The following is a 55522-nucleotide window of genomic DNA, read 5'->3' on the forward strand; positions in this document are numbered from 1 at the left end:
TTCTGCGTGGCGACCGCGATCCGTGCGGCTTCCGCGATCGGCGTGGAGAAGACCTCGTCGTAGCTGTCCGTATGGAGCGACTGCAGGCCGCCAAAGATGCCGGCCATCGCCTGCGTCGTGACCCGTGCGATGTTGTTGAGGGGCTGCTGGCGCGTCAGGTCCACGCCAGAGGTCTGGCCGTGGAACTTGAAACGCCAGGAGCGCGGGTCCTTGGCGCCGAAGCGTTCCTTGCACAGACGGGCCCAGACGCGCCGGCCGGCCCTGAACTTCGCGACTTCCTCGAACAGGCTGATCGAGATGTCGAAGAAGAAGGTGAAGCGAGGGAGGAACTGATCCGGATCCATCCCGGCGGCGATGCAGTCCTCGGCGTACTGGATGCCCGAGCACAGGGTGAAAGCCATGGCTTCCGCGGGGGTCGCGCCCGCCTGCTGCATGTGCTGCCCGACGATCGAGAGGGGGTTCCAGCCCGGCACCTGCTTGTTGCAGAACTCGATGTGGTCCACCACGACCCGGCGCGCGCCTTGCAGCGCGAGGCGGAAGAACATGTGGTTGGCGACGAAGTGGGAGATGCAGTCGCTCTGGTTCGAGGTTCCCGTGATGCGGGTCCACGGCACCCCGCGACGCTTGGCCACGGCAAGTTCGAAGGCCAGCAGGGTGAAGGGGGAGGGGTCGTTCATCGCCGTCGACAGCCGGTCGACCGGGACGCCGTCGAGCGCGGTCTCCATGTCCTGGACGTGGTTGATGACCGTGCCGCACGTGCCCAGAAGTTCGGCAGGCACTTCGTCGGCGTCGTAGCCCCGGAACACCGAGTTGCAGGGAATCAGGGAGAGGGCGGAGGCGCCAAGGTCCAGGATCTCCTTCACGCGGCGGTTGTAGTCCTCGGGCACGCCCAGACCGATGAGTTGCCGCTGGGACCAGCTTCGGCCCCGGTACATCGTCGGATAGATGCCCCGGGTGAAGGGGTACTGGCCCGGATAGCCGAGCGATGGCTCGTAGGCCTGGCCTGACCAGTCCGCCGGCGTGTACAGCGGCTTGATGCCGATGCCGGAGCGGTTGAAGGTCGTCGCGTCACCCTGGACGCCCTGGGCGAACTCGTTCTTCCAGCGCCGATGGCTTTCGGAAGACGGCGACTCCTTGATGTTCGTGACGGTGGCGTTCATGCGGACTCTCCTTGCATCTGGCGACGTTTGGCGGTGAGTGCGATGACATCGGTCACCACATCGTCGAGCGCCGTTCCCGGATGGAAGACACGGGCGACGCCGGCTTCCAGCAGCATGGCCTCGTCCTTGGCGGGGACGATGCCGCCGACGATCACCTGGACATCGGACATGCCGGCTTCCCTCAGCGCAGTCATCAGCTTGGGGACGATCAGGTGGTCCGTGGCGAGGGACGAGACGCCGAGCACGTCGGCGTCTTCCTCGACCGCGAGTTTCACGACGGTGGCGATCTCCTGCCACGGCGGGGTGTAGATCACCTCCATGCCCGCGTCGCGCAAGCAGGCTGCGATCACGCGGCTGCCCCTGTCATGACCGTCGAACCCGATCTTGGTGACGATCACCCTAGGTGGGCGTGCTGTCATCTTGCGTCTCCTTAATGAGCCCCACGAATTTCCTTGCCAGTACGCGTGGGGAGTCGCGTCCCTGGGGGTTGAACCAGAGCGCGGCCCAGTTCAGCGCGCCGATCAGCATCAGCCGCAGGGCCCGTCGGTCTGCTCTGGGTGTGAGCGGAAGCTGCGCGACTGCGTCGCGGAACGAGTCTTCGTAGCTCTCGCGAAGTTCTCTCAGCCGCTCGGCCGCGCCCGGAATGTCGTCCGGCAGGACGCGAATGAGCACGTGGGCGTAGTCGCTGTCTCGAAGCACCGTTTCCAGGTGCGCCCGGCAGAGCGCCTCGAGTCGCAACCACGGGTCGGACTCCTTCTGCACGGCTTCGGCGGCAGCAATCTCCAGCTCCTTGACCCCCGCGCTGTAGACCGCGACCAGCAGCTCTTCCTTGGAGGAGAAGTGGTAGTACACCGAGCCGGGAAGCATGCTGGCCGCCACGGCGATGTCCCGCATCGACGTGGCGGCATAGCCGCGGCTGGCGAACTGTCGCGCCGCCGAATCCAGGAGCTCCGGCAATCGGTTGTCCGAGCGTGGGGCGCGGCTGGTCTTTCGTTGGGCTGACATAAAAAAACAATCGTTCGTTTGGTATATTGTTTGTCGCGCCCATCCTCCCGTCAACACTTTCGAACTAGGGAATCCACCATGGGGCAGCGTCTGGCTCCGATTGCGATGTGCCCGAAGTGCACCGGCGCGGGCGATCCAATGAGGCCGATCCCGGCCAGTGCCGGACCTCCTGCACCTCTCGACAACCGCCGCAAGCTTGAACCGGCGGCCGCCTTGAAGGCCATCGAACCACCCGTTCGACCTCCTTGGGCTCCAGCGTCAGCGACGGGGTCACGCTCCGTGGGGCAGGAATGCCGAGATCGTCGATCGTCGTGCGGACAACGACGATGTCCCCGTGAAGCGCTGTAAGACACCACGGACAAGAACGTGATTTCGTAGGACCCATTGACGCATCGAAACAGCCATCGGGTCGCTGCGCCGCGCGCGGGCTCCTACACCGGGTGCAGGCCAACCGACATACCTTGCTCGCACAAGCAATCAGGAGTACCCATCATGCCGCTCGCCATGCCCCAGCCCGACTTCGAGCCCGCCCTGCGGCTTCATCTCAGCGCGTTTCATGCTCGCCTGGAGGTCGATCCGGGTCGCTTCATTGGCCCCGGTGATGGAGACGAAGACGACGTTCCGGTCGAAGACACGCAAGACACGCGCCCCGCGAGTCACCTGCTCATCGTCCACGGAGATCGCCGATAGACAAGCCCCCAAAGCGAACTTGGGGGGCGCCTTTGACTTCCTTAGGAGAGGCACATGAACCCATCTGCCACCTCGCCGTGGAACCCCGCACCTGCCGACGAAGACCTCGTCGAGCAGGCCCGTCCCGGGTACGGCATTCCGTCGCAGGATCCGAGGCCCGCGGCGCAGTTTCCTCTGAAGCCCGAAGAAGCACAGCGCGAGGCGAATTCGGTGCTTGTGGGTGGCGGCGTGATTGCCGGTGCGGCCGCGGGTGCCGCCATCGGCGTCGCGATGGCCGGCGCGGTCGGTGTGGTGGTAGGCGTTGCGCTGGGAGGCGTTGCCGGCGCACTGGGTGCGGCGATCGCCCGCCCTCTGACGAGCAGGTCCAGCTCTGACTGAACTGAAGCACGATGGCCGTTGCTGTGGGCTCCGGGCTATCGAAGGAGGATCAGCTCGGGCACAGCATCGGAGCCTGCCCACACGATGGCGTTCTGTTGGTAGCGATCCCCCAGATCGCGCGCCGCGTCTCGACTGATGCCGAGGACTGCAACGCTCTCTTCGCCAGGCCAGCTGCTTGCAGGGTCCCCATCTCTGGTAACGCCGGGCAACAGCGCGAAGCCCAACGCGTGGACATCAACGCACAGCGCAGTCATCGCGACCGCGTTGTCCGCATCGCGCAAGACAACTCCCAACGGGTTCGAAGCGGTCAGGAATGCGCAGCTGTCCACACCCAATTCGCTGTATAGCGCAGCCAACCCGGCCGACCGCTCACCGATGCGCAGTATCACGGCAGATGCACCAGCCGGCTCGATGCAGTAGTGCGCGGCACGGTAGGAGGCGATCACCTCCTCAACGCTGGGATTCGCGTGACTGACGGACAGCAAGGACATGTGGCATTTTCCCGCTCTTCGATAGCATCATCGGACTGACGGGTTTGCGCAGTCGAGGCTCACATTCCAAGCCAAGGCGAACGGGATGGCTTACTTTTTCTCACCCGTGACAGAAAGGACCTGCGTCAGCGCTTCGTTTGCACGATGGGCAGCACCAATCCTGACGACTCGTCCAGCTGCGGCCTGCGGCCCAGCGGGCGGGACCCACAGGCGGTGCACCGATTCCCTGAACAACTTGCGTCCCGGTCAGATGCTGCTTGCGTCATGCCAATGTCATCGCACCACGATCTGATCTTGCAGTGATGGTCTACAACGCACGTTTTTCCGCCCAAAGCCTTCGCGTCATTGACGGGGAGCGATTCAATGGCTACAGCCATCTCCTGGGCTTGATACTCTCGCTCGTCGGCGGCGCCTTTCTCTGGATCAAGGCTGCGGGCACCGGGGATGCGGTGCGCGGCGCCGCTGCTGCGATCTTCGTCCTGACCCTGGTGCTGTTGTATGCGGCGTCGACGCTCTACCATGCGTCCCAGGGCCCTGCGAAAGAGACTTGGCGGCGAGCCGATCATTGCGCCATCTACCTGATGATTGCCGGCACCTATACGCCGTTCGGCCTGGTTTCGCTTGGAGGCTGGCAGGGCGTGGCCATGGTGGGCGCGGTCTGGACCGTCGCTCTGGTCGGGGTCGGGCTCGAAGCCCGCGTCAGCGAGGGCTCGTCGCCTTCGCTGTCCAGGTACCTGGGCATGGGATGGCTGGCCRTGCTGGCCGCGGTCCCCCTCGTTGCAGCGTTGGACCGCGTCACAGTGACCTGGCTCCTGGCAGGCGCGGCGTGCTATTCGCTTGGCACGGTGTTCTACCGCAATCGCAGGGGGTGGCGCCATGCGCATGGCGCCTGGCACTTGTTCGTCATCGGCGGCTCAGCCAGTCACTACTGCGCGATCAGGTCGGTTGTCCTGTGAGGGGAGCAGGGAGGCGGGTCAGCGTTCCCGCGATGGGAATGCGGGGGAGTCGAACTTGACGGCATTCGTGTCTGCCTCCCAGGCGCAGACCTGCTGCGCGACCCAAGGCCCGTCATCCAGCGGAAGATCGTGACCCGCGGTTGGGTGCTCGACGAGCGTGGCATTCCATTGCTGGGCAAGGCGTCGCGAGCAATGCGCGTCGACCAGCCCATCGCGCTGGCTCACGAGGACCAGCAGCGGAACGGCGGGTGCCCGCGTTGGCGCGCGGTAGCGCGCCGCTGCCAGCAACTGGCGCAGGGCATTGGTGCCGGAGACCGGCCGCGCTTCGCGAATGGCAGTCCATTCATCAATGACTTCGATGGCGCAGCCCGGTTGCCGGCTCGTTAGGCGCAGGACGGCCTGCTCGCGGCGGCGGGCATCGGCGCTCAGCAGCAGGCCCAGCAGGGCGCCGTAGTTGGCCGGCCGCAGGCGCTGGTACCAGGGGCTGAAGACGCGCAGGCTGGTGTTCACCAGCACGCAGCCTTCGAGTTCGCCCGGAAACCGGTCGGCCCAGTCGACCGCGATCATGGCACCGAGAGACATCGCGAGCAGGCGATAGGGTGGCGCGACACCGAGGGCCTGAAGCTGCTGGCGGCAGCTCTCGGTGGCGGCCTCGATGCGCGTGGGGCTGGCCAGCTGCCGCAGGCGGCCGTTGCCTGGAATCTCGACGGCGAGCACTTGCGCGCCGGTCGGCAACTGCGCTTGCAGCAACTCGGGAAAGACACCCCAGTGCGCGCTTTCGCGCGTGAGGCCGCGCAACAGGACCCAGCGTTCCATCGGCTACCGCTCAGGCCCGCGCGCCGTACCACCGGGCCAGGCCGCCGGCACGGTGCCGCGCGCGCTGCGCCGGTGCCGGCATCCAGCCCTCGTGGCTGCACACCGCGCGCGTGATGAAATCGAGCCAGCCGACATGGCGCCGCAACACCCGCTGGCGCCTGTGTTCGACCACCGGGTTGAAGATGCCGCTGCGCGAGAGGAACTGGCGCGGGTTCTTGAGCACCCAGCGCCACGATCCCATCTCGAGCGTCATGGGCAGAAACACGCTGCCGGTTCGCTCCGCGGCGCCCAGGTAGAGATGGTCCCAGAGGTCGCCATGAGTGAGGTATTGCTTGCTCTGCGGCTCGACCACGTAGCGGTGGTGCGGGAGGCTGTGGTCGAGGATCTCGGTGAAGGCGTGGATCTCCGGCAGGTGCGCGATCGGGCGCCCGGTGTGGGCGAAGGGGAACCAGACCCGGTCGCTCAGGCCGAAGCCGGAATGACAGTCGACCGAGATGCAGAGCGGCCGGTCGAGCAGTTCGGCTTCGACAATGCGGCACAGGGCCGCGCTCTCGCATTCCATGCGGGCCTCCTTGGCCCCCCGGTACCAGGGCAGGGCGGCGCTGATCCGGTGCCCGCCGACAAGGTAGGGCACCCGTTCGCTGGAGTCGACGGGCGCATTGCGCATCAGGTCGACGCCCCGGGGATTGGCGCGCGTGCCCAGCCACAGCCCGCCCGGGTTGACCAACGGCACGAACACCAGCCGCGTCGTCTCGAGCATGCGCTGCAGCGACACGTCCCAGGGCAGGCGCATCACAATGCTGCGCAGGTAGGCGATCGCGACCTCGGCGCCGATGCGCTCCAGGCCGTGGACGCCGCCGAAGATGCCGACCGCCGGCGCGTCCTTTCGGCTGCTGCCCAGCAGGTAGGCGTGTACCGGGAAGCGGCGCTCGCCCGCATCGACCTCGCAAAGCAGGCGCCGCTCCATCCACGGGGCGCCGAGTTCGGTGAGCTTTTGCAGTTCCTCGAGTTCAGGGAGGTCCGTGGGCGTCACGGACGCGAGGCCCTCCAAGGCGATCACCGGTGAAAATCCATTTCGGGTCCTTTAGGGGGCGCCCCGCTTGGGGCGGCCCACCTTCAAGGGGGTCAGCGAATCGAGGGCCTCGCGAAGGGTTGCCGCCGGCAATGCCTGGAGCGCATGCAGGCCGGCGCGCAAAAGTTCGCTTTTCTTCGTCGGTCGCTTGAACATCAGGGCGCGGTGCTTCAGTCCGGCGATCAGTGCGTAGTCTTCCTGGGGCATGGTGAAGCTGTCGCGAACCAACTTTTCCTTGGGCTTGGGCGCCTTCTTGCTGCCGATGGACTTCTCGGCGGTCTTGGACGAGAGCTTCTTGGCAGCGCCGTCCGACTTCGCCGTGGGCCGGGCTTTCGGTAGCGGCTCGGGTGGGTGCTTGGCTACCTTCTTGGAGGTCGCAGCCTGGCTGACTGTCGGAGCCGCCCGTTTCGTTTGCGCCCTCCTCACTGTCTTCGAAGGCGATGTGGCCCTGGCGTTGGGCGTCGGCGTTGCCGCCTTGCGTGGCGCGCGACTCGGCGCCTTGGGCGCGTTCACCGTAGGAGCGGCGGATGGGGGCAAACCCTCCGGGGACTGCAGGGCCATCTCGGCGCGGGCAGAGGGGGCCCCTGCGTGGTCGGGTGCCGTCTGATTCGGGGCGGTATTGAAAGCTGTCATCAATGTCAATTAATGGTGTAAACGATTTATACTGTATGTCTGGCATGGAGTCACGAATTTTTGAATTGCGTCTGCGCCTGGTCTTCGGACGGAAGCTTCGATCAGTTCAAGGCCTGGCGCCGCATCGATGCCTGTGCGCACGGGCGAATCCGGTGCGGCGGCGTTGAAGCGAGCAGGGACATGCCGGAGGTGACGCCGCCGGTCTGTGAAGGCTCATCGAGGGCAACCGCTGGTGGCGCAACTGGCGCAGTTGCGCGCCATCGGGCCTAACGGCGCTTGGGTGTTGGTCAAGGAGGTGTTCGGCTGGCGGCGCTTCGCCAACCGGCGCGAGCTGGCCGGCTGCCTGGGGCTGGCGCCTACGCATTATTCCAGCGGCGACCTCACGGTCGAACCAGCCGTCCGCGTCCTCGCAGAAAGACAGCCACTGCTTCGCGCGCGGGATCTGGTCGGGCAGAGTCTGCCTACGGCGGCGCTCACCCCACTGGTCGCGGCAGGCAAGCTCGAGCGCGTCGCCCGCGTGGTGTGCCTGCTATCTGCGCCGCGCGTCCACGGCATCGGTACACAGGCGCCGTTCGAGGTCTGGGTGGGAATTCCTCGCCACTTCCCCACGCCCCCGCCTGGACCAACCAACGCTGCGCGCAGTGCGCATGTCAGGGCGCGCAGCGTTGTGCGCATTTTATACTGCACCGAGCAGAAGATGCAGTATAACTTCTGATGAATTTGTTATACTTCATAGAACAATCGGCGCAGTATAACCATGAGGCCAGCAGAGCCAATCCTCTTCGACGACCTATCGATGTCAGCGCAGACCAACTTTGCGGAGTTGGTCGAACAGGCGCAGGCCCGAATGCTCGACCGTTCGATCGCCGACTTGACGGGCTCGTTCAACAAGAAGGAAATCAAAGGCATCCAATACTGGTACTGGCAGTTTCGCGACCTGGAAGGGAAAACCAAACAGGTCTACCTCGGCCCCGACGACGAGCGGCTTCGCGAGCTGATCCGATTGCGCTCAGAAGGAAAGCCCCGTGGCCATGACGGCTTGGCGAGGCTAGCGCACGCATGCACGTCGCTTGGATGCATGAACGTTTCGCATCAGCACTTCAAAGTGATCAATCGGCTCGCCGAGCACGGCTTCTTCAATGCCGGCGGCGTGCTCATCGGCACCCATGCCTTCATCGCGATGGGCAACATGCTAGGCGTCCGGTGGAACGGCGGATGGAAGACCAACGATATAGACTTCGCCCATGCGGGAAAGAACGTGTCGCTCGCACTTCCGACCAACGCCGAGGCCAACGTGCACGACGCGATCACCTCGCTCCAGATGGGACTCCTGCCCGCGAACTCGATCACCACCGGGCAGGGGGCGACCTACCTCAATGCGAAGAGCGGCGACATGCGCATCGACCTTCTGACGGTTGCGGGCCGCAGCGACAAAATCTATCGCCATGAACCGCTGAACGTGAACCTGCAGCCGCTCAAGTTCATGGAGTTCTCGCTTGAGAAGACCACGCAGACGGCGGTGATCTCCGGCGAGCACGCGCTCATCGTCAACATTCCTTCGCCATTGCGCTACGCGCTGCACAAGCTCGTGGTGATGGCCGAGCGCGAAGAGTCATTCCGCACGAAAATTGCGAAGGATGCAGGACAGGTCGCATCCATCGTTTCCTATGCCCTCGAACGATCACCGTACGCACTTCAGGAGGTGGCGGACGACATCATGGGTCGCGGTAAGGGATGGCGAAGCCGGATCGCCGAGGGCACGAAGATCCTTGCAACGTTTCACCCAGCCATCGCGGCGAACCTGAGCAGCGTCTTGAAGCTCCCTGCTCGCAAAGTAGCCAAGCCGCCGACGCTGGACGTTCAACGGGGCTGAAGCTCCAGCCGCGGGTCGGGTTGCGTTCCATCAACGGCCGCGAGAAGGCCTCTAGCGCTTCGTCATATCGTGCGCGCTCCGCTGAGTGCTCCGTGATCAAGGCGGATATAGGGAGGATGAAGGGCGCACGAATAGCGCGCGGTCGCGCCGTCGCGCCATAGCACGTCGTTGACCAGGAAAGGCTCTGGGAGCAGGACACAGCGTCTCTCGATCGGCGACGCCCAGATTGCAGCGATCGCGCAGTCCAGCGCCATCGAGGCGGTAGCGACCGGTGACACCAGATCGTTCGAGGTCATGGGGGTCACGGTGATCCTGGTCGTGGCGACGTTAACAGGGAAAGCCCACCTCGCCCGGGGACACGCTTCGGGGGCGAGACCGGACGATAATCGCGCCCACCCCATGAGACATATCGCTCGACTCGTGCGCAGCGCCAGCTTGATCGGCTACGTCGAGTTGGTGCAGTCTCTCGGCCGGGACCCCAATGCGTTCATGCGAACCGTGGGGCTGCAGGCCAAGTTCCTGGAAGACCCCGAGACGCTGATTCCGAGAGATGCCGCGCGCGAGTTGCTGGAGATCACCGCGCGTGCCACCAAGACGGAAGATCTGGCGCTGCGTCTTGCGGCCCAGCGCAAGCTCTCCGCCCTCGGGCCCATCAGCCTGGTGCTGAGGGAGGAGCCCACGCCGAGGGATGCCCTCGACACGCTGTGCCGCTACCTCAAGCTGGTGAACGCCTCGCTGATCGTCCGTGTCGAAGACACCGGCAGCCTGGTCATCATCCGGGAAGACTTGCTGCCAAGCCCCGGGCTGCAGATGCGACAGTCGGTGGAACTCTCCGTGGGCACCATGTTTCGCATGCTGGGCGATTTGATCGGATCGCATTGGCGGCCGCTTGAAGTCTGCTTCACGCATCGCCCGCCTGTGGACGTCTCCGCTCACCGGGCATTCTTCGGACGCAGCGTCAAGTTCAACCAGGAATTCAACGGCCTGGTCTGCCTGGCGACCGACTTGTCCAGACCACGCGAGCCCGGAGACCCGGTGGCGGCGGGCTTCGCGCGCAAATACCTGGAAGCGGACCTCAGGGATCGCAGCGAAAGTGTGCGGGAAACCTGCCGCCAACTCATCCTGGCATTGCTGCCTGGTGGCACCTGCACCGCGCAGGAGATTGCACGGCACCTGCGCGTCGATCGCCGCACGCTGCACCGCCGACTCGATGCGGAGGGGGTCACATTCAGCGGCTTGCTCGAACAGGTGCGGTCGGATCTGGTGAAGCGCCACTTGCGCGAGAGCGACCTGCCGCTCAGCGAGGTGGCTGAACTGCTAGGCTTCTCCAATCCCAGCAGTTTCAGTCACTGGTTCCACAATCTGTTCGGCTGCAGCGCCTCGCAATGGAGCAAACAAGCGGCTGTGATGGCGGCTCCGGGAGAATCCGGAGCAGGCAAGTGATGGGCTTCAGCCGAGGTCGCTGGCCGGTTTGCGCAGGAATCCCTGGTTGCCACCGTTGCGATTGGGCGCGAAGCCATTGGCCTGAAGCGTCTCTTCCGTCGTGTCGTAGAAGACCCCGATCTTCATGATCTCTCGTGCCTGTTTCGCTGTCGCGATGGGGCGGCCAAATTCGCCGGAGATACGCACCAACTGCTTGATCTGCTCGACGGAGCTCATCTTGCCCGTGCGGGTCTGGTTCCAAAGCACGTCCTCGATGCCGCACCGCACGTGGAGACCCAAGGCGATCCCGATCATGTTCACGGGCAGCACATTCAGCACCGAGCTTTCCACCGTGACCACCGCGCCGTCGGGCGCAGCACGCAGGAAGTTGGCCAGGTTGTAGATGTTTGCCTGATCCATGCCGCCGCTGATGGCCACCCAGTTCATCACCAGCGGCCCCTTGTAGATTCCGCGGCGAATCATCCGCTCGATCGTTTCAAAGCTGTTGATGTTGTAGCACTGAAACTCGCTCTGAATCCCGGCCGCGGTCAGGCGTCGAATGTGCTCTTCGGCCCAGCTGGGATTCGAGGGCACGATCATGTCCTTGTAGGTCGCATAGAGGTGTGGAAATCCTCGCGAAACTCCCTTGAAGTCATCTATACCGGCATGCTCCGTCACATTCATCTGCGTCGTGTTGACGGTGACAGTCACCTGGTCGGGCTTCGGATCGAGCTCGGCCAGCATATGTCGCGTGTCATCGCTGAGCCACTTGGCGGCCGAGCCATCATCTTCCGGCGCGAAGCTGATGGAGCCTCCCACTTGAATGATCATTTCCGGCACGCGGGCGCGCACCCCGGCGATCAGCTCATTGAACATGGACAGGCGCTTGCTGCCCTTGCCATCGGCTTCACGCACATGCAGATGCAGCACGGTGGCACCGGCTTCGTAGCAATCCACGGCCTTCTGGATCTGATCCTCCATCGTGACCGGGATGTCTTCCGGGAAGTCCGAGGGAATCCAGCCCGGTGCATAGGGAGCGGCGGTGATGATCAGAGGCTGCTGGTTCTCGGGGTACAGGTGGCCGTCAAGGAAGTTCATGGTGTTCTTTCCGCGTTGAAAAGTGAATATCGGGAATGTCGAAGTGGATGGAGTGACCTTGGAAAGTCAGTACGGAACGTCGCCGACGATGGCGGCGCGCTCCATCTTTCGCGGTGCGGGCCAGTAGTCGTTCACTGCATAGTGCTGAGTGCTGCGGTTGTCCCAGACGGCCACATCCCCAGGCTGCCAGGACCAGCGCACCTGGTACTCGGGAATACTGGCTCGGCTGAGCAGGTAGTTCAGCAGCAGCGATGCGCCCGGTGTCTTGTCGATGCCGTGGCGAATGTTCTCCGGCGTGTTGTGGTTGACGAAGTGCGTGGTGAAACTGCCGACATACAGAACCTTCTCGCCGGTTTCCGGATGCGTGCGCACGACCGGGTGCTCCGCCGGCGGGTTGTCCCGGTCCAGCTTGATGCGGTCTTCCTGGGACATGACGGCACCGAACGAAGGCTCGATGCTGGACTTGGCGCGAAGCTTCAGGATCTTCTGCTTGATCTCCTCCGGCAGTTCTTCATACGCCTGGACCATGTTGACCCAGATCGTGTCGCCGCCGATCTGCGGGCATTCGATGCAGCGCAGCACGGCACCCATCGAAGGGTTCTTGCGCCACAGGCCGTCGGAGTGATACGTGTTCTCGTAGCTGTGCCTCGAGTCGCTGCGATAGATGAGCGCCAATCCCGGGTATTGGGGGTCGCTGTTGAGCACCGGGTGGCTCTCCAACTTGCCGAAGCAGCGCGCAAAGGCTTGGTGGTCGGCGCGAGTGATGTCCTGGCCGCGGAAGAAAAGCACCTTGTGCTTCAGCAGCGCGGACTTGATCTGCGCGAAGCGTTCAGGGTCGCGCGATGCCTCGCCGAGGTGGACGTCCGTGACTTGAGCGCCGATGGCGGGCGTGATTTGACTGATCTTCATGGCTCGGTCTCCCGTAGGTTGCGTGATGCTGGTCAGTTCGGCTGGATGTCGAATTTCTTGACGATGGCGGCGTTGCGCTGGAACAGAGACTTGGTTTCGGCGAGCATCGCGGGTGTGTCGACGCTCACATCAGGCTCCAGCCCCAGGTCGATCAGCTTTTGCTGCACCGCGGGCGCGTCCGCTGCCTTCTTGACGGCCGCCTGAAGCTTCACCAGGACCTCGGGCGGCAGCTTGCTGGAGCCAAAGAAGCTGACCTGTCCCGGGAACTGGATGTCCGGATAGCCGAGTTCGGCCATGGTCGGCACGTCGGGGAAGTACCGGGAACGGCTCTTGCCGGCAACGGCATAGGGGCGAAGCTTGCCGCCCTTGATCAACGGCAGGGAAGTCAGCAAGCTGTCGAACATGATGTCGACCTGGCCGCCCAGCAAGTCCTGCAGCGCGGGCGGCGAGCCGGGGTAGCCCACGTGCTGCATGCCCAATCCAGCCTGATCACTGAAGATCAGTCCCGCGTAGTGCGACGAGGTGCCAGTACCGAAGCTGGCGAAACTGGTCTGGCCCTTGCGCGTCTTCAATTGGGCAACAAGACCCTGGAAGTCCTTGGCCGGGTAGCTTGCAGCGGTCACCAGCACACGGCTCGTCTGGGCCACCCTGGCGATGGTCACGATGTCCTTCAGCGGGTCGTACGGGACTTTCATCACGAGCGGCGCTTCGACCAGCAAGTTGATCGCCCCCATCGCGATGGTGTTGCCATCGGGTTCGGCCTTCAACATGGTGCTGAGTCCGATCGACCCCGTGGCGCCGGCGCGGTTTTCAACGATCACGGGTCGGCCCATGTCGATGGACATCTGTTGCCCGACCACACGGGCGGCGACGTCCATCGTTCCGCCCGGCGGTGCGGGCACGATCACCTTCAAGGGCTTGTCGCCGAACGCCCAGGCGCACAGCGCCAGCGAACAGCCGATCGACGCCATGGCAGCGCGTGCCAGTTGTTTCAGTTTCATCTTGGTCTCCGGTTCTGGACGCGTCAGTTCAGCTGGATGTTGAACTTCTTGACGATGGCAGCGTTGCGTTGGTACAGCGCCTTGTCTTCAGCGAGCATCGCGGGCGTGTCGACGCTGACGTCAGGCTCCAGGCCCACGTCGAACAGCTTCTTCTGCACCGCAGGGGCATCCGCTGCCTTCTTGACGATCGCCTGAAGCTTCGCCAGAACGTCGGCCGGCAGTTTGCTGGAGCCGTAGAAGCGGATCTGTCCCTGGAACTGGATCTCCGGAAAGCCGAGCTCGGTCATGGTCGGCACGTCAGGGAAGTACCCGGATCGGCTTTTCCCGGAAACGGCATAGACGCGCAGCTTGCCGCCCTTGATCAGCGGCAAGGAAGTCGCCATGCCATCGAACATCATGTCGACCTGGCCGCCGATCACGTCTTGAAGCGCGGGCGGCGATCCGGGATAGCCCACGTTCTGCATGCCCAGGTCAGCCTGATCGCTGAAGATCAGTCCCGAGTAATGCGAGGTCGTGCCATTGCCGTAGTTGGCAAAGCTGGATTTGCCTTTGCGCGACTTCAAATGGGCAAGAAGACCCTGGAAGTCCTTGGCCGGGTAGCTTGCACCCGTCACGAGCACATAGCTCGTCTTGGCCACCCTGGCGATGCTGACGATGTCTTTCAGCGGGTCGTACGGTACCTTCATCACCTGCGGCGATTCCACCAGCAAGTTGTTCGGCCCCACGACGATCGTGTCGCCATCGGGGGCGGCCTGCAGCATGGCTTGGAGTCCGATCGACCCGCTTGCACCGGGCCGGTTTTCGATGATCACCGGTCGGCCGATGTCCACGGACATCTGTTGCCCGACCACCCGGGCGGCGATGTCCGTTGTTCCGCCCGCCGGCGCCGGAACGATCACCTTCAAGGGCTTGTCGCCAAAGGCCCAGGCGCCGAGCGCCAGCGACCATCCGATCAGCACCAGGGCAGGGCGCGCAGCTCGTTTCAGTTTCATTTTTGTCTCCAGTTCATCCTCGTGTCGGACAGTGGGTTGCCGACGCCATCAGTATCCGACGCACCGCCGATCGACACTTGCTTGCCGGGGACATCGACTTGTCGAAATGGGCCATAACGGACGTCGCGCTTCCGGTTTGGTGACCGTCCCGCAAGAATCGCATCTCCACATGCATTCACCAGGAGACGCACCATGACCAAGGCCATCCGCTTCTATGAAACCGGGGCCGCCGATGTCCTGAAATTCGAGGATGTCGAAGTCGGCGAACCCGGAGCCGGCGAGGCACGCGTTCGCCACAGCTTCATCGCTGTCAACTTTGCCGACATCTACTTCCGGACCGGCTTCTATCCGCAGGCGCTGCCCAGTGGCCTCGGCACCGATGCGGTGGGCGTGGTCGAGGCCGTGGGGCCCGGCGTGACCGACGTCCGCGTGGGCGACCGGGTGGGCTATCTGGTGGGCCCGCCGGGGGCCTACTCGCAGGCACGCGTGATGCCTGCCAAGGTGCTGATCCCCTTGCCCGACGGTATCCCGGACCGCACCGCCGCCTCGCTCATCATGAAGGGCATGACGGCGCAGTACCTGTTCCGCCAGGTCTTTCCGCTGAAGGGCGGCGAGACGATCCTCTATCACGCGGCCGCCGGCGGCGTCGGCCTGATCGCCTGCCAATGGGCGCGCGCGCTGGGCGTGACGATGATCGGCACCGTCAGCACCGACGAGAAGGCCGCCATCGCCAAGGCCCACGGCTGCACGCACGCCATCGTGACTTCGCGCGAGAACATCGCCCAGCGCGTGCGCGAGATCACCGACGGCAAGGGCGTGCCGGTGGTGTACGACTCGGTCGGCAAGGACACGCTGGAAGCCTCGCTCGACAGCCTTCAGCAGCGCGGAACGATGGTCAGCAACGGCACTTCATCGGGCCCGGTCATCTTCAACACGGGACTGCTGGCGACCAAGGGTTCCATCTGGTTCACGCGCCCGGCGATGAGGCACTACATCGAGCCGCGCGAGCACATGCTCGACATGGCGCGGGAGCTGTTCGACCACGTGCTCGCCGGGCGGATCGTCAGCGAGCCGAGGCAGAGCTTTGACTTGGCCGATGCGGCCGAAGCGCATCGCGCCCTCGAAGGACGAAAGACGATCGGCTCCACCGTGCTGGTGGCCTGAGCGACGCGCGGCGATTAACAAAGAGACTCCAATGAAAAGAACCCTGATTGCCTTCGCCGTCCTCACTGGCGGCGGTGCTTCCGCTCAGTCCTCCGTCACGCTGTTCGGCGTCATCGACGCCACGGTCAGCAGTTATTCGAACAAGGCCGAGACGCCGCTTGGCGTCGGCGTCACGACCAGCAGCACAGGACAGAACAGTGGCGGCTACGCCAGCAGCCGCCTGGGCTTGCGTGGGACGGAGGATCTCGGGGGTGGTGCAGCGGCCAGTTTCTGGCTCGAGGGCGGATTGCTCAACGACACCGGCAACGGCGTCACTCCCAGCGGCGGTTTTGCCTTCAATCGCCGCTCGACGGTCAGCCTGTCAGGCGTCCTGGGTGAGGTCCGCCTCGGCAGGGACTACACGCCCACGTTCTGGAACGACGCGGTGGCCGATCCGTTCACCTCCAACGGCGTGGGCATCAACCTGATCGCCACCGCGAGCGGCTTCAACTCCCCGGGCCAGGTGGCCAACGGCTTCCAGGGCAACCCCAACTACCTTCGGGCCTCCAACTCGGTGGGCTACTTCCTGCCACCGAGCCTGGGGGGCTTCTACGGCCAGGTGATGTATGCCTTCAACGAGGCGAGCAAGTACGACCCGGGCACGCTGACCCCGAACCTGCCCAACGGCCAGCGCGCCGGGCGCTATGTCGGCGGTCGCTTCGGCTACACCAAGGGCCCGCTGGATGTCGCCTTGGCGGCGGGCCGAAGCACCATCGGGGACCAGTTCTTCCAGGGCACAACGACCAATCTCGGCATCTGGAACATCGCCGCCACGTACGACTTCGGCGTCGTCAAGCTGCTCGGCGAGTACTCGCACAACAAGTTGAAAACCGACTTCTCCGGCATCCCGCCGCTGCCCAACGCCTTCGGCTTCACCAGCCCGGGCGCCAACGGTGGACTGATCGGCGCGACGGTGCCGGTCGGACCCGGTCTGATCCGGGCCGTCTATACCCAGGTGAAGTACAACAACGTCACGGCCCTGAACCAGGTGGCGCGTGGCCTCTCGCCGGACCCGAAGTCCGAGAAGTTCGCCCTCGGCTATGTGCACAACCTGTCGAAGCGCACAGCCCTGTACGCGACCGTGGCACGGATCGACAACTCGAACGGCGCCGACCTCACGGTGGGCGGGCCGGCCTTCTACACGAAGCCGATCAACGGTTCCGTGCCGACTGCGCAGTCCTCCACCGGCTACGACGTCGGCATTCGACACATCTTCTGATCGCCAATGACCACATTGACCTTGACCGGCTGGCCGGCACTCGGACGCCACCTCTTCCCGGCGTGCTCGCCAGCGTCGTCGTGGCCGCCGCAGCCACGTTTCTGTCGCAGCACCATGGCGGGCCGGTGTTGCTCTTTGCACTGCTGCTCGGCATGGCGATGAACTGGTTCTGTCGCGATAGCGATGCGAAGCACACTGGAGCCAGGGTCTCGCCTTTCGCTCAAAAGGCCAGCGAGTAGAACGTCGAAGCTGCGGGCGAGACCTGGCCTTCAGCGCAATCGAACTGGCCCCGCGAATGCATCACGCTCGCGCGCCGGCGCGCCGCGCGGGGCCGGTGGTTTGGCCGGGTTGTGCCAGATCGCACGCCCGAGCAGTTGCAGGCCCAGGCGATCGTGCAGCGCCAGCGTCAGTCTCTCGACGTACATCGAGCGGGCGGGCGACGCCGCCGCCGCCGACGACGACGACTTTAGATGACTACCGGGGCTTACGTCATGCCGGACATGAGTGTGATGGTCAGCTTAGGAAGCGGACTGGAAAAAATCCCCCCGTTCTTRGAGGGGGGAAAGTTCCTGTAGAAGAACGGCCTGATCATCCGGTGCCGCGCCGTGCGGAACATGCGATGGTGGCGGCATTGAACTTGGGCCCATTGACCCGCGTCTCGTGGCACGCAACGTGAACTCGCAGCGACACACTATTAACCGGTGTGGGCGAGCACATGCTAGCCTACGAGGCCGCCCAAAGGACCCCCCTACCGTGCATCAATTTGACATACAGGTCATGGTCATGCTGTTTGGTCCGCATGTCCCTCCCCTCGCTGCGCCAAGTGTCCACGCGATCGTCGAGGGAAAGAGATCTTGCGCGGTCCGAGGGCAGGGAAAGTGTGGTCCTGGAACAGTGTCTGGAGCGATGAAGTGACCGCGCCAAGCAGCCCGCCTTCGCGCAAGCGCCAGCAGCGCCGCAGCAAGGCCGGCGCGGCCGTCGCTCCGTCGCTCCCCCCTTTCCGAGTCGTTCAGGTCGACCTGACCCCCGAACCGCCGGTGGCGCCAGACGACAAGAAGATCCACGAGCGCCGCCCGTTGCCGCCGGTGCCTGCGAAGCGCGCAGGCAAGTCGCCAAAGAAGTGATCTCCCGAGCTACAGCCATTCGATCTTCAGGATGGGATGAAGCTCGATGCCGTTGAGTGGAGAGACCCCGGTCTGGCCGTGAACTTTGTCAAAAAAACCGACGCCTGTGATGCGCGTGCGTGTTGGCTTCACCTTCGCGGCGAACGTGGGCATGTCCTCCGCGTCGAGTGCATCCCGCGTCACAAACGAAGGTGGCAACCGCTCCAACGCGAGCGGCTGGAGCGGCGCTCCTATGACCGCGTCGCGCGGCACCAGCATGTCATCGAGCTGCACGAAGTCGTGCGGCGATAGCGTGGCGATCAGCTTGTCGTCCACGGCCTGGCGGGCGACCCGGATGTTCTCGAGCCAGGGGCAATTGGCCGCGACGAACGGTGCGCGCGGTGTTGGCACCTCGGCAATCATCTGCTTGCCACCGGCACCGAGAAGCACCAGGTGATAGTCGCCATCGGCCTCCTGCTTCACGCTGATGATGTCGCACTCGACGCGCCACACCGTGAACTCGACCGGGCCGCGCCGGCGTTCCTGGTACCGCGGGAACAGCTCGCTCTGCGGCCGCATGTCCGCCGGACGCGGGATCCGGTCCAGCTCTTCGATGGTGGCGTCCACCACGCCGGTTTGCAGCTTGTGGCCGTCGATCACATTCTTGCCCACGAGCACCGTGTCGCGATCGGTTCCGGTCTTCAACGGCCAGCGCTCCACGCCGGGCTTGGTGACGATGCGCAGCGGGACCATCATCTCGAGGTCGGCGGGCATGCCGCGCGCGCCTTCGGCCATGCACGCGGCCTCGATAGTGGCAGCGACCTGGTCGCTCACGGTCGGCAACCGGTTCACGTCCGTGAACGCCGTGGACAAGTCGTCGAGGCCGCGATCCGTCGCGGGCAGGGGCAGTACAGGTGGCAAGGGCACCGCCGCGTCGATTTCACCCACACGCCCGAAGATGACGAAGCGAGGTGTGACATCGCGGTTCGACCCGTTGCCGATGCCCTTCATCGTGAACCCTGTGGCGGCGAACAGGCGCCGGTCCGGGAAGACGGGACGAATCGCCAAGTAGTCGCCCCACTCGCCCTTGCCCTCATCGTCGAGTGGGCCGCGCTCGCCGCTCGCGGCGACCACGTCCTTGCGCGTGGCGGTGAGGATGCCGACGACATGGGTCGGAAATCGCGGGCCGCCGCCTACCATATAGGTGATCCCGACGTCGCCTGTCGCGTTGCTGGACAATGCCCCGTAGCACGTGGCCGACTGAGGCTCGAACACGTTGATGTTCTCCAGCAGCGAGAAGTTCGTGGCGTCGATGCGCGCGATCTGCACGAAGGGCTGGGCCCGTTGGTTCGAGCGCCGGTCAACGCTCCACGCGAACCAGAGTTGCCCCTGGTTTAGCGTGGCACCGGTCAGGCGCGGATCGGCACGGTCGAGCCAGCGTCGGCCGTCGGGTGTCCGTGACATGTAGCCGTTGCCGCCGATCCAGCGGGCCACTGGCACGTCGACACGCGACGGCTTTGACTGGCCCTCGGGCCAGCCAAACACGGCCAGCGTACTGGTATCCGCATGCGCGGCGAAGAACCCCGTGTCTGTGCAGTTCTGCGCCACCCGAAAGCTCTGCAGATCAAACGAGACGAAAGGCCGGCCGTCCATGGCCGGGGTTGCGGTAGTCAGGCTGTCGATCCGAATCCGCGCCACGCCCGATCCGAACCGCTGCCCGGGTCCAAAGATGTTGGTCGTGACGTACAGATCATTGCGGCCGACTGCAAGGTCGGGAAAGTCCAGGAACGCTCCGGGCACGCCAAACACCTGCGTCGTGAGGTCCAAATGCCGCCACCTGCCTTGCGCCGCGTCGGTCGTCGTTGCAAAGGCGACGCGTTGGATGTTGTCTCCTTCGTCCGGCCCGTACTGGAGGAGCCAGACGAAGGTGTCGATCTGCGGTATGTATTGCGCCACCTGGTCGCAGCAGAACCGGGACTTCGGAGAAGGGTCAGGAAACGCCGTAGCCGGGTCCATGAACTGGAACGTCGCCCCCCCGTCGAGCGAAAGGGCCGCATACCAGTTGCCGGTGTAGAGCACGACTTGTCCGTTGACGGCGCACGTTGGCTCGCCCACATTGGAGGCGGTGCGGTTCGCCGCCGGCTGGCCGAGCTCCGTGTTGACCACGATCCGGACTTCGTCACCGGGGGCTTCCGCCGCGAACGTGGGCGCAGAGAACCGTGCGTCGCGCGTGCTGCTGTGGACGTTGCGCTCAGTACCTTCGCGCACCAGGGGAAGCAGGTGGCGCGGATGGATGCGCCTGGGCCGCTCGATTGTCGGTGGCTCGTTCAGCAACTTCACGCTGGCCGATTTGCTGGCGAGGCGCGCCGAGCCCTCAGAGCGCGGAACGGGCTTCGACTTCGGCTGTTTGTCGCCGCCGGTTTTCTTTGTTGCCATCGCGGGCCTCCACGGGGCAGGTGGTGATTCGATCGTCTGACGGCGTCACTTCCCCTTATCCTTATCCTTGCGGTTGCGCCGCTTCAGTGCGAGGTAGCACAGGCCTGCAATCGGGATTGCGAACAGAAGGAACTCGAACGCGCCGGACCCGCCATCCGGAGAGATGCCGAAGATCTGCTCGATGAAGTCCATGATCGCTCCTTAGTGCACATGGTTTCCGCCTTCGATCGGCGGTGGTTCGAGACGGTGTCATGTCGCCGCAACGTAGATCTTGACGCCTCCGACACACGATGACACCCTCAATCTTGGTGAGAAAAGTGTGATCAGGGATCACGTCCGGTCGGGTGGCGGCCGATGCCAACCGCGGCGATGAGGCTGGTGGTCTACGATCCTGTCTTGTCGTTCTGGCAATCGTTGCATTCGATCAGCTGGGCGCTGACGATGTCGTGGATCTCGTTGTGCTGGTGGCTGGAATCGGTGATCCAGCGGCCGCTGAAGGTCATGGTGCAGCCCTGCGTGATCGCCTCACCCTTTTCGTCGAAGTCGCGCAACTCGTCAGCGATCCAGCCAATCCCGCCTCCAATGGCGCCTCCGCTGAGCGCTCCAAAGCCGCCGCTCGAAGATCTGCAGAGCGAACTCTTCTCCGATTTCCATTGTCGATTGGGCGAGCGGCTCATCCACGGATCTACCAATTCGGTCTTTCTGCATTTGCATCGCCGGATAGGTTGGTTCGTCGCCTTGGGGATCGGGCTTGGAGGAGCTTCGAACGTTGAGCAATGAGCTCGTCGAAGCGCGCTTGGATAGTGCTATCAAAAGGATCCGGGCTTACCGACGTGGCCATCAGGCGCGCGCTTGCTCGGAACTAGTCGCGGAACGGCCGCCCGCGGCGATCGCCCCACCAGGTCGCGGTGTTGAAGGCACGGGTGCCGCGCGGCAGGCTGGACGCCGCCGTGCCTGGCGTATGGTTTTCGAAGGCGCCGGATATACCATTCACGTGTCTATGGATCCGCTCTACAAGAAAGCCATCGCGCAAGGGGTTGCGGGGATGGCCGTATTCGTTGCCTTTATTTTCTTGCCCGCGGGCACGTGGAATTATTGGCAAGGCTGGCTCTTCATCGCAGTCTTTTCCGTCTTGACCATCGGCTTCACCGTCTATCTCGCCCTCCACGACAGGCCGCTTCTCGAGCGCCGCATGAATGCCGGACCACAGCATGAGAAAGAATGGTCGCAGAAGATCATCGTGTCGCTCATCATTCTCGCGTTTTCTGTTTTTATCATCCTACCTCCACTCGACTACCGCTTTGGCGTCTCGCCGGTGCCCGCATACTTGTCCTTTGTCGGGAACATCGTGATCGTATTGTCATTTCTCTTTATTTTCTGGGTGCTGAAGGTCAATAGTTACGCAGCAGCGAACATCAGTGTCACGGCCAATCAAAGAGTGATCGACAGCGGCCCCTACGCGTATGTGCGTCATCCTATGTACGCTGGCGCGCTCTGGCTTTTCATCGGCATGCCGCTGGCACTTGGCTCGTGGCTCACGATCTGTCTCGTCCCGCTCGTCCTGCCGGTGCTTTTCTGGCGGCTTCTTGATGAAGAAAGGATCTTGCGCCGCGATCTTCCCGGCTACAACGAATACGCAAGCCGTGTACGTCATCGTGTCATTCCGTATGTCTGGTAGGAATGGGGCCAGCCATAACGAGACATCGGTGCGCCTGTTGGTGTAGCGCATTGGGTCCATCGGCAACGTCGCGGCCGCCAAGCTGTATTCGGCACTGGCCCTGACCAACAAATGCTCGGTCTCGGGCGTGGCGTCGGCCGACTTGCTTGAGGAGCCCTTTGCGGGTCACCCCGTTGAGGACACCGTGCAGGTCACCCCGGCGTTTCGACGCACTCCGAGTGACGAGGTGCTGCGCTGTGCAGCGACCTGAGCAACGGGGGCTGCGTGAGCGTTGAGTCTCGCGACCTGTCGGACGACTTCCGGGCCTGTCCATAGCGCCTTTCCACACGCTGCGCATCCGCAGAAGTGGTCATGATCCGCCTCGCAATTTCGAGCAGGATAACGTGGACCCGAACCGCCCAGGCCGCGCGAGCGTTCTATTCAACCTAAGGACCAGAGCCCATGCCGATCTCAAACTATCCGAACATCGCCACCGTCGGCGAGGACACAGGAACTGACTCGATCGCGATGGGAGACTCGTGGTTCTCCTATGTCTTCCTCGGCGGCTCCCTCATCAATCACATCAACAACTTTCTATCGACGAAAGGTCATTCCTGCAAGACTGTGGCCTACATGGGCGCAGAGATTGGCTATTTCGTCAGCGGCAAGTACAAGACACTTGCCAATCAGCTGCTGAAGTTCTGGGCGCCGTCGGCGCAAGCGCTATTCCTGAGTGGCGGCGGCAACGAGTTTGCTGGAATGTCAGACATGCGGCCCCTGCTCAAGCAAGACTGCTCTGGTGAAACGACATCCGCGGGGTGCTTTCGGGATGGCGGCATAGACGATGAGGGAACCCTGAACTGGCTGATGGCGCAGACCTTCGAGAACTATGCGATTCTTATCCACCGGGCGCTCAATAGGATGCCGCCGGACGTCAAGGTCTTCCTTCACACCTACGACTACGCGATCCCGACGGGCAAACCGGCAATTCCTGGAACTGAAGCCTGGCTGAAGCCAGCGTTTGACGACGCCCAGATCCCGCTTCCGCTGCAGCAGGGTTGCGTCAATCTCTTGATCGACAGGTGCGCCGACAACATGGATGCTCTGAGGAAATCTCTCCCGAACAGGATCGTCGTCGTCGACACCAGGAACATTCTTTCGCCAGGGGATTGGGCCAACGAGCTTCACCCGAACCCCGCGGGCTTCGCGAAACTCGCCAACACAGCGTGGCTACCGGCCCTTCAAGCTGCCAGCTTGGCAGCCTAGGGCGTGAGGCATCCAGAATCGACTGAACTTCGTCCCAAAGGGGGGGCGGATGGATCTAGGCCAAGACCCGCACATCGAAATGGCCCCGAGGCCTGTCGCTGCCTCGGTGCATCGAGAAAACCCGCTGCTGGTTGAGCCCTGGATTCAATCGTGATGTCCCGGATCCCAATGTGGCGGTCCCCCCTTTGGCCGGTGGATCAATCGGCTTATTGACTTGTGGCGGATTCCGTCGGACCCTTGCGGTTCTGGGGAACCCATGAACAACGAGTCGCATGGCGAGTTGACTGGCATCGAGCTCGGCAGGCGCTATCTGACCTTGCTCTTCGCCGACCTCTCCGACTCCACAGAGCTCGCAGAAGTCATCGAGACTGAGCACTACGCTGCCATCCTGGACGCGGTGCGTAAGGTCTACCGAGACACCATCCCGCGGCATGGCGGGATGGTGGTGCGTGTCCAGGGCGATGGGCTGCTGGCGATGTTCGGCTATCCGGTGACGCGCGAAGACGACGGCCGGGGCGCGGTCGTGGCCGCCCTGGAGATGCACCAGAGGATCCGGGAACTGCGGTCCCAGCTCCCGGAAAGCCGCACGCTGCGCCTGCATACCGGCATCCATTCCGGCCTGGTGCTTATGAGCGGCGGCGATGTCGAGTTGGGCCGTTTTGAACTGCTCGGCCCGGTGCCCAACATCACCTCCAGGTTGTCTGACGCCGCAGGTCCGCACGAGATCCTGGTCAGCGAGGAGACACTCGGACCCGCCAGTCGATTCTTTCTCACCGGTCCGCCGCACCTGCTGAAGGTCAAGGGCCGCGCCGCGCCGCTGCTGGTCTACCGCGTGGACGCCCGCGCCAGCCTGGCCGAGAGCTTCGCCGCCACGTCTCGCCAAGGCCCCACCGTATTCGTGGGCCGCCGTGCCGAGCTTGCTCTGCTGGAACGCGCGATGGACGATGCGATCGCCGGGCACACCCGCTCGGTCGCGGTTGCCGGGCCTCCAGGCATCGGCAAGACGCGACTGGTCGAACACTTCCTGGGGCGGGTCGTGCAGCGCGGCTGCACGGTACTGCGCGGCTACTGCGAGAGCGAATTGCGTGCCGAGCCACTGCAACCGTTTCATCACATGTTGCAATCGTTGGCCGTCGAAGCGCCGCCCAACACGCCGCAAGGCTTTGACGCGTTGTTCGCGCAGGTGGCTGCGCAGCGGCCGCTGTTGTTGTTCGTGGACGACTGGCAATGGGCGGACGATGCATCACACCAAGTGTTGGCCGCGCTGCGCAAACGCCGGGATGGACGGCTGCTGATCGTGCTGTCGACGCGCCTGATCGCCGCCACGCAAGGGACCGTGGTCGCGGACCAAACTCTTGCGCTAATGCCATTGAGCGATGCCGAGGCGACACGCGCAATAGAGATCCGCATGCCTGGGCTCGATCCGTTCGTCGTCGAGGAAATCTGCAGTCATGCCAGCGGTAACCCGCTGTTCCTGGAGGAGTTGTGCCACTCGGCGGCACGCGCCGATTCGGGGCGGCGCATGGGACGAGCGCAGGGATCGGGGTGGCTGAACCGGCTCGTCGAGTCGCGCGTGCAGCAATTGCCTGCGGCCCAGATCGAGCTGGTGCGCGTGGCCGCTGTGATCGGCAACGTGATTCCCGCGTGGCTGCTCGAAGCCATCACGGGCCACCGTGCGGACGGGCCACTGCAGTTGGGCTTGGCCGAGCAGGATTTCATCTTTCCCGGTGAGATGTCCGGCACTTTGCGGTTCAAGCACGGCCTCACGCGCGACATCATCTACGAGTCCGTGGGCCTGCATCTTCGCCAGGAGTTGCACCTGCGCATTGCCGAGGCCATACGGCAGCACGCCGCCGTCGGATCCGGAGGCGAGGCCCTGGAAGCGCTGGCCTTGCACTTCGATGCGGGCGGCGACGCAGTCCAGGCGGCGCGCTTCGCCGAAATGGCGGGCGACAGGGCTCTCTCCGCCTCGGCGCTTGACCGCGCGCGCTCTCTGTATCGCGTAGCGCTTGCCGCGCTCGACCGGCTGCCCATGAGCCCCGAGGTGGCACTGCGTTGGGTCGCTATCGTCCAGCGGCTGGGTCGCGTGTGTGTGTTCGACCCGGTGCGCAGCGAGCTTCCCCTGTACGTTCGCGCAGTCGAACTCGCCGAGCGATATGGCGATGTCGCGACAATTGCACGTTCGCGCCATTGGCTCGGCTACATCAGCTATGGGCTGGGCGATTGCCTGATCGCTATCGCCCACTGCGAGCGGGCGCTGATCGAGGCGCAGGCTGCGCGGGACGAAAAGTTGACGATGCAGGTCGTGGCGGCACTGGGCGAGGCGCATGGTGCCACCGCGCAGTACGATCGCGCGCTGGTTTTCCTGGACGAGGCCATTGCCGTCAAGCGCCTACACCGAAGCGGGCGCCACCTCAACGTCGGTCTGGCCTACTCGCTGGTCTGTCGCGCCTGCGTGCTGGGCGACCGTGGCCTGTTCGCCCAGGCGCACGAGTGTTTCGAGGAAGCGGTCAGCTGCATCGCCTCCGCTTCCCATGAGATCGGCACCACTATCCACGGTCTGCAGAGTGCGGTGCTGCTGTGGCAGGGTCGCTGGGAAGAGGCGCGTACGGCCGCCGAGGAGTCCGGCCGCATTGCCGAAGCGACACGCAGCCTCACGCAGTTGTCGGTGGCGCGTGCGATGGATGCCTTCGCCGGTTGGATGCTGACGCGCCAGCCCGAATTCCTGCAGACCATCATTGACGTCACGGCTTGGCTGGAGCCGCGCGAGAGTGCGTTGTTCCGCTCGCTCAACCATGGCTGGCTGGCCGCCGGCCTGATCCATGCCGGGCGGCGCGACGCCGCCCGCCGCCACGCCGCGCAGGCGCTGCAACGGGGCCGGCAGCGCGATTTTCTGGGTGTGGCCATGAGTTACCGCGCGTTGGCCCGCGACGCCGCTGCGTCCCACAGGCCGGAGCAAGTTCTGCACTATTTCGACATGGCGATGAAGACGGCGCGGGCGCGTGATTCGGCGCACGAGATCGCCGTGACACAACTGTGCGCCGCTGAGATCGCGTGGTGCCATCAGGGGCACCGCCTGAACTCGCAACTCGACGAGGCCACATGCGCCTTCGAGCGCATGAGCATGCCATGGCATCTCGCGCACGCGATGCATTTGCGTGCGTCCATCGACGCGGCTTCCGTCCCGCCGGAAATTGCGTTGACCGGCCCTATGGTGGCGTGAGGATCAGCAGCACCGGCGATCCCGTCGATCGCAGCGTACCGGCGTTCATCAGGCCGGCGAACATGGCCAGCAGAACACCCATGGCCATCGCGTAACCGGGGCAGCCATGCACGGTGGGTTGCGCGGCGCCCGCCTTGTCGCGGCCGAATATCAGCTCGTTGGGTGTGGTGGGATCGGTCAACGCGGACGTGAGGCCAAGGACGACGCGCATGTTGTCGTCCTGGTTGACTACACCGGCTTTGACGGGACTGCGCCACAGCATCTCCGGCACCGGGCGTCTGCGCATCGTGGCGAAGAGCGGGCCGCGCAGGGCGGCGTTGGCTTCGTCGTAGGTGGGGTCGACGCCGGTGGTCGATTCGAACAAGGCTTGCTGGTGCTGCCAGAGCGCCTCGTCCTTGATCCAGGTCTCCATCGTGCGGATGAAGTTGCCTTGCACCGTGGGCGGAAAGCCAAGCAGCACGCCGGCGAGGCTGAGCGCATACGTCTCTTCGGAAACGGTGGGTCCCAATTGGGTCTTGATTGTCGCGGCAAGCGTTCCCGGCGTGCCTCCACTCTGGAGCCAGTCTTTCACGGCCTTGAGTACCGACTGACCCTGCTGGCAACCCGCCTGCTGCACCTCCGCGCGGGGATGCGGAGAAAAGATAAATCGCGATGTGGTCGCAAAGTTCCCGGGACACCGGGGCATGCCGGCGTTTTCTTCGAGGCGCCCGCCCGTCTGCATGAACGCGGAGGGCGCTGGAGGTAGTGTGTCGGGCAGCCCGATCCATGCCTTGCACAAGGCCGCCATCACGAAGTCGCTGAAGCTGACCAGATCGATCGGGCGCCGCACCGGGTCGTCCGGATTCAACGGGGGCAGGTCGGGGAACTGGGTCAGCAGAGATTTCACGATCGGCGCGGTCGCGTCGTACGCAGCCTTTTCGTCGATGGACAGGATCGCGGCATTGAGGGGCTGTTGCTCGGTGCGCTTGGGCCCCGGGTCCAGGCCCAGCAGGTTCAGCCCGATCGATGCGGTCATGCGGACGCCGTAGCCCTCGACCGAGTACTCGCTTCGGGCGTGGTCTTTCAGCGCCTTGAACACCTCCGCCTGCGTTCCCAGGAGTTTCCCATAGGGCGTGCCCTGCAGCGATGCGTCGCCCGCGCGGACCAGCGCCCATGCGGCTGGCGCCTTGTCAGGATCGTCAAGGCGCTGCCGCACGACGTCGCGCGCGGCGGCCTCCTGCTGCGCCGGCGTTTCCACCGGGGGCAAGGGTTGCTGCGCGACCGGCGCCGGCGGGCCGGCCACATAGGAGTTCAGGCTGGCCAGCACGGCCAGCGGGGGCACGAACAGGTACACGCCCCATTCGAGCTGCGCCAGCGGCTTGTCGTCGAAGGTGAACCTGGCGACGCTGCCGTTGCCGTCGAAATAGCGGAACATGTACGACTCTCCGGCCTGTGGCACCCGCAAGAACGGGTCGCCCTGCGACGAGCCCACGCCGCTGCTGTTGCCGCCGGCGATCCAGCGCTGGATCGACTCGAACTGCTCGGCGATGCTGGCGCAGTAGGCCAGGAACATCACGCCGCGCTCGGTGGTGCGATCGGTGGTCGACTTCGGGCCGTATGAGACGCCGCGGCGCAGGATGCGCGGGATATAGGGCCGCCCATCGCGCGGGTTTGCACGGCGAATGTGGGAATGAAACGGGCAGGCGTCGCTCGCGACGGGCGCCGCGTAGTTGAAATCGTTCGGCCCGGTGGCGCCGGTGGGCAGGGGCGCCAGCGGCGTGCCGGATGACTGCCGGCCCATCATGTGCGCGAGCAACTCGTCGCGCTGCGGGGCCGAGAGACCCGCCATCGCACTGTCCACGTGGTCGACGCGCTGGCGGATCTTTCGCACGACGAGGTACGTGCCATTCATCAGGAGGGGATCGATTGCCGGGTTCGGCGCATCGCCTCGATCGTTGCCATGGCCCAGCAGCAGTTCGCCGGCACTCACCAGGTCGCTGTGCGCGACCGCCGGAATCGCGGGGGACTGGCTTGAATAGACCTGCGGCTGGCTGATGCCGTCGACGAAGTCCAGGTGCCCCGTGGTCTGTTGCGCCTGGTTGCGGTAGCTGCGTGTCGGCTCGACGGCCAGCACGCGCAAGCCGGTGCCCGCGGCTTGCAGGGCGTCCACCGCGGTTCTCAACGTGGGGTGCAGGGTGGATGACGTATTTGTTGCGTCGATCATGCGCAGTTGGATGACTATGTGGACTGCCCTCATGTCAATGCGTCGGCCGCCGCCGGCTTGCTGCCCATAGGCCACTGGCCTGCGCCAGCGGTCGGGGTGATTGCCCCGTACGTCGCCCAGCACCGCGCAGCGGCTCTCCATGCCCTCGATGAACTCCTGTGGGAATTCGTTCAGCCGCACGGGCGAGATGGCAAGCGCCTGGAGCCCTGCATACGTGAAGCCGCACAGGTAGCCGATGCCCCCCGGCGTCATCGGGCCGCATTTCGGGGTCAGGCTGGCCAGGTGCGCGATTGCCTGTTGGGCATTCTCGACGCGCAGCAACACCACGCAGCCGTGGGTGATGAGTTCAGCGCTGCCGAAGATGTGGGCCTGCAGTTGCGCTGGGTTGTAGGGCAACGCCGCCACAGCTGCGACCGGCGCGGCGGGCGGGCCCTTGAGCCAGGCCAACTCGTCGGCAAGCTGCACGCGCGTCTTGGCCCAGATAGCGCTTTCCTGGGGCGAGCCAAGGTTGGCGTTGAGATCCTGCATGACCTTCAGGGGCCCTTGCAGGATTGACTGGGCGAAGCGGCGCAGTGTGCCCATTTCACCGTCGTTGTTGGCCGCGTTGCCGCTGGGGAAATAGATCGACAGCCGGTACAGTCCCTTGAGCGTGCGTAGCGGCAGCACCAGGGTGCCTAACCGGTTGGCCGTCGCCTTGCTCATCGCATCTGCCTGTTGCCTTGCCGCGGAGGGCACCGCGAGTCTTGCGATCTCTGCGTCGAGCGTGACCCGGTCGCCACGCTCACGTTGCGCCTTCTCCACCGCCGCAAGATAGGGGTGATCGCCCAGCGGCATCGCCGAATCGGCGTAGAAGGTGCCGGCCTCGACCTCGTTGGCGCGCACCCAGGCGCAGTAAGTTTCGAAGCGCGAGGTGCGTGAGCCGGGATAGCCTTCGCAATGAGAGAATAGCAAGTCGAGCAGCGTGCCGATGTCGCGGTAGATCACCCGCATGTAGGTCTCCCAGCCGCCGTCGAAGGTCACGTTCAGGGACAGGCGCCAGATGCCGATGCCCGACTGGGTCGGCGCCGCCGGATCCGGCGGCACGATGGCGTAGCGGAAGTGGTGAATGATCGAGAACTGCCCAATCACATCGGGGAAGATTGGCTGCAGCAACTCTGATTCGCGAGTGTTCTGCCGCGCGGAGAACAACGCGTCGAGCACCTTGCGCAAGCGTTCGAGATAGCTCACGGGGTCGAAACCTATCACCATGCCGGACTTGATCGGGGCGAAGACCGACAGGTTCGTGATCCCGCCCAGGCCGGTGCTTTTTTTCAGCGTCATGTCCGCGCCTCTTTCTCGTGCGTTGTCACGCCGATGTGACAGACGGCATGGACAACTTGGCAGGCAAAAGAAAAAGGCTCTTGAACGTGCCCGCCATCAGCACGATGCCACCCATGCAACCACGCCGCCTCCTCAATCGTGAGTACTACTTGTAGCGTACATTTGGCAACCCATGATCAAGCAGATCTTCGCGCACGAACAGGAGAAGTTCCCGGCGGCGGGGCCGCTTCCTCGATCCATAACGGCTACGGCATCTGCTTGCATTCAAGGTCGGGGAGGACGGCACAGAGGGCTTGAAATGTGGATTGGCGGTGTCGGAGTATTTGCTCGACGGCAAAATTGACAACTGGCCGAGCGCCTCACGCGTGATGTCGCGGTTCCCTGAGCGAGTCAAAGACTTGCCCTGATCTCATCAAGGGGGAGGAGGCAGCCGGTCGAACGCCGACATTGACTCGTGTCAGCGCGATTAATCTGCGCCTTTCATGCCCTGGAGTTCGGATCATGGGAGATACGCCTGCGGTTAAATCGAATGACTCCGTTGCAGAGGTGAGGGCGAGACGGCATGCGGTCTTCCTCCTGGAGCAGGGCAAGAACGAGGCCGCGATCGCCACCAACGCCCGGTTCTGCGCTCTCGCTCTCTCTGGTGGCGGCATACGCAGTGCAACTTTCTCGCTGGGGGTGATCCAGGCGATCACACTCAGCACCAAATCGACAGTCGCCCCAGGGGTCGCTCCGACATACGCCAACTCGCTACTGTCCTCTATCGACTATCTGTCGACTGTGAGCGGCGGCGGCTACGTCGGTAGCTTTCTCGTCAGCCTGTTCCTCCCAGGTCGGCTCCAGCCGGCCGCGCCCAGCGACGCCGATGCGCACGCGGCCGAGCATGCATTCAAGGTGCTCAGCGTCGAGCCGCCCGGAAGAATCGAGGCGGACCGCCCCGCCGCCGCGGCGGACTGGGTGCGATTCCCATTGGCCTGGCTGCGTGACAACGGCCGGTATCTGACGCCCACTGGCCCGGGGGACTTGGCCTATGACATAGCGCTGGCGATTCGGAACTGGGTCGCAGTGCAGTACGTCATCGGCACGATCTTTGTTCTTGCCTTCGCCGTTCTCTCTGTCCTTCGCGGGCCGCTCTGGCAGCTTGCCTTGACATATGACGTCCGCTGGTTGCCGCAGCCGCCACTCAGCTCACCTCTATCGTTCGAGATGTGGTGGAGCCCGACCGCCTACATACCCATCGCAATCTTCCTTCTGTGGGCCTGCCCGGCCGGGCTTGCGTACTGGTGGGCGGGAAAGCGAGGCGCATTTCTGCCCAGCCTCGCCGCCTGGGGCACGCTTGCGCTGACAGTGATCTTATGGTTCTTGTCGCGCCACGACCCAGTCCCGCAGCGGGCTTCGGTCGCCTTGGCCTTTGCTGGCCTGCTTCTCCTGAGCCTGGTGTTCTACTTCGCGACCTTACTTGTCGCCGCTGTGAGGGGGGAGAGCGCCGCCGTTGCCCAACGCGTGCACCTCACGAGGTGGCTGCGCAACGCACTGGTGCTAGCGGTCGCGCTCACCGTGCTGGCGCTCCTCGAGGCGCTCGGGCAATCCATCTACCTGCTGGTCGTGCGCGGCGGCTCGGTGACGGCGCTTGCCTCTTCGCTGGGGATTGCAGGCGTGCTCACGGCGCTGGTCAAACGTGGCGTGAGCTTCCTGACTGCTCCGAAAGCCAAGGGCCTCGTGTCCCGGATTCCCCTGATGACGCTTGCCGGCGCGGCCGGCGTATTGATCATCCTGTGTGTCGCGCTCCTGTGGAGCGTCGCATTCGCGTGGATTCTTTGGGGCGGACAGATGCCCGATGTCGAGCGCACGACTAGCACCAGCATGACATTCATCGTCGTCTCGGTCTGTGTTCTTGGGTTGGCCCTGCTGACCGGGGTGTTCCCGAGTTTCATCAACCTGTCGAGCTTGCAGACTCTGTACGCCGCGCGCCTGACCCGAGCCTATCTTGGCGCGTCGAATGGGAAACGCGGCGGCGCGTCCAGAGGCGGGAAGGACCAAAGTGCGGCAGAGCCGGTGCAAGGCGACGACGTCGAGATGAAGGACTTCGTCGACCCGAAGAGCGGACTGCCAACTTCGCTCGCCCCGTTCCACCTCATCAACGTCACCCTGAACAGCACAGTCGACCCTGCAGAGCAACTGGTACAACGCGACCGCAAAGGTCTCCCCATGGCGGTCTCGCCGCCGTGCTACTGGATTGGCGGTGACCGGTTTGGCTACCGCGACGCGGCGACCGGCAACATCGATGCGACGCCGTCGGTCGGCAAGTGGATCTCGACGTCCGGCGCAGCCGCTTCGACGGGGCTCGGTAGACAGACATCGCTGGGGCTTTCGCTCCTGCTGGGTGCGGCGAACGTCAGGCTCGGGACGTGGTGGAAGTGTCCGGGCGCCAGCAAGCCGTCAACCACCGCAAGCTGGATGGCTCGCCTGGGCCGATTCTTGTTCCGGACCCAGTCCTACCTAGCCGATGAACTCCAAGCGAGGTTCTTCGGGCTTCGGCGCGACTGGCAATACCTGTCCGACGGGGGTCACTTCGAGAACATCGCTCTCTATGAAATGCTCCGGCCCTCGCGAAACGTCGGCTTCGCCTTTGCAACCGACGCCGGTGCCGACCGCGACTATGAGTTCGGCGACCTGGCTATCCTCATTCGTCTGGTGCGCATCGACTTCGGCATCGAGCTCCAGGTCGACGCTGCCGCTGCATCGGACAAGGTCCTCGGCGAAGTGTTTGGCATGCCGGAGGAGTTCAGGGCGTGGATGTGCTTGCCGCGCACTGCGACGGCCGGGCTCGCGGCGACCTTCTCCAAGCGAGCGGTCCTGCTGAAGGCGAGCTTTCCGAACAAGGCCCCACACTGCTGGATCGTCCTGTTCAAGCCGGCGGTTCCATCGGACGCGGCCGCGGATGTTCTCGAATACGCCCTGGCCGATCCGCACTATCCGCAGCAGACCACCGCGGATCAGTTTTTCGACGAGGCCCAGTGGGAGAGCTACCGAAAGCTCGGCATCGACAACGGCCTCAAGGTGCTGCGCCCCGACATTCTTGCCGCGCTGCGCACCCACACCGGCACAACACTCGTTTGAGGCTCACCCGAAGGGCGAAGCTCCTTCTTCCGCGGTGGGCTGGGCTTCACGACCCCAACTGTCGTGATGCGATCGATGATCTCGCCAGTGCCTGTCAACTTGTGCGCGATCCAAGAGAAGGTGCGCCCCCATTCTCCGAAAGACAAGGGACGACACGCTCATTGCAGGGTGATCTCACGCGCGGGTATTTCCTTGGCCGCTGAGAGATTGGTGCGCGCTGCCGTGGCCATGTGGTCAACCACAAGCGGGTCACCCGCGTGATGAAGACCCAGGGCCCTGGGCATCAAGCCTCGTCGGCGCTTCGATCGCACCACCGACAGCAAGCACGACTCGCCGATCTTCCCGAACCTCTACCGCAACGTGATCCCGACTCAGCCGATCGTCGTGTGGGTCGCGGACTGGCACGAGCCGCAACCTGGCTGCATCCTTCCGAGCACGCTTGAAGCAGCGCGCCGATGCGACGAAACAGGATTTCAATCTTCCCCTCACGCACTACGCCCGGTGGCCCAGGAGCGCCTCGTTGTAGTTGCACTGGGCATCGATACTCCAGCAGGACATCGGGGAACTGTACGTCGCCGATCTCCCTGTCGATGAGCTCGCGCAAGCGCCGCGGCTCACCCTCCTCAGGCAGGGCCGTCACGGCAGGCAGATGCAGCATGCCGTGGACATCGACTTCAAGCGAACCCTGCTCGCAGGCTTCGCCGACGGCGGCGACGCCCGCACTCAGGTTGTGGAGGAGGGGGTCGRCGAGTGCGTCGGCCGTTGCGTGCGCGTCAGCAGAGAGGTTACATTGCAGGCCAAGCTCCCAGWGCATTCTGCATCGAACAGAGAACGGCCTGCTGCGCTGCCYAATCACCTGTCGCCAACTCCAARCGAAAAGCAATGAAAAMACTTCCAACCATCTTCAAGAGCATCTGCGCCSTGGCATTGATTGCGATGACSGCCGGCTGCGCAACTGGCCACCCGGACCGTGACAAGATCGCAATCGCGGCGGGCTTCAAGATCGTTTCACCGACCACTCCTGARCAGACCGCGCTCTACGCCAAACTACCCAAAGACACCGTCACGCCCGTCAAGTACAAGGGAGGCCTCTACTACGTGATGCGCGATTCCTCAAATGGAATGGCGCTGGTCGGCAACTCGGCCCAGTACTCGGTCTACCAGGAAATGCGATATCAACAACGCATGAACAGCGAGGATCTGCGAGAGGCTCAGATCGACGAGATGAATAACGTGGATTGGGGCACGTGGGGCGGTGGCGGCGCGGCCTTTGTCGGCGGTTTCGCCCGTTGAGCGAGCGATCGGCGATCGGCTCTTTCGACAATCGTTAGCTCGATCCCATCGAGCTGCTTCTGGCTGCCGCCGCCGCTAGCGCAATGAACGCAGGGCGGCAACGCAGCCGTTCGCAGGCAAAAGTCGGGGAAAAATTATGCAGTCACAATTATGTTGATTGACCTGCGGAGCCCCCGTCGAAGGCTGCGGGGAAAAGGCGGCAGAGCGGGGAGGGCGGTAGAAGGGTTTCAATCCGGCGGGGGGAGGTGGAGGGTTTTACGCGCTCACTCTGCCCAGGAAAAGCCCGCACGGCATAGGAAGAAAAGGGCGCCGCGGTCTAACGCTGGCCTGCGACAAACTGTCATTGCGTTCGGGGTCGGCATCGCCGGCTCTCGCGCATTTCGTATCGTCGCAGGAGCCTTGCCATGCCCTTCCTCGCGCCTTCGTTCGCCCGCCTGCCACCCCTGGACTACCTGCTCGCCGACCAGGTGGAGCCGCGCAAGAACATCGCCCGCCACCTGGGCGTGAGCCTGCGCACGCTGCAGCGCTACCAGGCCAGCGGCAACGCGCCCCGCGCGGTGTATTTAACTCTCTGGTTCGAGAGCCGCTGGGGCATGGCCGCCTTGCACACGCAGGCCTACAACGAAGCCCAGCATGCCCGCGCCTGGGTCGCCGCCCTGGAGCGCGAGTGCGAGCGGCTGCGCGGCGTCATTCGTGTGTACGAGCGGGCGCAGGGGCAGCCGGCGGCGAATGGGGCGGTTTTTAACTCGGTTTGAGCACGCGGCAATGACAGGACGTGGGCCGCCCCAAGACCGTTGGACGGCTCTGTTCGCCGAATTCGGCTCTGCAGCGAAAGCCGCCCTTCCCCGGTGGCGACGCTTGCGCCCGCAGTCTGGCGCTTTCCTGTCGTTCCCGTCGCGCAACTCACGTAGGCAAGTCAAGAGTCGCGTTAGGGGGACCGGTGCTTTGTGAACTACCGCACGAATCACGGTGGGGGCCTCGCTTCCCCTCCTTGAAGGAGGGTACCGCACGAGTGGCCGAAGCATAAATTCATTGCACGGACCCGACTGGCCCCGGCGTCGTGGGGTCTCGCTCTTCGCGTTCTGCCTCACCTTGAAAGACTCCCATGAAGAACACCGGCTTCAACGATTGCTGGCGCGAGTGCGGGCTTGCCAACCCCAGCTGCAACTGGTCGGCTGAGACCACACAAGGCGTCGTGCTCACGGCGTGGGACCAGCCCGGATCAAACGACCCAAACGTGACGGAGATCATCTGCGAGGGCGGCAAGGACTGGCTTCAGTGCATTCGTGGCGACTGGGTCAACTACCCTAAGGGCAAGAAGTACTTCAAGCATGCCAGCGATGCGATGACTAGCGGCATGCCCGCTCGCCTGATCGTCATCAGTGGACGGCGCTGGCCACGGCCGAGCGAGGTAAAGCGCGCTGTCATCCGACAGCACCAGTACGCCGTGCGCATCACCGAGGTCAACGCTGACGGGTTCATCCGTGGACAACTCATCACCAAGGACGAGTACGACGCCGAGATCAAGCGAAGGATCACACAACAAGGCATCCCATGAACAGATATCACGTCACCCACAAGAAAGAGGCGAGCTGGGGTTGGCACTTCGCCAGGCAGCTCATGGACCTCCTGTTCGGCATCCTGCGCCTGGCCATCGCCTGTGGCATCGTGGGCGGGCTCTGGTGGCTCGCGAAGCACGGCTATTTCAAGTAACGCAAGGAGCTCGCCACAAAGAAACTTTTCATCCCCGCGGCCGATGCCGAGCGCATGCGGTGGGGTAGTAATAAGGTCGACCTGCTTACGGGGCCCACGGCATGGTGTTCACGAGCGGGTGAAGCTCGGCAACCAGGCCTAGGCCCGGCGCCGCAGGCAGCGAGATGCGCTGCGCAGCGAAAGCCGCCCTTCCGGCGGGATACTCAATCAGATCCAGAAAAGGCACATGGCGTGTCTACCGCTCATGACGCCCGTCTAACGGACGCGGACGGCCGACTCGTCGCCTGTGCAACAGCAATGACACGTCTTTTTCATTGAGCCTGGTCCAGCGCAGCCCACACGCACCTTGACTGGTGGTCGGCAAGCGATGCGATGCTCGGTGCGTCCTCTGCGGAGGAGGGAGGTCGAAGTGTCTTTCCCGCTAAAGACCCATGCTCGCTGTTCATCAATTCTTCGCTCACATGTAGAGTCCGGCGCGCCGGATCGATGCGGATGAGATTGGAGGTCGAAGAGCTCGTGGAGATCGGCTCGTAGCAACAGGCCGTTCGAGACGACATTGGTGTGAGCCCCGCGATAGGGGACGATGTGCGCCGCCTCCAGCAGGGGGACGACGGTACATCCGGTGATTGCGCAGGCGTTGCCGTAGCCGCGCAGCAGGGCAGGGCCTCACGAAAAGCAGGCTGGCCTTCGCGCTGAACCACCGAAGCCATGATCCGCCTGCGCGCGTCCGCGGGATCGGTGGGGTCGAGTTCGCCGGCTTCACGCACTTCATTACGAGCGCGTTCGAGTTCGATGTCGTCGGCGCTTGAGATCAACCGCAGCCTCAGGGGCTTGACGCCGGGGTCGTATAACTCCCACACGCCGTGCACGGCAGGGTCATACAGAACGAAGCGAACGCCCCGACCTCTCCCGATGCGGAACAGTTGGTCGTATGGGTTTCCCGTGTCGGTTCGACGCGGGCGGGTGTTGACAGCGTGATGCCCTCGCGAGTTGCTGTTGACGGACATGACCGAGAGGTCCGGGGAGAGGTTTGCCCGCGCGAAGTCGGGGACGCTTGCGACGATGTGTGCGCCGACCTCTCCAGGGCTGACAGGCCCGCCCAGCGCTTTCACCGCATTGAGGACCAACTGCCAGGTTGAGATGTCGCCGTATCGATAGCGACGGTTGCTGCTTTGCTGTTCTCCGTGAGGCGCGGGTTGATCTGGCATGCGGAATCTTCCTCAGTTGGTTGAGAGTCGAGAGGAAAGCAGGATAGCTGCTCTGATTGAGCCGGATACGATCCATGGCATGTCCCTTCCCAATTCAGACTTATACGCGCGGTCTGCCGCCGCCTTTCAGCAAGCCTCCCGCGTTGATCGAGCCCTTTTGATGAAGGATGCGCCCCAGAGCATCCACTTTTCGCGTCCGTTTGCTGGATGGATGGGCGACAGCTATCGAGGGGAGACGCTGATCGTGGCGAAGAATCCAGGCGGCATCCCGAGGAAAGCGCTCGCCGTACACGACGCCTTGGACCACGAACTTGATCTATTCGTCAGTAGCGCAGATCCTGCCGATTCAATGCGGCGTGTCGCGTCGTTCTACGCCGACCAGGATGAAGAAGTTGGAATGAACTACCTCCTCGAGGAGGTGTTGACGGCCTTGGATGAAAAGCGAGCCGATGTTGCCTTCGCGAACATCTGTCCCTTTCGAGGAACGTCTCGGAACGCAATGCGCGCGAACACGATAAGCCTCAAGTGTGTTCTCGCGCCGTTGCTGAACTCGCTTAGGCCGGACACTGTGGTCTAACAAGACTGTGGGCAATGACGCCACCTCGCTGACGAGCCAGCGCCGGAAAGATGCCAGGTGTTTCTGGCAGCAGGAGGCACCTCTTCAAGCATCCACTCGCGCAAGCACTCGAGTTGGAGGCAGACGGAATCGTCGAGCGCAATGCCGATAGTCGCTCGAAGCGATTTCCGTCGACGCGGGTCGTCGACCGGCTCGGTGTCAACGAAACCGGCAACAGCCCAATGCAGCTCATCAATACTGGTGATCCCGGCGTTGGCAGCGTGTGCTACCGTGCGCTGCACCCGGTCCCCATCATTCAGTCGGGCCAAGAACAACCCAGAAGACCGGAGCTGACGCAGGAGAAGCAACATGGGAACGTCGATTGTGCGGCCTCTACTGTTGATCTTGGGAATCTGTGCATCCAGTCCCGGGCTGACGCAGGTTGCGGCCAAGTACGCGCCGATCCCCGCTGGATTCGATTTCCCCGCCAGCAGCGACACCATATTGGCAGCACTTAACTCCGGCAACGAAAGCGCGCTGCGACTGCATGCATGGATGGTCTTTGCCGGGCTCACCCAACCAGCGAGGCCGCAAGACCCAACGTCCGAGGCGGTGTGGGAAACGTGGTACTCGGGACCGGAGGTGTTCGGTGCAGGGCCGTCTCCACAAGGTGTCAGATCGCTACAGCGGCGCTTCTCTGTGCCACGGCAGTTCTTGCCGGCAGGAGGCGGCGCTGCACCCCAGGCCATCGGTGAGTCCAACCTTGCGTTCACGCTCTTCAACGAGGAACTACGCGATCACACACGCACAAACAAGCTAAACATGGCATCCACACTAGATGCCCTTAATTCAGCCTGGCCAGCGAATACGCCGATCAACGACCGTCGAATCAAGGACTATCCTCCCAAAGCGATGTCGTTGAAGATCGTCTGGAAGCTTGTCAAGAAGACTGGATTCACGGCATTGCCGATGTGGGACGAACAAGCGCCAGTTGACGTTGCTCCTAGCCAACCGGAGAGCACATGGGCTCGGGTAGTGGCCATTGATCCGAAACGGAAGAGCATTCCTGCCGGGGAAAAGCGAGATATCTTTTCGTCAGGCAAGCAGTTCAAGGGCTCACGCGTGGTTCCATTGAGTGCGTTCTACCATTTTCAACTCACCCAGGATCAAGCGACGCAGGTCAACCAGACCGGGAGCCGCAGGCGGCGCCCAGAAGGGCGACTTCATGGCGGTCGTGGCGATGCACTACACCACCAAGGAAATCCCGAATTGGGTGTGGGCCACCTTTTGGTGGCATGACAGCCCAAACGCCGGGAAGTTCGCCACGGAACGTCCCGCGGTATTGAAGGGAGTCTGGCGCAACTACCTCATGAACGCGTCGTACGACATGGACAAGCCCGTCGAGACGAACGGGACGCCGCGTGTTGTGTTCAATCCTTACTTGGAGGCTCGATTTCTAAACGGCGTCAATTCGAACTGCATGACATGCCATAGACGGGCCGTCTGGGCCAAAGACAATCCTCAGCCGGCGTTTCTACCAATCACTCGAGGTGCGCCGAAGCCCGACGACCCCGCATTCATTGACGCGACGTCCGTCGACTTTTTGTGGTCACTGCTATTTGAGCGCAACAACTAAGGAGGCGTCGTGAAACGATTCGACCGGGTGAAGCAGATTCTGGACGAGGCGATCGGTGACGCCGCAATTGGCGCACACGGCGCGTTCTGGCGACCGCTGGACCTGCCTGCATTCAAGGCAAAGAAGGTATATGGCAAGCAACTCGTTGTCGCTGGAGATGTTGGCAAGTCAAACCTCATCCTCGCGCTCAGAGGAGAGTCCCCCTTCGGGGCAGACATCGGCGTGGCTGGGGCGACATATCCGCGCATGCCGGCAAGGATGCCGCCGGTACCCAACGGTAAGATCGACTTCATCGCGCAGTGGGTCGCAGACGGGTGCCCTGATGATGAAGCGCAGGCGGGACCCTGACAACGCATATGGATCATCAGTCCAGGTGGGCTATCAAGCTCAAAAAGGCTCTGCGAGATGGACAAAGCCGGCCGGGCGTGGTCGGAGTCGACTACGGCTTTGTATACAAGGCGGGAGAGCGATTGAAGACGCTGGGCATTCGCTTTCATGTGAACGAAAAGCTTCCGGTCTCCGCTCTTCCTCCCGAGCACGTGCTCCCCAAGAAAATCGACGCTGTGCGCTGTGACGTCGTACGGGCCCGGTACGGCCTTGCTGCCTCCCCGAGAGCAGTGTGCGACCCTGTTCAGATCGGCGTGAGTTTGGGGAACATCGAGCACACCAGCACAGGCACGCTCGGGTTGATCGCGCGGGACAACCACACCTCCGGCATCGCACTGGTTAGCAATTGGCACGTGCTGTGCGGCTCCACGAGTGCGAAGGTCGGGGACAGAATTTCACAGCCCGGCCCGCTACATCTGGGGTCACAGCCACCGCGAATCGCCGGTAGGCTCGAGCGCTGGCTCGATCTCAACGTCGGCATTGACGCAGCTATTGCTCTGATTCACAACCGAGTTCATTGGAAGGATGAAGTGTTCGGCCCGCCGATGAGCATCGCCGGTACGCAAGCGGCCACGATTGGAATGCATCTAGTGAAGTACGGCGCGGTTTCCGGCCTGACCCATGGGTACGTTGACGGCATTGCTGGGTCGTACCGGTTGGACTATTCTACCTACGGCGATACCACCAGATGGATGGACGGCATCCGACTTGTCGAAGATCCTGATCACCCCGAGGCAGAAATCAGTTTGGCTGGCGATTCGGGCGCACTTTGGTTCGACGCTGCATCGGGCCATGCTGTCGCGCTTCATTTCGCTGGCGAAGACGGACTGGGCCCTACATCGGAATACGCTCTTGCTTACCCTATCGCCAGGGTGATGGACCTTCTCGACGTCAGTCTTCCGTAGACTCAATAGATCTACAGGCGTCGAATGGCAAGTCCGCGGGAAAGCGCGGAACTCGCGAACGCGATCGAGCCGCCCACGCCATGTTCGACATCTCATCGCTCAGGGATCGATCGTTGTTCAGAGCGTTCGGTCTCGTTCAATCGGTTGGGGTCACCCGCGGCGGCCAAGGGCCGAGAATGCTCATTGTCAAGTCCAGATTCTCATGGACGCTAGTCAGTGCTTTCTGAAGTCGCTCATCGTCGAGCGGCGCCCGCAGATCCTTGCAGGATGCTTCTAGGCCTGCCCATGTCTGATCGAAATCCGACTGCGTGTCACCATTGAGCGGTGTACTTTTCGTGATGAGTTCCCAGGTCATCTGGCTCGCGAGGGCAAGTTCCTGCCGCAGAGATAGAGCCTGCTGGATCGCCAAGGACGAAGAGGCCCCCGCGACTCGCCCGTCCAGCGCGGCGCTTGCCGCCTCGATCGTGGATGCTAGTTTCAGGTAGGCATTCAGTTCCATCAGACCCTCGCACGACTATTTGATCTGACCGACAAAGTCCGTCGCACGTTTCAGCGTAACGGATGGAAGCGTCGTCTCGCTGACGCCGCAGAAGATTCCGACAAGCAACGCGAAGGCCCACTCGGTGCCGACCTTGGTAATTTCAACTTCCCCGAGCTTTATTGAGATGGCTCCCACGTGAAAGAGAAGTCCTATCACGGTGGTCATTACGCCCGCGTAAAGAAGTCGGATTGTAGGTCGCAGTCGATCGCTATCCGTGTTCGTCAGATCGCCCAGCGCGATGACCGTGGTGCGAATCGCGTACGACAGCCATACTCCGATGAAACAGCCTAGCCAGAGCAGCATGAAGTTGGCCCACAAGATCTTGTCAATCATATGGGCCTTCAGCCATGCATCTACTCCAGGCAACGAGGTATGGGCGAAGATCACATGAATGATCAGGAACGGAATGCTCAAACGCACCGCGGCCCATCCGAGGACCTGCAGATGGCCGTTCTTGACCTTGCCACCCTCGTCGTCAACCAGATCCTGGGTCAGGTCGTCGAGTCCCATCTTCGCGACCTCTGGAGATGCTGTAGCGCCCTCCAATCCGAGTTGTGCTAGCAGGAACAACCGCACGTAGTAGCGCCTGAATTTCGGACCTGGGTTGGTTTCATCTTGGGCGTACAGCCTTCGAACGATGCTGAGTACCTTGGTGAGTTGGGTATAGAGGTCTATCTGGTCCTTGGACGGTGGCTGTTGCCCGTTGGAATCGATGCCGAAATAGATGTCCATCGCCTTCTGATCGGAAGGGTCGGGGTAGACGGTAGGGCCAAAACCCGTCGGCGAACTCGAATCACGCGGAGGGTTGGGATCGGGGGGCGGATTGAGGATTGTGCCGTCGCCTTTGCTGGTCCAAATGAAGTACGAACCTTTGTTCGGCATGCTATGCCCCTCCTCGGCTTAGCTGAAGCATTACGTGAATGCCGGTGGGAGTCAATCCTCTTAACGGAGGAGGACCGGTCTAACTGAGGTGATGACCTCTTCTTACCGGGCCGCCATGCACCGAACGTCCGGGCGTAGAACTCTCGCTTGATGTTGGTTAGAGCCGCGGCTCATGGCACGTTGGTGCCGTTGAGCCTAGCCAGCCACGCTGCCCGTTCGAGCAACAGGGCCGTTGTGATGACGTCGCACTCCATTTCCTGAACCAAGGCTTGAGCGATGTGATCCTGTCCATCCTCAAATTCGATGATGGCGCGTTCGAACGGGGCGCCTAGGATCACTGCGAGCTACGTCGGCTGCCTTTCTCAATGTAATCTTTCAAAGTACAAAGAGGACTCTTCCAATGCGACTCTTCTCGCGTCTTATCTTGAGCAGTGCACTGGCCTTGCCCCTCCTGCTGAACCAAGGGTGCGTCAACCTAGAGGCAGTGAGGGAATTCGGAAAGACCTCGGCTGAACTGTCAAGCTACCCCGACGCGGGAAAGGCATTCACAGAAAGCGCCCGGACCATCCAGCCGTACCTGACCAACCCTCCCCTTGAAAGCGAAAAGCCCGAGGCACGGGATGCGCAAGTCAATGCCGCATCTAAGGTGCAGGCGACACTCGCCGCATACTTCGCCACGTTGGCGAAGTTGTCCGGCGAGAACGCATTTACCTTGGACAAGGAACTCGACGCCATCTCAAAGGGCCTAGATGCTCTCCCCGCTGGTTCGATTGATCAGCCAACCGCAGATGCAGCAATAGGTCTGATCAAGGTCCTTCAAAAATACGTCCTCGCTGGTGTTCAGGCGAAGGCGGTGCGCGAACTCGTCGAAGAAGGCGGGCCGCGAGCAATGCGAATTCTCGACCGGCTCGACGAGTTGGCCGGGATTTGGCTTTCTATGGTGGAGAACGACCAGAAGAATGTCGCAGGGACGCTGGAGACCTTAGCTTTGGCGAAAGATGTACCTCCCCTTACCCGTCTCCTTGCCAAAGATCGAATGCTCCAATTGCAACTCAGCTATCAGACCTCCATAGATCGGATCAAGGTAGTGCGAGCTGGGTTGCAGAGGATTAAGACGGCGCACGAGGTCATGGCTGCTAACCTGGACAATCTAAGCAACGATCAGCTACAGGCGATCTTGAAGCAAGCCGCGGCTGACATCAAAGTCGTCAAGAAGAATCTGGATGCACTGCGCTGAGGAGAATGCAATGGCTACGACATTGACATCAAGCCCCATCCTGCAAGACGTTGAGGCCGTGAAACGAGTGGCGCTTCTTTTCAGCGATCTGGCCGGCGCCTACAACGAACGGCTGAAAGCAGAGGCGCCCAATCTCCTCCAGTCGGAGGTCTACGCGCGCCTCCAAGAAGAACAGCGGCTTCGCTCTCTCAGCAATCAACTCTATTTCGAAGCCGCCAAGCGAATTCTCGCAGACGCCCTCGACGACCAGCAGAAGCTCGAACAGAACATCACAAAGGCCGAGCACACATTGAAGACCATCCAGAGCTGGCAAAAGGTCCTCGATCTTGTTGCAGATGTCATTGTGCTTGCAGGGTCGCTGGTCGCAGGAAAGCCTGGCCCTATCATCGCAGCCCTCACTGAAGTTCGCGAAGACATCAAAGGCACGTAGTTCGGCCACTTCGGAAATCACCAACGGAAGTTTCTATGTGTTGACCGAACTGATTGGTAGGGAGCCGACGGAACCGAATGCATTCCGACTCTCCGTCGTCGCTTGGCGCTCATCACCGCGTAGCGCGACATCGATAGAACCCTGAGGAGGTGTGGAGATGGACGAGCAACTCGATCCCGTCGACGGCAACCTGCGAGGCGCGCGCAACCTCGTGGTGTGCTGCGACGGCACCAACAACACTTTGACCGGCGGCTTCGAAGATACCAATGTGCTGCGGCTCTACGGCTATCTCCGCAAGCATGTGGATCCGGACACCTCGACGCTCTACTACGACCCCGGTGTTGGGTCGCCCGACAGTGCTCCGCCCACCGGACTCGTTGATTTGGTCAAGCGTCGATGGCAGCGCGTTGCCGGTCTGGCGTCCGGCGGCGGCGTGTACGAGAACATTGGCGAGGCGTATGCCTTTCTGATGCGCGAGTGGGAACCAGGCGCGCGGATCTTCTGCTTCGGCTTCTCGCGGGGTGCATTCACGGCTCGTGCCGTCGTGGGCATGGTGAATCTCTTCGGTGTGCTGCGTCCCGAGCATGAGGCGATGATCCCCACGCTGGTTCGCATCTATTTCTCGCAGCCAGCGTTCTCAGAGCAAGTGCATGGGCGGAAGAACTGGCGCCGCGCGGCAGCAACGTGGCTGCATGTCGGGTTGGCCAGGCCGGGGAAGGCTCAGGGCGATGGCGTGCACGGTTCCGAAGAAGTTGCTTCGAAGGTCACGCGCAAGGATCTGGCCCTGCAGGTCAAGGACAACTTCGCGCGGGAGGCTCAAATCTATTGGGTTGGCGTGTGGGACACCGTGGAATCGGTAGGACTGCCACTGTTCGGTTCGCTCGACAATCCGTCGACGGCCACGTTTCACGACAAGCCCAACATTCGCAACGTGCGCCACGCCCTGGCACTCGACGAGCATCGGTGGCCGTTCCTTCCGCGCCTGTACGACTCACCGAGCGAAGTGACGACGGCCGATGGCCGTACCCTCAAGCAACTGTGGTTTCCAGGCGTGCACTGCGACATAGGTGGCAGCTATCCTGGTGCCCAGAGTGACAGCGCCGCATATCCGGACCAGCGGACCGGTCTGTGCGACGCGACGCTGCAGTGGATGGTGAACGAAGTCGCAAAGGAACTTGAAATTCCCGAGCTCGACTCCTCATCCGGGCCCGGACTTCCCGACTCCGACGAGTTCGGTACGCCTGCGCGATACACCTTTCCCGGGCAGCTTCCGTTGCGCCACGATCCATTGCACGACACGCCACTGTGGGCCCTAGAGCCGGCCGCGCGAATCTGAACACGGCCTAAAGTGGAACGGCTGCTCCGATGGGCGAGGATAGAGCCCGGCATGACAGGAGCGGAAGATGAGCAAGAGACCCCGCCGCAACCACTCAGCGGCCTTCAAGGCCAAGGTGGCGATTGAGGCCTTGGCCGATGGCAAGACGATTGCCGAGATCGCACAGAAGCACGACGTCCACCCCAACCAGGTGACGGAGTGGCGCAGACAACTGCTGGAACGCGCCGCAGGCGTGTTCGGCGGTGCGACGGCGACCGAGGCGCCGGCGATAGACCTCAAGGCATTGCACGCCAAGATTGGGCAGCTGACGCTGGAGAACGATTTTTTAGAGGGTGCGCTCACCAAGGCGGGATTGCTGAGCGCAAAGCGATGATCGACCGTGATGCCGAACTGCCGATCAAGCGCCAAGCCCTGTTGCTGGGCATCAGTCGAGGCTCGGTCTACTACCACCCCGAGCCGATTGCCGACAGCGAGCTGACGTTGATGCGTCGCATTGACGAGTTGCACCTGGAGCATCCGTTCGCGGGCAGCCGCATGCTGCGGGACTTGCTGAGGTTGCTGGGCATCGAAGTCGGACGGCGGCACGTACGCACGCTGATGTGGCGCATGGGCATCCAGGCGCTGTACCGCAAGCCCAACACGAGCAAGCGCCACCCAGCGCATCCGGTGTTCCCGTACGCGTTGCGCGGGCTGGCCATCGAGCGGGCCAACCAGGTCTGGGCGCTGGACATCACCTACGTCCCGATGGCGCGCGGCTGGGTGTACCTGGTGGCGGTGCTGGACTGGCGAAGCCGCAGGGTGCTGGCGCATCGAGTGTCGATCACGATGGAGGCGGACTTCTGCGTGGAGGCCTTGCGCGAGGCGACGGCGCGTTGGGGTGCGCCGGAGATCGTGAACACGGATCAAGGCAGCCAGTTCAGCAGCGCCGAGTTCATCGCGGAGGTGCAGCGCATCGGTGCACACCAAAGCATGGACGGCAGAGGCTGCTGGCGCGACAACGTCTTCGTCGAGCGGCTGTGGCGCAGCGTGAAGTACGAAGACGTCTACCTGAAGGGCTACGACGGCGTCAGCGCCGCACGGCTTCACCTGGCCGCCTACTTCGATTTCTACAACGCCCGCCGCCCGCATCAGTCGCACGACGGGCGCACGCCAGACATGGTCTACTTCGCCACGCTGCCCACAATGAAGGAGGCTGCCTGATGGGTTGAACCATGAGTACATGGCTCAACCGGGGCGCCTCCGGCGGCCTGGCAGGGGCCTGAAGATTGAAAGAATCAAACCCGCAGCCGATCCACTTATCTCAGGTCAAAGCGTGTTCAGACGAGCGGAGCCGGCTCTCCTCGCTGGCATGACAGTGCGCCGCATGCAAGACGAAAGGATCATCACCAACGGTGAAGCGAAGGCTGGTGTGAAGAAGGGCATCGTGGTCGATGTGAAGGCGCCTAGCCCGAACTACCTGGCGGGCCCCAGCGTGTGGGATGAACGCCGCAAGCTGTGGCCGTTGGTGATGGCCGTGGTGTTTGCCGTGCTGTTCTCGATGCTTTCCGGGTGGAACCTCGGCCCCGCGGAAGACCCCGTCATCCACGGCAACGCTGCTGGCTGCAGCTTTGCCATGCAGCAGTTGGCCACCATTTCTCCGTGGACCATAGACGTCACGGCCATCCGTCCGGACTGCGAGCCCGCCCTCCCCGGTGGCCTCCGAAATCCGAAGGTCTGGACCGACTACTCGAAGTTCTCTCCGGGATGGGCGATGGTTGCTGACCTGCTCTTCGTCGCCTGTGCCGGATATATCATTGCGCGCCTAGCCTCGCGCGTCTTCACGTGGGCAGTTGGATGGAGACGGCCCGGGCAGTCGAGACCGGCCTGGTTGCTGGCCATGGGGTGGCTGCCGGCAATCGCAGTGGGCGGCGATGTGCTCGAGGACCTGGCGACGCTGCTGTTCATGGCCTTGCAGGCCATGTCGCTTCCAGCCTTGGCGCAGTTGACCCTTTACCTTGTAGGCATCTCGTCGTTGGCCAAGGTGGCGGGCTATGCGTTGTGCCTGTTGGTGTTCGGAGGTGGACGGATGCTGCTGGCTGTATGGCCAACGAAGGCAGTTGGAAAGGTGGGGCGAACGCCTGCTCAACTCCGTGTGCTCTCCCCTGAGTCATCCGGGTCGGGCAAAGTTAGCGCCCGAGGAGCGACGCCAGAGATACGCGCTCGTGCACAGCCGCTCACGTCGCAATAACAACGCTGCGCGACGTTCCGTCAGTATGATGTTCTGGCGGTCAATGTTTTGATGAGGTGCACTCAAAATTAGGAGGAAGGTCTATGGCGAACACTGAACAATCCCAGACCATGACCGTACCAAGGGAGCCTCACACCGAATCGACCGCCCCAGTCGAGACGCCGACCGCAAAGCACTGGTACACGGAGCCTGTAACAGCTGCACTTGTCGCGGGCGCTGTTGGTCTAGTCGGCACTGCAGTCAACGCATTTTTCAGCATCCAGCTCGAACGTCAGAAGCAGGAGGGGTCAATGATCTTAGAGGCGATCAAAACCGGCGATCAGCAAGCCGCAGCAAGGAATCTGCTATTTTTGTCGCAAGCCGCGCTTGTAAAGCTATCCGATGTACAGGCAGCAGCGCTTGCATCGGCTGCCGGAAATTCGACTCTTCCAGTTCTTCCTCGCCCCGGCGCGCCGATACCGGCCAATGTCGAGTTCAAACCATCGCCGTCGTTGACCACTACCCGCGAGACGCTGCTCGCAAACGCCCTAAGTTCGTTTGAGGGCTATGCGCGAGGAATCGGTTTGCCGGTGACCGCTGAGAAAATCAAGATCACCATCGCAACTGGCGCGGACGCGAGCTCTGCTGGCGCGCCAGGTTGGCTGTCTCGTTACAACGACGCCGATAAGACGATCGTCACTGCGAGCGATTTTGCGGATGATCCGAGCGTCGTTTTAAGGGAATACACTTGGCATAGTTTGTGGGACGCAGTTCGCCAAAAGCAATTCGTAAAGCGATCCGCCCGCTTTGCAACGATCGGCTCGGGGCTCGCAGCCTATTTTCCGTGTAGCTTTTCGAATCGACGGGAGATCGGCAGTAAGGCCGCGGCAATGGCTAGTGGAAATCACAAGAGCCTTTTCGACATGGCGGACCCGCGCCCAGTTGGAGACATCAAACTCGATAACGAGGTTTCCATTCAAATGGACGGAGGCTCCATTTGGGGCAGTCTTTTCTGGGAGATTCGCGAGTTGCTGGGCAAGGAGGTTTCCGACCGACTTTTAGTGATGGCATGGAGCAATGTGGCCGAGCCAGCGAATGAACAGCAAACCTATGAGGTTTTCTTCAAGAGTGTGCTGGACGCCGATCAATCAATCGAGGCCGGCAAGCACTCGGATCAGATAAAGAAAATATTCGGTCAGCGCGGCGTTCGATAAACTGGGATCACGGCGTGTCCAGAATTCGACTGGAATGCTCATGTTCGTCATCATCGGTTGGCATTCGCGCCGAACGGCTAGGCTGGAAGCGTATGACCGCGGTCCAGCGAACGCTCTGGTGGGCGGCATACAACGCCGCGAAGATGGCCAAAATGGAAGCGCGGAGACCCTCATCCGCCAAGAAAGCAGCATCGAAGCTTGCTGAAACCGCGCAAGTCTGAGGCGGAAATAGAAAGGGGTCACCCTCCTTGGCCTCATCGAACGCCACGAGCCGGGTGTCCCCCTGGTACCGCGCGGGCACCGAAACGCCAAGAATAGTTCGCACTTCCAGGTTTTCAAGGCCGTTGGCGGTAAGTTCACGAATCGTTTCAACTGCGGCCTCCACAATTTTGGGCTTCTCGCGCTAGATCTTTCCGGCTATGGTCTCTCGAGTTCGAGGGATCGACTGGAGGTTGCAAATGCATCTGAACCGTGTGTTGGCGATCTTATTGCTGGCGGCTGGCCTGCTTGGAATTTCCGGCTGCTCAAAGGAGGGCGGATCAACCGCACCATCGCCGAGTCTCCCAAGTGGCGGTCCAAAAAACCAATCTCCATCCATGCCCGGTACCGCTGGGGATCCGCCTTCAGGCTCGCTTGTTGGAGCCGGCGGCTCAATTCCTGATCCCGGCCCACCACCGTCAGCGCCGGCGAGCAAGATGGATGTCATGCGACCTGGTGCGCATGAACCTGGGGGCGAACGATTCCGGCCGGACACCTCCAAGGTCGTAACCAAGCCATCGGCTCCCGCGCAAAACATCGGTCCCGACCGGGCCCGCGTAGCGCATCCCCAAAATTGATCTTCCCCAAGGAAGTTCTTTCCGGATATGGTCTGCCGGGTTCCAGGACCGAATTGGAGATCTGCGATGAACCTGAATCGTGTGGCTGCGGTTGTGTTCTTGGCCTTTGGCTTGGCTGGAGTTGCGGCGGCGCAGACGAGCACGACCCAGCCGAATCCGCCAGCGCTGTCTTCAGGCGGCCTCCTGGGCAACCCTGCCCTCACTTCTCCGGCCGCGCCTTCTATCCTGCCGCCCAGACCTCCTTTGCGCCCAGACCCAATTCCCGCTCCTGGCCTTCCGCCCCCGGCACCGGTAGACGCCCTTCAGCCCGCGCCGCCGAATATCCTTCGACCTGAGGGCAGCCGACTCCAGCAGGAATCGACCCAGGGGGAAATCACGCGCTCCTTGGGCTCGCAGAAGCAGTAGGTCCGCTCATGCCCCAGCAGCTGCTGATCTTTGCGGCCTGGACAGGCCTGTGGCCCCTCTTTTTCACGGCAATTGTCACTGCTCTCGTGCTGGCGTTCCTGTACCAGGGCACCGCCTTGTTCAGAACCCGCTTGATCGTCGCCTTTGCTTTCACGCTCCTGGGGATGGTGGCTGGGTACATGTCCGGGCTCAGCCGGCAGCCTGCGGTGACCGCCGTGGTCCCCGCGGCGCTGTCGCTGATTGCCGGGCTTTCCATCTACATCGTCGGGGCGAAGCGGGCGGACCAGGTGCTCATCGCACTGTGTGTCATTGGTCTCTGCACCAACCTGCTCCTTGGGATCGTCTGGGGCGCTCGAGCGCGCGTAGCCTCAGAAGATCACTACGCCTCCGCGCCGCGTAAGCTGTGGGAGGCCGACGTCGAGGCCTATGTCATTCAACATCGCAGAAAGCTCGGGTTGCAGGACTATCCACCAGCGCCATCAAAACCAAAAACAGACGACAAAGACGAAAAGGATTAACCCTTTGGTTTTTGATTCCCAAGGTGGCAGAAAACCTGGCGCCGAACCAACGCGAGACCCGGAATCACCTGCATCCGGCCGTTACCGACCCACACCTCCTTGAGTGCCGACGGCCGCATGGTACCTAGATGTCGCCTTTTGCGAGAAGTCGACGGCGCTGCAAGGCAGCGGTTGCGGAGTTCATCTCTATGCTGGCTCATCAACTCAACGCACTCGTCAGCGAACTGTCCGATCAGGTCCGAGCCGTGAACAGCGGCGATCTGCGCCGGGCGGAGGGGATGCTGATTGCACAGGCCCACACGCTCGACGAGCTTTTCAACAACCTGGCGCGTCGTTCGCATCGGAACATGGTTGGAGGCTTCCCGCACGCTGCGGAGACGTACCTCCGCCTCGCCCTGAAGGCGCAGACACAGTGCCGGGCCACCATTGAGACGCTGGCCGCGGTCAAGAATCCGCCCGTGTTCGCCAGGCAGGCCAACATCAACAACGGCGGTCAGCAGCAGATCAACAACGGCGTTCCCGCGGGCGCGAACGCAAAGCCGATTCCGGAAACCAAAAAATTGGAAAGCATCGATGGCGAATGGCTGGACACCAGAACGCGGGGTGCGACAGTCGGAGCTGATCCGCACCTGGCGACCGTGGGAAAAGACAAAGGGACCCGTCACGCCCGAAGGAAAAGCAAAGGTCTCGCGTAATGGATACAAGGGCGGGCAATGGCGGGAGGTGCGGGACATCACGAGGGCCTTGAAGGCTGCACTACGGAGCCAGCGCGAGGCGCTTTAGCGCGACCGTCACCCGACGGCAGCCGTTGGCAACCTGGGAACTTCGTTCGCGCTTCCTCCTTGGGACGGCACTTGCCACCTCGATCGCCAGTCCCGTACACTCAACATCGCTCGGGGCCTTGAAATCTCGACCGTGATGGGAAGTACTTCCCTCACACCGCCGGATCTGCATTGATTGCCCGGCGCCCGTACTGCGGTTATCGCCATCCGGGGACCTCAAAGTTTCAACCCTTTGGAGATCCCTATGAGCGATTCACGCCTTCGCCAACTTCGTCATCGTGCTGCAGTAGATCAACGCTGGCGTTGCTGCCACTGCGCGTGCCCGATGACCAATCCAACTGCGGAGCATCTTCTCGCACGGCAAGATGGGGGCAAGAACACTGCTGCCAACGTCGCTGCGGCATGCTGGTCGTGCAACCATGAGCGTCATGCCGACCCGAAGTACCACGGACTTAGCGCTGACGAATACGGCTGGCTCCGATTGCTTGAACGCCAAGCGGTTAATCCAACAGCAGGGAATGGCGAAGCGCGCCGATGCAGTTGAGAGAGTGAAATACCTCCTTCTGATTCGTTCCCCCGAACAGACTCGTTTCCGCACGTTGGATTTCTGCCCCGGTCATGCCGAGGCACGTCGCCACCGTTCGTTTCGTGAGTCCGGTGGGCATGAGCATGGTCTGCGGCGTGCCCAGTCGGCGAATGTTCACGGCGTCAAAGCCAAACCCGAGAAAGCAGACGCGCTCGGCCTCCTGGAGCAGCGCTCGAGCTTCGACAAGATGCTTCGAGTCGTCTCGGCCTTCTGCGATAACCTCCAGTCGCGATGCGGCGGTCGCCACCGCATCGTGCATTGCCTCAGACGTAATTGAGCCGAATCTCACGTAGCTAGATCCGCCCTTCCAAGCGTCTCCAAGAGAGCCATACACATGCGTGATCCTCAATAGCGCTAATCGGCCAGCGACGTCTGCCTCGGAACGATCGTAGATCGACATCAAAGTCCTAGTGAGGTAATACTCGAGCGACCGGTCGTAGTTGAAGGTGATAACAGATAGCCACGACGGATCAAATTGCTCCCACTCGTCAACGACCAATCGGTTTACCAAATATTGATACCAGTGGTCCTCCTTTGCCTCGCTGAACAAGTCTGCATTCGCTTCGCACTGTAGAAGCACGTAGGCGATCGCCTCTTTGCCGACTTCGGCCAACTCGGTGCGTCTCCCCAAAAACGCATCAATCGAGTACATCTGCGACAGATTGAAGGCATCCACGAAATCCCGAACGGTCATTCGGCCGCGGCCCATGAAGTCGCTCGCGTCCTGACGGTCGCGGATTTCGAGGATCCGCCTTCGCAGGCCGCTTCCGAGCGGAAAGCCGTATGCCAAGCTCGCACCTGCCCCGAGAATGAGGACCGTTTGTGGATTCATCGTCGCCTCCAAGTGAAAGCCCTATGCAGGTGTCGGCTCAGGTTTTCGAGGTGGCGGAATGTTCGCGTCTAAGCGGGCTTCGATCACCATGTCGCTCCCGACAGTTGGTGCGCCACCAAATTGCTTCGTAAGGCTTTCCTGCAAGCCGAGCGCGAACACCTCCACGGCGTGGAAAGCCTCGCTCAAGCAGAAGCTGTGGCCATCGCTGGTCAGCGTAAGAAGGTCAAACTGATGACGGACGGCTTTTCCTCCAACCGAGGGAAGGGAGCGGCGCTCCGAAACCTGTAGCGTGCCGGGAACCATGGTGTAGGTCCACCCCTCGATCGGATCTGTACCGCGAAGCTCGAGCCAACTGATCGTGCCCCATGGCGTTTCCCGTCGGCTCACTAGCCTCTCGATTCGACCAGTGACATGCTGGACGGCATTTCTCAAGACGACAACATTTGAGGCGGCGTCTCGGAGCACCTTGACGTAGGAGGGGAGCGCCTTCTCCTTCTTTGTCATCGTCGAGACGACCGACTGGAGGCGGTGCAACGAATCGATCATCGCCCAAGAATCAGAAAGGACAGAGGCAAACATGCCTTCGCCAGGATGTCCGTCGGCTGTCCGCCACCCCTCAACGGTGGCGATGACTCTTCGATAGTTCAGCTCGAAGATCTCGATCGAGTACCTGATGGCATCGAGCATCACACGCTTCTTGGCGTCGAGGTTCACCGGAAGGTTGCGCAGCGCGGAGCCAGCAGGAACGAAGGGCGGGATTTCCGCGATCAAGGTCAATCGGTCGTTCATGAAGAGGCTGCGCCAGAACTTGTGAAGAGGCCCAGGACAAAACCTGTGTAGTACCAGAAGCCGGTGTTCGGCCGGCCGATGATCTGAATGGAGTCGAGGAACGAGATTCCGAAGTTGCCCAGGATCCACGAGACGACGTTTGCCAGCAGCGCCAGCGGGAAGACGATTCCATGCCAGATGCCAGAGAAGAAGCCGTAGGGATCGGCCACGGAGTCCGCCGTGTAGTGCGCGGCGCAACCGGAGAGGGTCAGGAACAGCACCAGCAGGACAATCCGCGGGCGCTTCAGAATTGCCATTGCGGACTACTGCCCGGCGACCAAGTCGTAGGACTTGCCTGTCCCGTCTATGCAGGCTCCGACTGCTTCATTCCTGCCGGCTGCGAACTGGCAGCGAAGCACCTGGTTGTCTGCCGAGACCAAAACGGCGCGAGCGTTGCTCGATGTGGTGCTGCCGCCTCCGAAAGCGCTTGCAGTGGACTGGCCATTGGTAGCGAATCCAGCCCCGACGCTACGGGTTGAATCGAGGACGTACGTGCCCTTGAACAGGCGGCCCTCGATGTTCACGTCCATCGAACTGGTGCGCTTGTCATAGGTGCCGGTGTAGGACTTTCCATCGGTGACCATCCGAAGGGGGCCGCTGGTCGCGGCACACGCTCCAAGAACGATGGCGAGTGCGATCGCTAGAACTGATCTCATAGCTCTCTCCAGATTGGTTGATGACCGGTCACTTGGTCTTTTGTGGGGCCCTGCTTAGCTCGCCAAAACAGGCGGCCAATTCCGAACGTGTTTGGGCACTCATTTGGCCCTGACCTGAAAAGATCCGGTCCTGTCCTGTGCCGCCTTGGAAACCGATCCATAGGTTCTTTGCTTCCATGAATCCCTGGATTGCGGAAAACCCTGGGTCGGTCGGCGCCCTAAAGATGAAGTAGCCTGCACCGTCACCGGGTGCAGTCGCCCCATCAAGCGGAGCCAACGGCTCGCCGTCGCCTATTCGCACCCAAGCAATCGTCTTCCCCGAGGTCCTCAGTTGCCCAGCGGGTTCCGATAGCTTCCCGAGCTTGAGTGCGCCCTTTACGCCTGTGAAACCGTCAAGGAAAACAGCGATGGACCCATCGACGACCTCGATGTCGTCTGAGGATCCCGGCACGGATGTGAGGCCAGTAAAGCGAACGCCGCACGATACAACGACACCCTTGGGAGCGTTCATCGTAGATTGAAGGGTGAGGTTTTGAAGCGTCGTGACCGTCTGGCCGTGAGCTTCGACCTGCACGATCAGAAGGAGCAACAACGCGCAGAGCTTGTTCATGCGCAGTCCTATTGCACCGAGCACTGGTTCGCTGAAAGTTCGGCGCGGAGTCCTCGCATGCGCTGCTGGTCGGGGTTGATCACCTCCGGTGGCTGCCATTGCCAGTTCGTGTATCGGCTTTCGATCTTGTTGCGCTCCGCGACGAGCTGGGCGCACCTGGTGGCGCGCTGGGAGTCGCCCGTGGTGGCCTGGGCCTGCTGGGTGCGGGCCGCTTTGCCTTGCTCCGCCTGCTGCACCTGTTGATCCCAAGGCACGTCGGCGACGTTCTCAATACGCTCGATGAGCGCGTTGTGCTGGTTGCAGTGTGATTGGGCCCAGAACGTCGAGCCGTTGTACGCCTTGCAAAGATAGATCGTGCCGGCGTGCGCTGAACCGGCCAACAGCGCCGCGGCGCAGATTCCCCAAGTTTTCATTCTTCTTACTCCTGGCGTGAAGTCTAGGCGGCTCGACCTTCAGCCCCGATGCGCCAACTGGTTATTCAACCGGTAATCTGTCGAATTTTCCCTATCAACACAGCGTTCGCGCCCTAGCTGCTCGCCCGCCCTCAACAACTTTGAGGAGCTGCGAGGATCTTGCTGGGTCAGGAAAGATCGACTTCGAGCACCCCGGATGTTGGCTCGACATCAAGGGCACCGACTTTGAAAGGAATCCGCAGAACGATTGGCACGAGGCCCTTTGC

Annotated in this window: 58 protein-coding genes and 1 pseudogene (2 of these 59 running past the window's edge); 29 read left to right on the plus strand and 30 right to left on the minus strand. The window is 62.6% G+C overall.

Features of this window, described 5'->3' with window-relative positions; genetic code table 11:
- The 4 genes from AC1D2O_RS04900 to AC1D2O_RS04915 form a co-directional block, all read right to left on the minus strand.
- Nucleotides 1-1160: the 5' portion of an acyl-CoA mutase large subunit family protein gene (locus tag AC1D2O_RS04900; protein ID WP_478089899.1), read on the minus strand. Its footprint begins 523 nt before the window's first position; only the first 1160 of its 1683 coding nucleotides appear in the window; the start codon lies at nt 1158-1160; the stop codon falls past the left edge of the window.
- Entirely contained in the window at nt 1157-1579 is a 423-nt protein-coding gene (locus tag AC1D2O_RS04905; protein WP_478089898.1) for a cobalamin B12-binding domain-containing protein, read from the minus strand. The genes AC1D2O_RS04900 and AC1D2O_RS04905 overlap by 4 nt, the downstream gene beginning before the upstream one ends.
- Nucleotides 1560-2117, minus strand: coding sequence for a TetR/AcrR family transcriptional regulator (locus AC1D2O_RS04910; protein WP_478089897.1), 558 nt, complete (start codon nt 2115-2117; stop codon nt 1560-1562). Before AC1D2O_RS04910 ends, AC1D2O_RS04905 begins: the two co-directional genes overlap by 20 nt.
- A 525-nt stretch (nt 2118-2642) precedes the next feature.
- Nucleotides 2643-2840, minus strand: coding sequence for a hypothetical protein (locus AC1D2O_RS04915; protein WP_478089896.1), 198 nt, complete (start codon nt 2838-2840; stop codon nt 2643-2645).
- Between the two features lie 69 nt (nt 2841-2909).
- Between AC1D2O_RS04915 and AC1D2O_RS04920 the strand changes: the two genes are divergently transcribed.
- Nucleotides 2910-3233: a hypothetical protein gene (locus AC1D2O_RS04920; RefSeq protein ID WP_478089895.1), complete on the plus strand. Its 324-nt coding sequence runs from the start codon at nt 2910-2912 to the stop codon at nt 3231-3233.
- 35 nt (nt 3234-3268) lie between these two features.
- Here AC1D2O_RS04920 and AC1D2O_RS04925 read toward each other — a convergent pair whose 3' ends face one another.
- Nucleotides 3269-3724 carry a DUF3293 domain-containing protein gene (locus tag AC1D2O_RS04925; protein ID WP_478089894.1) on the minus strand — a complete coding sequence of 152 codons (456 nt, stop codon included), beginning with the start codon at nt 3722-3724 and terminating at the stop codon, nt 3269-3271.
- Between the two features lie 302 nt (nt 3725-4026).
- Between AC1D2O_RS04925 and trhA the strand changes: the two genes are divergently transcribed.
- A complete protein-coding gene (gene trhA, locus AC1D2O_RS04930) occupies nt 4027-4680 on the plus strand; it encodes a PAQR family membrane homeostasis protein TrhA (RefSeq protein WP_478156354.1) in 654 nt (217 codons plus the stop codon).
- An 18-nt stretch (nt 4681-4698) separates the two neighbouring features.
- On the opposite strand, the gene AC1D2O_RS04935 is transcribed toward trhA, so the two are convergent.
- Genes AC1D2O_RS04935 through AC1D2O_RS04945 form a run of 3 tightly spaced genes read right to left on the minus strand, consistent with a single transcriptional unit; the run spans nt 4699 to nt 7081 of the window.
- Entirely contained in the window at nt 4699-5496 is a 798-nt protein-coding gene (locus AC1D2O_RS04935; RefSeq protein ID WP_478089892.1) for an alpha/beta fold hydrolase, read from the minus strand.
- Between the two features lie 10 nt (nt 5497-5506).
- The gene (locus AC1D2O_RS04940; RefSeq protein ID WP_478089891.1) at nt 5507-6556 is read right to left on the minus strand and encodes a M14 family zinc carboxypeptidase; all 1050 of its coding nucleotides are present in this window, start codon (nt 6554-6556) and stop codon (nt 5507-5509) included.
- Nucleotides 6557-6580: 24 nt separating this feature from the next.
- On the minus strand, nt 6581-7081 hold the full coding sequence (locus AC1D2O_RS04945) for a hypothetical protein (RefSeq protein ID WP_478156356.1): 501 nt from the start codon (nt 7079-7081) through the stop codon (nt 6581-6583).
- 352 nt (nt 7082-7433) lie between these two features.
- Between AC1D2O_RS04945 and AC1D2O_RS04950 the strand changes: the two genes are divergently transcribed.
- Nucleotides 7434-7916, plus strand: a complete 483-nt coding sequence (locus AC1D2O_RS04950; protein WP_478089889.1) for a transposase — start codon at nt 7434-7436, stop codon at nt 7914-7916.
- 81 nt (nt 7917-7997) lie between these two features.
- Complete coding sequence (locus AC1D2O_RS04955; RefSeq protein WP_478089888.1) at nt 7998-9074, plus strand: GSU2403 family nucleotidyltransferase fold protein; 1077 nt, start codon at nt 7998-8000, stop codon at nt 9072-9074.
- 62 nt (nt 9075-9136) lie between these two features.
- On the opposite strand, the gene AC1D2O_RS04960 is transcribed toward AC1D2O_RS04955, so the two are convergent.
- On the minus strand, nt 9137-9370 hold the full coding sequence (locus tag AC1D2O_RS04960; protein ID WP_478089887.1) for a hypothetical protein: 234 nt from the start codon (nt 9368-9370) through the stop codon (nt 9137-9139).
- A gap of 103 nt (nt 9371-9473) precedes the next feature.
- Between AC1D2O_RS04960 and AC1D2O_RS04965 the strand changes: the two genes are divergently transcribed.
- Nucleotides 9474-10517 (plus strand): AraC family transcriptional regulator, encoded by a 1044-nt coding sequence (locus AC1D2O_RS04965; protein ID WP_478089886.1) that lies wholly within the window; start codon nt 9474-9476, stop codon nt 10515-10517.
- Nucleotides 10518-10523: 6 nt separating this feature from the next.
- On the opposite strand, the gene AC1D2O_RS04970 is transcribed toward AC1D2O_RS04965, so the two are convergent.
- From AC1D2O_RS04970 to AC1D2O_RS04985, 4 genes are all read right to left on the minus strand, one after another.
- Nucleotides 10524-11594, minus strand: coding sequence for a beta-keto acid cleavage family enzyme (locus AC1D2O_RS04970; RefSeq protein WP_478089885.1), 1071 nt, complete (start codon nt 11592-11594; stop codon nt 10524-10526).
- Nucleotides 11595-11660: 66 nt separating this feature from the next.
- Nucleotides 11661-12503, minus strand: a complete 843-nt coding sequence (locus AC1D2O_RS04975; protein WP_478156358.1) for a TauD/TfdA dioxygenase family protein — start codon at nt 12501-12503, stop codon at nt 11661-11663.
- Nucleotides 12504-12535: 32 nt separating this feature from the next.
- The gene (locus AC1D2O_RS04980) at nt 12536-13504 is read right to left on the minus strand and encodes a Bug family tripartite tricarboxylate transporter substrate binding protein (protein ID WP_478094109.1); all 969 of its coding nucleotides are present in this window, start codon (nt 13502-13504) and stop codon (nt 12536-12538) included.
- Nucleotides 13505-13527: 23 nt separating this feature from the next.
- Nucleotides 13528-14403, minus strand: coding sequence for a Bug family tripartite tricarboxylate transporter substrate binding protein (locus AC1D2O_RS04985; RefSeq protein WP_478094110.1), 876 nt, complete (start codon nt 14401-14403; stop codon nt 13528-13530).
- A 285-nt stretch (nt 14404-14688) separates the two neighbouring features.
- Between AC1D2O_RS04985 and AC1D2O_RS04990 the strand changes: the two genes are divergently transcribed.
- The 3 genes from AC1D2O_RS04990 to AC1D2O_RS05000 all read left to right on the plus strand — a co-directional run bounded on the left by AC1D2O_RS04990 (nt 14689) and on the right by AC1D2O_RS05000 (nt 17157).
- Complete coding sequence (locus tag AC1D2O_RS04990; protein ID WP_478094107.1) at nt 14689-15660, plus strand: quinone oxidoreductase family protein; 972 nt, start codon at nt 14689-14691, stop codon at nt 15658-15660.
- Between the two features lie 31 nt (nt 15661-15691).
- Nucleotides 15692-16918, plus strand: a complete 1227-nt coding sequence (locus AC1D2O_RS04995) for a porin (protein ID WP_478156360.1) — start codon at nt 15692-15694, stop codon at nt 16916-16918.
- 62 nt (nt 16919-16980) lie between these two features.
- The gene (locus AC1D2O_RS05000; protein WP_478094917.1) at nt 16981-17157 is read left to right on the plus strand and encodes a hypothetical protein; all 177 of its coding nucleotides are present in this window, start codon (nt 16981-16983) and stop codon (nt 17155-17157) included.
- 30 nt (nt 17158-17187) lie between these two features.
- Here the strand turns inward: AC1D2O_RS05000 and AC1D2O_RS05005 are convergent, their stop codons facing one another.
- On the minus strand, nt 17188-17343 hold the full coding sequence (locus AC1D2O_RS05005; RefSeq protein ID WP_478094915.1) for a hypothetical protein: 156 nt from the start codon (nt 17341-17343) through the stop codon (nt 17188-17190).
- Between the two features lie 486 nt (nt 17344-17829).
- Here AC1D2O_RS05005 and AC1D2O_RS05010 point away from each other — a divergent pair, with 486 nt between their 5' ends.
- Nucleotides 17830-18042: a hypothetical protein gene (locus AC1D2O_RS05010; protein WP_478095066.1), complete on the plus strand. Its 213-nt coding sequence runs from the start codon at nt 17830-17832 to the stop codon at nt 18040-18042.
- A gap of 9 nt (nt 18043-18051) precedes the next feature.
- Here AC1D2O_RS05010 and AC1D2O_RS05015 read toward each other — a convergent pair whose 3' ends face one another.
- The 3 genes from AC1D2O_RS05015 to AC1D2O_RS05025 form a co-directional block, all read right to left on the minus strand.
- On the minus strand, nt 18052-20457 hold the full coding sequence (locus tag AC1D2O_RS05015) for a hypothetical protein (RefSeq protein ID WP_478156362.1): 2406 nt from the start codon (nt 20455-20457) through the stop codon (nt 18052-18054).
- A 45-nt stretch (nt 20458-20502) separates the two neighbouring features.
- Entirely contained in the window at nt 20503-20649 is a 147-nt protein-coding gene (locus tag AC1D2O_RS05020; protein ID WP_477650350.1) for a hypothetical protein, read from the minus strand.
- 191 nt (nt 20650-20840) lie between these two features.
- A complete protein-coding gene (locus tag AC1D2O_RS05025) occupies nt 20841-21134 on the minus strand; it encodes a hypothetical protein (RefSeq protein ID WP_477650349.1) in 294 nt (97 codons plus the stop codon).
- 92 nt (nt 21135-21226) lie between these two features.
- Between AC1D2O_RS05025 and AC1D2O_RS05030 the strand changes: the two genes are divergently transcribed.
- From AC1D2O_RS05030 to AC1D2O_RS05040, 3 genes are all read left to right on the plus strand, one after another.
- On the plus strand, nt 21227-22135 hold the full coding sequence (locus AC1D2O_RS05030; protein WP_477650348.1) for a methyltransferase family protein: 909 nt from the start codon (nt 21227-21229) through the stop codon (nt 22133-22135).
- A gap of 441 nt (nt 22136-22576) precedes the next feature.
- Complete coding sequence (locus AC1D2O_RS05035; protein WP_477650347.1) at nt 22577-23380, plus strand: SGNH/GDSL hydrolase family protein; 804 nt, start codon at nt 22577-22579, stop codon at nt 23378-23380.
- A gap of 256 nt (nt 23381-23636) precedes the next feature.
- Nucleotides 23637-26603 carry an ATP-binding protein gene (locus AC1D2O_RS05040; RefSeq protein ID WP_478156365.1) on the plus strand — a complete coding sequence of 989 codons (2967 nt, stop codon included), beginning with the start codon at nt 23637-23639 and terminating at the stop codon, nt 26601-26603.
- On the opposite strand, the gene AC1D2O_RS05045 is transcribed toward AC1D2O_RS05040, so the two are convergent.
- Nucleotides 26590-30126: a Dyp-type peroxidase gene (locus AC1D2O_RS05045; RefSeq protein WP_478156367.1), complete on the minus strand. Its 3537-nt coding sequence runs from the start codon at nt 30124-30126 to the stop codon at nt 26590-26592. The genes AC1D2O_RS05040 and AC1D2O_RS05045 overlap by 14 nt on opposite strands.
- Before the next feature lie 501 nt (nt 30127-30627).
- On the opposite strand from AC1D2O_RS05045, the gene AC1D2O_RS05050 reads away from it, so the two are divergent.
- The 5 genes from AC1D2O_RS05050 (at nt 30628) to AC1D2O_RS05070 (ending at nt 36252) form a co-directional block, all read left to right on the plus strand.
- A complete protein-coding gene (locus tag AC1D2O_RS05050; protein WP_478156369.1) occupies nt 30628-33246 on the plus strand; it encodes a hypothetical protein in 2619 nt (872 codons plus the stop codon).
- Nucleotides 33247-34128: 882 nt separating this feature from the next.
- Nucleotides 34129-34539 carry a hypothetical protein gene (locus AC1D2O_RS05055; RefSeq protein WP_478156371.1) on the plus strand — a complete coding sequence of 137 codons (411 nt, stop codon included), beginning with the start codon at nt 34129-34131 and terminating at the stop codon, nt 34537-34539.
- Nucleotides 34540-34943: 404 nt separating this feature from the next.
- Complete coding sequence (locus AC1D2O_RS05060) at nt 34944-35294, plus strand: hypothetical protein (protein ID WP_478156373.1); 351 nt, start codon at nt 34944-34946, stop codon at nt 35292-35294.
- A gap of 350 nt (nt 35295-35644) precedes the next feature.
- Nucleotides 35645-36097: a hypothetical protein gene (locus AC1D2O_RS05065; protein WP_478156375.1), complete on the plus strand. Its 453-nt coding sequence runs from the start codon at nt 35645-35647 to the stop codon at nt 36095-36097.
- Nucleotides 36094-36252 (plus strand): hypothetical protein, encoded by a 159-nt coding sequence (locus AC1D2O_RS05070; protein ID WP_478156376.1) that lies wholly within the window; start codon nt 36094-36096, stop codon nt 36250-36252. Before AC1D2O_RS05065 ends, AC1D2O_RS05070 begins: the two co-directional genes overlap by 4 nt.
- A 255-nt stretch (nt 36253-36507) precedes the next feature.
- On the opposite strand, the gene AC1D2O_RS05075 is transcribed toward AC1D2O_RS05070, so the two are convergent.
- Complete coding sequence (locus AC1D2O_RS05075) at nt 36508-36909, minus strand: HNH endonuclease (protein WP_478156442.1); 402 nt, start codon at nt 36907-36909, stop codon at nt 36508-36510.
- A 254-nt stretch (nt 36910-37163) separates the two neighbouring features.
- A pseudogene (locus tag AC1D2O_RS05080) lies at nt 37164-37460 on the minus strand (DUF7669 domain-containing protein); the annotation flags it as partial.
- A 79-nt stretch (nt 37461-37539) separates the two neighbouring features.
- Between AC1D2O_RS05080 and AC1D2O_RS05085 the strand changes: the two are divergent.
- From AC1D2O_RS05085 to AC1D2O_RS05100, 4 genes are all read left to right on the plus strand, one after another.
- A complete protein-coding gene (locus AC1D2O_RS05085) occupies nt 37540-38037 on the plus strand; it encodes a hypothetical protein (RefSeq protein ID WP_477650647.1) in 498 nt (165 codons plus the stop codon).
- Nucleotides 38038-38385: 348 nt separating this feature from the next.
- A complete protein-coding gene (locus AC1D2O_RS05090; protein WP_478156378.1) occupies nt 38386-39315 on the plus strand; it encodes a hypothetical protein in 930 nt (309 codons plus the stop codon).
- Nucleotides 39316-39661: 346 nt separating this feature from the next.
- On the plus strand, nt 39662-40000 hold the full coding sequence (locus AC1D2O_RS05095) for a hypothetical protein (RefSeq protein WP_478156380.1): 339 nt from the start codon (nt 39662-39664) through the stop codon (nt 39998-40000).
- An 8-nt stretch (nt 40001-40008) separates the two neighbouring features.
- Nucleotides 40009-40944 (plus strand): chymotrypsin family serine protease, encoded by a 936-nt coding sequence (locus AC1D2O_RS05100; protein WP_478156382.1) that lies wholly within the window; start codon nt 40009-40011, stop codon nt 40942-40944.
- A 136-nt stretch (nt 40945-41080) separates the two neighbouring features.
- Here the strand turns inward: AC1D2O_RS05100 and AC1D2O_RS05105 are convergent, their stop codons facing one another.
- Nucleotides 41081-41443 (minus strand): hypothetical protein, encoded by a 363-nt coding sequence (locus tag AC1D2O_RS05105; protein ID WP_478156384.1) that lies wholly within the window; start codon nt 41441-41443, stop codon nt 41081-41083.
- 15 nt (nt 41444-41458) lie between these two features.
- Nucleotides 41459-42367, minus strand: a complete 909-nt coding sequence (locus tag AC1D2O_RS05110) for a hypothetical protein (RefSeq protein WP_478156386.1) — start codon at nt 42365-42367, stop codon at nt 41459-41461.
- 400 nt (nt 42368-42767) lie between these two features.
- Between AC1D2O_RS05110 and AC1D2O_RS05115 the strand changes: the two genes are divergently transcribed.
- From AC1D2O_RS05115 to AC1D2O_RS05140, 6 genes are all read left to right on the plus strand, one after another.
- Complete coding sequence (locus AC1D2O_RS05115) at nt 42768-43604, plus strand: hypothetical protein (protein ID WP_478156387.1); 837 nt, start codon at nt 42768-42770, stop codon at nt 43602-43604.
- Nucleotides 43605-43614: 10 nt separating this feature from the next.
- Nucleotides 43615-44034, plus strand: coding sequence for a hypothetical protein (locus tag AC1D2O_RS05120; protein ID WP_477650754.1), 420 nt, complete (start codon nt 43615-43617; stop codon nt 44032-44034).
- 157 nt (nt 44035-44191) lie between these two features.
- The gene (locus AC1D2O_RS05125) at nt 44192-45370 is read left to right on the plus strand and encodes a T6SS phospholipase effector Tle1-like catalytic domain-containing protein (RefSeq protein ID WP_478156389.1); all 1179 of its coding nucleotides are present in this window, start codon (nt 44192-44194) and stop codon (nt 45368-45370) included.
- Between the two features lie 67 nt (nt 45371-45437).
- Nucleotides 45438-46570 (plus strand): IS3 family transposase gene (locus AC1D2O_RS05130; RefSeq protein WP_478156391.1). Its coding sequence is split into 2 segments (ribosomal slippage): nt 45438-45687 and nt 45687-46570, totalling 1134 coding nucleotides; the frame shifts between segments, so codons are not numbered across the junction.
- 148 nt (nt 46571-46718) lie between these two features.
- A complete protein-coding gene (locus AC1D2O_RS05135; protein ID WP_478156393.1) occupies nt 46719-47597 on the plus strand; it encodes a hypothetical protein in 879 nt (292 codons plus the stop codon).
- Between the two features lie 83 nt (nt 47598-47680).
- Complete coding sequence (locus AC1D2O_RS05140; protein ID WP_478156395.1) at nt 47681-48790, plus strand: hypothetical protein; 1110 nt, start codon at nt 47681-47683, stop codon at nt 48788-48790.
- A gap of 7 nt (nt 48791-48797) precedes the next feature.
- Here AC1D2O_RS05140 and AC1D2O_RS05145 read toward each other — a convergent pair whose 3' ends face one another.
- Nucleotides 48798-49175 (minus strand): hypothetical protein, encoded by a 378-nt coding sequence (locus AC1D2O_RS05145; RefSeq protein WP_478156397.1) that lies wholly within the window; start codon nt 49173-49175, stop codon nt 48798-48800.
- Between the two features lie 864 nt (nt 49176-50039).
- Here AC1D2O_RS05145 and AC1D2O_RS05150 point away from each other — a divergent pair.
- Both AC1D2O_RS05150 and AC1D2O_RS05155 read left to right on the plus strand, forming a co-directional pair.
- The gene (locus AC1D2O_RS05150) at nt 50040-50549 is read left to right on the plus strand and encodes a hypothetical protein (protein ID WP_478156398.1); all 510 of its coding nucleotides are present in this window, start codon (nt 50040-50042) and stop codon (nt 50547-50549) included.
- Between the two features lie 188 nt (nt 50550-50737).
- Nucleotides 50738-51244 carry a hypothetical protein gene (locus AC1D2O_RS05155; protein WP_478156400.1) on the plus strand — a complete coding sequence of 169 codons (507 nt, stop codon included), beginning with the start codon at nt 50738-50740 and terminating at the stop codon, nt 51242-51244.
- Between the two features lie 587 nt (nt 51245-51831).
- Here the strand turns inward: AC1D2O_RS05155 and AC1D2O_RS05160 are convergent.
- From AC1D2O_RS05160 to AC1D2O_RS05190, 7 genes are all read right to left on the minus strand, one after another.
- Nucleotides 51832-52749 (minus strand): hypothetical protein, encoded by a 918-nt coding sequence (locus tag AC1D2O_RS05160; protein WP_477650448.1) that lies wholly within the window; start codon nt 52747-52749, stop codon nt 51832-51834.
- 21 nt (nt 52750-52770) lie between these two features.
- On the minus strand, nt 52771-53538 hold the full coding sequence (locus tag AC1D2O_RS05165) for a hypothetical protein (protein WP_477650447.1): 768 nt from the start codon (nt 53536-53538) through the stop codon (nt 52771-52773).
- A complete protein-coding gene (locus tag AC1D2O_RS05170) occupies nt 53535-53834 on the minus strand; it encodes a hypothetical protein (protein ID WP_477650446.1) in 300 nt (99 codons plus the stop codon). Before AC1D2O_RS05170 ends, AC1D2O_RS05165 begins: the two co-directional genes overlap by 4 nt.
- Nucleotides 53835-53840: 6 nt before the next feature.
- The gene (locus tag AC1D2O_RS05175; protein ID WP_477650445.1) at nt 53841-54233 is read right to left on the minus strand and encodes a hypothetical protein; all 393 of its coding nucleotides are present in this window, start codon (nt 54231-54233) and stop codon (nt 53841-53843) included.
- A gap of 28 nt (nt 54234-54261) precedes the next feature.
- Nucleotides 54262-54843, minus strand: coding sequence for a hypothetical protein (locus tag AC1D2O_RS05180; RefSeq protein WP_477650444.1), 582 nt, complete (start codon nt 54841-54843; stop codon nt 54262-54264).
- Between the two features lie 8 nt (nt 54844-54851).
- Nucleotides 54852-55256 (minus strand): hypothetical protein, encoded by a 405-nt coding sequence (locus tag AC1D2O_RS05185; protein WP_478156402.1) that lies wholly within the window; start codon nt 55254-55256, stop codon nt 54852-54854.
- Between the two features lie 167 nt (nt 55257-55423).
- Nucleotides 55424-55522, minus strand: the end of a protein-coding gene (locus AC1D2O_RS05190) for an AlbA family DNA-binding domain-containing protein (RefSeq protein WP_478156403.1). 786 nt of this gene lie beyond the right edge of the window; the window shows 99 of its 885 coding nt (coding positions 787-885); the start codon falls outside the window, past its right edge — the gene reads right to left on this strand; its stop codon occupies nt 55424-55426.

It is taken from the genome of Variovorax sp. P1_G12, from assembly GCF_056405555.1.

Excerpts from the sequence above, each read along its gene's own strand:
- AC1D2O_RS05065 (WP_478156375.1), top strand. The coding sequence starts at position 35,645 with ATGAAGAACACCGGCTTCAACGATTGCTGGCGCGAGTGCGGGCTTGCC.
- AC1D2O_RS05135 (WP_478156393.1), top strand. The coding sequence starts at position 46,719 with ATGACAGTGCGCCGCATGCAAGACGAAAGGATCATCACCAACGGTGAA.
- AC1D2O_RS04920 (WP_478089895.1), top strand. The coding sequence starts at position 2,910 with ATGAACCCATCTGCCACCTCGCCGTGGAACCCCGCACCTGCCGACGAA.
- AC1D2O_RS04905 (WP_478089898.1), bottom strand. The coding sequence starts at position 1,579 with ATGACAGCACGCCCACCTAGGGTGATCGTCACCAAGATCGGGTTCGAC.
- AC1D2O_RS05155 (WP_478156400.1), top strand. The coding sequence starts at position 50,738 with ATGCTGGCTCATCAACTCAACGCACTCGTCAGCGAACTGTCCGATCAG.
- AC1D2O_RS05140 (WP_478156395.1), top strand. The coding sequence starts at position 47,681 with ATGGCGAACACTGAACAATCCCAGACCATGACCGTACCAAGGGAGCCT.
- AC1D2O_RS05060 (WP_478156373.1), top strand. The coding sequence starts at position 34,944 with ATGCCCTTCCTCGCGCCTTCGTTCGCCCGCCTGCCACCCCTGGACTAC.
- AC1D2O_RS05105 (WP_478156384.1), bottom strand. The coding sequence starts at position 41,443 with ATGGAACTGAATGCCTACCTGAAACTAGCATCCACGATCGAGGCGGCA.
- AC1D2O_RS05090 (WP_478156378.1), top strand. The coding sequence starts at position 38,386 with ATGGGAACGTCGATTGTGCGGCCTCTACTGTTGATCTTGGGAATCTGT.
- AC1D2O_RS05005 (WP_478094915.1), bottom strand. The coding sequence starts at position 17,343 with ATGTACGTCGAGAGACTGACGCTGGCGCTGCACGATCGCCTGGGCCTG.
- AC1D2O_RS05035 (WP_477650347.1), top strand. The coding sequence starts at position 22,577 with ATGCCGATCTCAAACTATCCGAACATCGCCACCGTCGGCGAGGACACA.
- AC1D2O_RS05015 (WP_478156362.1), bottom strand. The coding sequence starts at position 20,457 with ATGGCAACAAAGAAAACCGGCGGCGACAAACAGCCGAAGTCGAAGCCC.
- AC1D2O_RS05160 (WP_477650448.1), bottom strand. The coding sequence starts at position 52,749 with ATGAATCCACAAACGGTCCTCATTCTCGGGGCAGGTGCGAGCTTGGCA.
- AC1D2O_RS05170 (WP_477650446.1), bottom strand. The coding sequence starts at position 53,834 with ATGGCAATTCTGAAGCGCCCGCGGATTGTCCTGCTGGTGCTGTTCCTG.
- AC1D2O_RS04975 (WP_478156358.1), bottom strand. The coding sequence starts at position 12,503 with ATGAAGATCAGTCAAATCACGCCCGCCATCGGCGCTCAAGTCACGGAC.
- AC1D2O_RS05150 (WP_478156398.1), top strand. The coding sequence starts at position 50,040 with ATGCCCCAGCAGCTGCTGATCTTTGCGGCCTGGACAGGCCTGTGGCCC.
- AC1D2O_RS05050 (WP_478156369.1), top strand. The coding sequence starts at position 30,628 with ATGGGAGATACGCCTGCGGTTAAATCGAATGACTCCGTTGCAGAGGTG.
- AC1D2O_RS05120 (WP_477650754.1), top strand. The coding sequence starts at position 43,615 with ATGGCTACGACATTGACATCAAGCCCCATCCTGCAAGACGTTGAGGCC.
- AC1D2O_RS04960 (WP_478089887.1), bottom strand. The coding sequence starts at position 9,370 with ATGACCTCGAACGATCTGGTGTCACCGGTCGCTACCGCCTCGATGGCG.
- AC1D2O_RS04925 (WP_478089894.1), bottom strand. The coding sequence starts at position 3,724 with ATGTCCTTGCTGTCCGTCAGTCACGCGAATCCCAGCGTTGAGGAGGTG.
- AC1D2O_RS04935 (WP_478089892.1), bottom strand. The coding sequence starts at position 5,496 with ATGGAACGCTGGGTCCTGTTGCGCGGCCTCACGCGCGAAAGCGCGCAC.
- AC1D2O_RS04955 (WP_478089888.1), top strand. The coding sequence starts at position 7,998 with ATGTCAGCGCAGACCAACTTTGCGGAGTTGGTCGAACAGGCGCAGGCC.
- AC1D2O_RS04995 (WP_478156360.1), top strand. The coding sequence starts at position 15,692 with ATGAAAAGAACCCTGATTGCCTTCGCCGTCCTCACTGGCGGCGGTGCT.
- AC1D2O_RS05115 (WP_478156387.1), top strand. The coding sequence starts at position 42,768 with ATGCGACTCTTCTCGCGTCTTATCTTGAGCAGTGCACTGGCCTTGCCC.
- AC1D2O_RS05025 (WP_477650349.1), bottom strand. The coding sequence starts at position 21,134 with ATGAGCCGCTCGCCCAATCGACAATGGAAATCGGAGAAGAGTTCGCTC.
- AC1D2O_RS04970 (WP_478089885.1), bottom strand. The coding sequence starts at position 11,594 with ATGAACTTCCTTGACGGCCACCTGTACCCCGAGAACCAGCAGCCTCTG.
- AC1D2O_RS05180 (WP_477650444.1), bottom strand. The coding sequence starts at position 54,843 with ATGAACAAGCTCTGCGCGTTGTTGCTCCTTCTGATCGTGCAGGTCGAA.
- AC1D2O_RS04965 (WP_478089886.1), top strand. The coding sequence starts at position 9,474 with ATGAGACATATCGCTCGACTCGTGCGCAGCGCCAGCTTGATCGGCTAC.
- AC1D2O_RS05175 (WP_477650445.1), bottom strand. The coding sequence starts at position 54,233 with ATGAGATCAGTTCTAGCGATCGCACTCGCCATCGTTCTTGGAGCGTGT.
- AC1D2O_RS05165 (WP_477650447.1), bottom strand. The coding sequence starts at position 53,538 with ATGAACGACCGATTGACCTTGATCGCGGAAATCCCGCCCTTCGTTCCT.
- AC1D2O_RS05110 (WP_478156386.1), bottom strand. The coding sequence starts at position 42,367 with ATGCCGAACAAAGGTTCGTACTTCATTTGGACCAGCAAAGGCGACGGC.
- AC1D2O_RS05020 (WP_477650350.1), bottom strand. The coding sequence starts at position 20,649 with ATGGACTTCATCGAGCAGATCTTCGGCATCTCTCCGGATGGCGGGTCC.
- AC1D2O_RS05185 (WP_478156402.1), bottom strand. The coding sequence starts at position 55,256 with ATGAAAACTTGGGGAATCTGCGCCGCGGCGCTGTTGGCCGGTTCAGCG.
- AC1D2O_RS04990 (WP_478094107.1), top strand. The coding sequence starts at position 14,689 with ATGACCAAGGCCATCCGCTTCTATGAAACCGGGGCCGCCGATGTCCTG.
- AC1D2O_RS04980 (WP_478094109.1), bottom strand. The coding sequence starts at position 13,504 with ATGAAACTGAAACAACTGGCACGCGCTGCCATGGCGTCGATCGGCTGT.
- AC1D2O_RS05040 (WP_478156365.1), top strand. The coding sequence starts at position 23,637 with ATGAACAACGAGTCGCATGGCGAGTTGACTGGCATCGAGCTCGGCAGG.
- AC1D2O_RS05045 (WP_478156367.1), bottom strand. The coding sequence starts at position 30,126 with ATGACGCTGAAAAAAAGCACCGGCCTGGGCGGGATCACGAACCTGTCG.
- AC1D2O_RS05070 (WP_478156376.1), top strand. The coding sequence starts at position 36,094 with ATGAACAGATATCACGTCACCCACAAGAAAGAGGCGAGCTGGGGTTGG.
- AC1D2O_RS05100 (WP_478156382.1), top strand. The coding sequence starts at position 40,009 with ATGGATCATCAGTCCAGGTGGGCTATCAAGCTCAAAAAGGCTCTGCGA.
- AC1D2O_RS05125 (WP_478156389.1), top strand. The coding sequence starts at position 44,192 with ATGGACGAGCAACTCGATCCCGTCGACGGCAACCTGCGAGGCGCGCGC.
- AC1D2O_RS05085 (WP_477650647.1), top strand. The coding sequence starts at position 37,540 with ATGTCCCTTCCCAATTCAGACTTATACGCGCGGTCTGCCGCCGCCTTT.